This is a genomic window from Streptomyces sp. NPDC034037 (assembly GCF_055575715.1).
The window spans coordinates 339,804-390,511 of the sequence record NZ_JBVISC010000008.1 but is presented as its reverse complement, the minus strand read 5'-3'; the positions used below and the strand labels follow the sequence as shown (position 1 = coordinate 390,511).

General features: G+C 71.7%; 48 protein-coding genes and 1 rRNA gene (1 of these 49 only partly in view). 33 read left to right on the top strand and 16 right to left on the bottom strand.

Annotation, left to right across the window (positions count from 1 at the left end; genetic code table 11):
- The 10 genes from rrf to ACZ516_RS28070 form a co-directional block, all read left to right on the top strand.
- Positions 1–88 (top strand): 5S ribosomal RNA (gene rrf, locus ACZ516_RS28115); the annotation flags it as partial.
- A gap of 65 nt (positions 89–153) precedes the next feature.
- Positions 154–798 carry an HAD family hydrolase gene (locus tag ACZ516_RS28110; protein ID WP_469012156.1) on the top strand — a complete coding sequence of 215 codons (645 nt, stop codon included), beginning with the start codon at positions 154–156 and terminating at the stop codon, positions 796–798.
- A gap of 136 nt (positions 799–934) precedes the next feature.
- Positions 935–1,690, top strand: a complete 756-nt coding sequence (locus tag ACZ516_RS28105; RefSeq protein WP_469012153.1) for a VC0807 family protein — start codon at positions 935–937, stop codon at positions 1,688–1,690.
- 47 nt (positions 1,691–1,737) lie between these two features.
- On the top strand, positions 1,738–2,958 hold the full coding sequence (locus ACZ516_RS28100; RefSeq protein ID WP_469012150.1) for an MFS transporter: 1,221 nt from the start codon (positions 1,738–1,740) through the stop codon (positions 2,956–2,958).
- On the top strand, positions 2,909–4,084 hold the full coding sequence (locus tag ACZ516_RS28095) for an acetoin utilization protein AcuC (protein ID WP_469012147.1): 1,176 nt from the start codon (positions 2,909–2,911) through the stop codon (positions 4,082–4,084). The genes ACZ516_RS28100 and ACZ516_RS28095 overlap by 50 nt, the downstream gene beginning before the upstream one ends.
- 108 nt (positions 4,085–4,192) lie before the next feature.
- Positions 4,193–5,008: a phosphatase gene (locus ACZ516_RS28090; protein ID WP_358590032.1), complete on the top strand. Its 816-nt coding sequence runs from the start codon at positions 4,193–4,195 to the stop codon at positions 5,006–5,008.
- 132 nt (positions 5,009–5,140) lie between these two features.
- Positions 5,141–5,350 (top strand): helix-turn-helix domain-containing protein, encoded by a 210-nt coding sequence (locus ACZ516_RS28085; RefSeq protein WP_062770509.1) that lies wholly within the window; start codon positions 5,141–5,143, stop codon positions 5,348–5,350.
- Positions 5,351–5,508: 158 nt separating this feature from the next.
- On the top strand, positions 5,509–5,607 hold the full coding sequence (locus ACZ516_RS28080; protein ID WP_003948845.1) for a 30S ribosomal protein bS22: 99 nt from the start codon (positions 5,509–5,511) through the stop codon (positions 5,605–5,607).
- A 235-nt stretch (positions 5,608–5,842) separates the two neighbouring features.
- A complete protein-coding gene (locus tag ACZ516_RS28075) occupies positions 5,843–6,892 on the top strand; it encodes an NAD-dependent epimerase/dehydratase family protein (protein ID WP_469012145.1) in 1,050 nt (349 codons plus the stop codon).
- 14 nt (positions 6,893–6,906) lie between these two features.
- Positions 6,907–7,968 carry a lysophospholipid acyltransferase family protein gene (locus ACZ516_RS28070; RefSeq protein ID WP_361082658.1) on the top strand — a complete coding sequence of 354 codons (1,062 nt, stop codon included), beginning with the start codon at positions 6,907–6,909 and terminating at the stop codon, positions 7,966–7,968.
- A gap of 73 nt (positions 7,969–8,041) precedes the next feature.
- Here the strand turns inward: ACZ516_RS28070 and ACZ516_RS28065 are convergent, their stop codons facing one another.
- The 3 genes from ACZ516_RS28065 to ACZ516_RS28055 all read right to left on the bottom strand — a co-directional run bounded on the left by ACZ516_RS28065 (position 8,042) and on the right by ACZ516_RS28055 (position 11,642).
- A complete protein-coding gene (locus tag ACZ516_RS28065; protein ID WP_469012141.1) occupies positions 8,042–9,307 on the bottom strand; it encodes a DUF5667 domain-containing protein in 1,266 nt (421 codons plus the stop codon).
- A 257-nt stretch (positions 9,308–9,564) separates the two neighbouring features.
- Positions 9,565–10,359 (bottom strand): ECF subfamily RNA polymerase sigma factor, BldN family, encoded by a 795-nt coding sequence (locus ACZ516_RS28060; protein WP_358590018.1) that lies wholly within the window; start codon positions 10,357–10,359, stop codon positions 9,565–9,567.
- 341 nt (positions 10,360–10,700) lie between these two features.
- Positions 10,701–11,642 (bottom strand): HAD family hydrolase, encoded by a 942-nt coding sequence (locus ACZ516_RS28055; RefSeq protein ID WP_358590020.1) that lies wholly within the window; start codon positions 11,640–11,642, stop codon positions 10,701–10,703.
- 137 nt (positions 11,643–11,779) lie between these two features.
- Between ACZ516_RS28055 and ACZ516_RS28050 the strand changes: the two genes are divergently transcribed.
- The 6 genes from ACZ516_RS28050 to hemB all read left to right on the top strand — a co-directional run bounded on the left by ACZ516_RS28050 (position 11,780) and on the right by hemB (position 18,547).
- On the top strand, positions 11,780–12,058 hold the full coding sequence (locus ACZ516_RS28050) for a glutaredoxin family protein (RefSeq protein WP_361082663.1): 279 nt from the start codon (positions 11,780–11,782) through the stop codon (positions 12,056–12,058).
- A gap of 307 nt (positions 12,059–12,365) precedes the next feature.
- Positions 12,366–13,121: a redox-sensing transcriptional repressor Rex gene (locus tag ACZ516_RS28045; protein WP_358590024.1), complete on the top strand. Its 756-nt coding sequence runs from the start codon at positions 12,366–12,368 to the stop codon at positions 13,119–13,121.
- Positions 13,118–14,848, top strand: a complete 1,731-nt coding sequence (locus ACZ516_RS28040) for a glutamyl-tRNA reductase (protein WP_469012137.1) — start codon at positions 13,118–13,120, stop codon at positions 14,846–14,848. The genes ACZ516_RS28045 and ACZ516_RS28040 overlap by 4 nt, the downstream gene beginning before the upstream one ends.
- Positions 14,845–15,840: a hydroxymethylbilane synthase gene (gene hemC / locus ACZ516_RS28035; RefSeq protein WP_361082667.1), complete on the top strand. Its 996-nt coding sequence runs from the start codon at positions 14,845–14,847 to the stop codon at positions 15,838–15,840. The genes ACZ516_RS28040 and hemC overlap by 4 nt, the downstream gene beginning before the upstream one ends.
- Entirely contained in the window at positions 15,837–17,495 is a 1,659-nt protein-coding gene (locus ACZ516_RS28030; RefSeq protein WP_358580998.1) for a bifunctional uroporphyrinogen-III C-methyltransferase/uroporphyrinogen-III synthase, read from the top strand. The genes hemC and ACZ516_RS28030 overlap by 4 nt, the downstream gene beginning before the upstream one ends.
- A 62-nt stretch (positions 17,496–17,557) precedes the next feature.
- Entirely contained in the window at positions 17,558–18,547 is a 990-nt protein-coding gene (gene hemB / locus ACZ516_RS28025; protein ID WP_361082669.1) for a porphobilinogen synthase, read from the top strand.
- Here hemB and istB read toward each other — a convergent pair.
- A complete protein-coding gene (istB, locus tag ACZ516_RS28020; RefSeq protein ID WP_467465340.1) occupies positions 18,510–19,733 on the bottom strand; it encodes an IS21-like element helper ATPase IstB in 1,224 nt (407 codons plus the stop codon). The genes hemB and istB overlap by 38 nt on opposite strands.
- 186 nt (positions 19,734–19,919) lie before the next feature.
- On the bottom strand, positions 19,920–20,828 hold the full coding sequence (locus ACZ516_RS28015; protein ID WP_469012134.1) for an NAD(P)-dependent oxidoreductase: 909 nt from the start codon (positions 20,826–20,828) through the stop codon (positions 19,920–19,922).
- 317 nt (positions 20,829–21,145) lie between these two features.
- On the opposite strand from ACZ516_RS28015, the gene ACZ516_RS28010 reads away from it, so the two are divergent.
- On the top strand, positions 21,146–22,504 hold the full coding sequence (locus tag ACZ516_RS28010) for a helix-turn-helix domain-containing protein (protein WP_469012131.1): 1,359 nt from the start codon (positions 21,146–21,148) through the stop codon (positions 22,502–22,504).
- Positions 22,505–22,608: 104 nt separating this feature from the next.
- Complete coding sequence (locus ACZ516_RS28005) at positions 22,609–23,817, top strand: aminotransferase-like domain-containing protein (protein ID WP_361082677.1); 1,209 nt, start codon at positions 22,609–22,611, stop codon at positions 23,815–23,817.
- An 85-nt stretch (positions 23,818–23,902) separates the two neighbouring features.
- Here ACZ516_RS28005 and argS read toward each other — a convergent pair whose 3' ends face one another.
- A complete protein-coding gene (gene argS / locus ACZ516_RS28000) occupies positions 23,903–25,663 on the bottom strand; it encodes an arginine--tRNA ligase (RefSeq protein ID WP_469012129.1) in 1,761 nt (586 codons plus the stop codon).
- A 146-nt stretch (positions 25,664–25,809) separates the two neighbouring features.
- Here argS and lysS point away from each other — a divergent pair, with 146 nt between their 5' ends.
- Together lysS and ACZ516_RS27990 are read left to right on the top strand one after the other, a co-directional pair.
- Positions 25,810–27,588, top strand: coding sequence for a lysine--tRNA ligase (gene lysS, locus ACZ516_RS27995; protein ID WP_361082681.1), 1,779 nt, complete (start codon positions 25,810–25,812; stop codon positions 27,586–27,588).
- Between the two features lie 132 nt (positions 27,589–27,720).
- A complete protein-coding gene (locus tag ACZ516_RS27990; RefSeq protein ID WP_361082683.1) occupies positions 27,721–27,948 on the top strand; it encodes a hypothetical protein in 228 nt (75 codons plus the stop codon).
- Here ACZ516_RS27990 and ACZ516_RS27985 read toward each other — a convergent pair.
- Entirely contained in the window at positions 27,920–28,423 is a 504-nt protein-coding gene (locus ACZ516_RS27985; protein ID WP_469012126.1) for a hypothetical protein, read from the bottom strand. The genes ACZ516_RS27990 and ACZ516_RS27985 overlap by 29 nt on opposite strands.
- Positions 28,424–28,567: 144 nt before the next feature.
- Between ACZ516_RS27985 and ACZ516_RS27980 the strand changes: the two genes are divergently transcribed.
- A complete protein-coding gene (locus ACZ516_RS27980) occupies positions 28,568–30,472 on the top strand; it encodes a trypsin-like serine peptidase (protein WP_469012124.1) in 1,905 nt (634 codons plus the stop codon).
- A gap of 12 nt (positions 30,473–30,484) precedes the next feature.
- Here ACZ516_RS27980 and ACZ516_RS27975 read toward each other — a convergent pair whose 3' ends face one another.
- The 3 genes from ACZ516_RS27975 to ACZ516_RS27965 form a co-directional block, all read right to left on the bottom strand.
- On the bottom strand, positions 30,485–31,876 hold the full coding sequence (locus tag ACZ516_RS27975; RefSeq protein WP_469012123.1) for a DUF2637 domain-containing protein: 1,392 nt from the start codon (positions 31,874–31,876) through the stop codon (positions 30,485–30,487).
- A gap of 145 nt (positions 31,877–32,021) precedes the next feature.
- Positions 32,022–32,927 carry a DUF3558 domain-containing protein gene (locus ACZ516_RS27970; protein WP_469012121.1) on the bottom strand — a complete coding sequence of 302 codons (906 nt, stop codon included), beginning with the start codon at positions 32,925–32,927 and terminating at the stop codon, positions 32,022–32,024.
- A 143-nt stretch (positions 32,928–33,070) separates the two neighbouring features.
- Positions 33,071–34,033: a DUF3558 domain-containing protein gene (locus tag ACZ516_RS27965; protein ID WP_469012119.1), complete on the bottom strand. Its 963-nt coding sequence runs from the start codon at positions 34,031–34,033 to the stop codon at positions 33,071–33,073.
- Positions 34,034–34,214: 181 nt separating this feature from the next.
- Between ACZ516_RS27965 and ACZ516_RS27960 the strand changes: the two genes are divergently transcribed.
- Complete coding sequence (locus ACZ516_RS27960; RefSeq protein ID WP_358581027.1) at positions 34,215–35,408, top strand: RtcB family protein; 1,194 nt, start codon at positions 34,215–34,217, stop codon at positions 35,406–35,408.
- Positions 35,409–35,479: 71 nt separating this feature from the next.
- Here the strand turns inward: ACZ516_RS27960 and ACZ516_RS27955 are convergent, their stop codons facing one another.
- The 4 genes from ACZ516_RS27955 to ACZ516_RS27940 form a co-directional block, all read right to left on the bottom strand.
- Entirely contained in the window at positions 35,480–35,704 is a 225-nt protein-coding gene (locus ACZ516_RS27955; protein ID WP_358581029.1) for a hypothetical protein, read from the bottom strand.
- Positions 35,704–36,468, bottom strand: a complete 765-nt coding sequence (locus ACZ516_RS27950; RefSeq protein ID WP_361082696.1) for an SDR family oxidoreductase — start codon at positions 36,466–36,468, stop codon at positions 35,704–35,706. The genes ACZ516_RS27955 and ACZ516_RS27950 overlap by 1 nt, the downstream gene beginning before the upstream one ends.
- 85 nt (positions 36,469–36,553) lie before the next feature.
- The gene (locus ACZ516_RS27945; RefSeq protein ID WP_358911532.1) at positions 36,554–36,889 is read right to left on the bottom strand and encodes a YnfA family protein; all 336 of its coding nucleotides are present in this window, start codon (positions 36,887–36,889) and stop codon (positions 36,554–36,556) included.
- A 492-nt stretch (positions 36,890–37,381) separates the two neighbouring features.
- Positions 37,382–37,918 carry a GNAT family N-acetyltransferase gene (locus tag ACZ516_RS27940; RefSeq protein ID WP_361082698.1) on the bottom strand — a complete coding sequence of 179 codons (537 nt, stop codon included), beginning with the start codon at positions 37,916–37,918 and terminating at the stop codon, positions 37,382–37,384.
- Between the two features lie 128 nt (positions 37,919–38,046).
- Here ACZ516_RS27940 and ACZ516_RS27935 point away from each other — a divergent pair, with 128 nt between their 5' ends.
- Positions 38,047–39,147 carry an LLM class flavin-dependent oxidoreductase gene (locus ACZ516_RS27935; protein ID WP_469012115.1) on the top strand — a complete coding sequence of 367 codons (1,101 nt, stop codon included), beginning with the start codon at positions 38,047–38,049 and terminating at the stop codon, positions 39,145–39,147.
- On the top strand, positions 39,144–39,806 hold the full coding sequence (locus ACZ516_RS27930; protein WP_361082702.1) for a CE1759 family FMN reductase: 663 nt from the start codon (positions 39,144–39,146) through the stop codon (positions 39,804–39,806). Before ACZ516_RS27935 ends, ACZ516_RS27930 begins: the two co-directional genes overlap by 4 nt.
- 32 nt (positions 39,807–39,838) lie before the next feature.
- Here the strand turns inward: ACZ516_RS27930 and ACZ516_RS27925 are convergent, their stop codons facing one another.
- Entirely contained in the window at positions 39,839–40,276 is a 438-nt protein-coding gene (locus tag ACZ516_RS27925; protein ID WP_358581112.1) for a hypothetical protein, read from the bottom strand.
- A gap of 334 nt (positions 40,277–40,610) precedes the next feature.
- Here ACZ516_RS27925 and hemL point away from each other — a divergent pair, with 334 nt between their 5' ends.
- The 7 genes from hemL to ccsB all read left to right on the top strand — a co-directional run bounded on the left by hemL (position 40,611) and on the right by ccsB (position 48,342).
- Positions 40,611–41,936 carry a glutamate-1-semialdehyde 2,1-aminomutase gene (hemL, locus tag ACZ516_RS27920; protein WP_358581051.1) on the top strand — a complete coding sequence of 442 codons (1,326 nt, stop codon included), beginning with the start codon at positions 40,611–40,613 and terminating at the stop codon, positions 41,934–41,936.
- Positions 41,937–41,971: 35 nt separating this feature from the next.
- Positions 41,972–42,619 (top strand): histidine phosphatase family protein, encoded by a 648-nt coding sequence (locus ACZ516_RS27915; RefSeq protein WP_361082918.1) that lies wholly within the window; start codon positions 41,972–41,974, stop codon positions 42,617–42,619.
- Between the two features lie 205 nt (positions 42,620–42,824).
- On the top strand, positions 42,825–44,057 hold the full coding sequence (locus ACZ516_RS27910) for a polysaccharide deacetylase family protein (RefSeq protein ID WP_469012110.1): 1,233 nt from the start codon (positions 42,825–42,827) through the stop codon (positions 44,055–44,057).
- A gap of 66 nt (positions 44,058–44,123) precedes the next feature.
- A complete protein-coding gene (locus ACZ516_RS27905) occupies positions 44,124–44,774 on the top strand; it encodes a TlpA family protein disulfide reductase (RefSeq protein WP_469012108.1) in 651 nt (216 codons plus the stop codon).
- Complete coding sequence (locus tag ACZ516_RS27900) at positions 44,774–45,538, top strand: cytochrome c biogenesis CcdA family protein (RefSeq protein WP_358696792.1); 765 nt, start codon at positions 44,774–44,776, stop codon at positions 45,536–45,538. Before ACZ516_RS27905 ends, ACZ516_RS27900 begins: the two co-directional genes overlap by 1 nt.
- 3 nt (positions 45,539–45,541) lie before the next feature.
- Complete coding sequence (resB, locus tag ACZ516_RS27895; protein WP_361082709.1) at positions 45,542–47,254, top strand: cytochrome c biogenesis protein ResB; 1,713 nt, start codon at positions 45,542–45,544, stop codon at positions 47,252–47,254.
- Entirely contained in the window at positions 47,251–48,342 is a 1,092-nt protein-coding gene (ccsB, locus tag ACZ516_RS27890) for a c-type cytochrome biogenesis protein CcsB (RefSeq protein ID WP_361082711.1), read from the top strand. The genes resB and ccsB overlap by 4 nt, the downstream gene beginning before the upstream one ends.
- 98 nt (positions 48,343–48,440) lie before the next feature.
- Here the strand turns inward: ccsB and ACZ516_RS27885 are convergent, their stop codons facing one another.
- Positions 48,441–48,767: a PLD nuclease N-terminal domain-containing protein gene (locus ACZ516_RS27885; protein ID WP_358581065.1), complete on the bottom strand. Its 327-nt coding sequence runs from the start codon at positions 48,765–48,767 to the stop codon at positions 48,441–48,443.
- Between the two features lie 89 nt (positions 48,768–48,856).
- Here ACZ516_RS27885 and ACZ516_RS27880 point away from each other — a divergent pair, with 89 nt between their 5' ends.
- Complete coding sequence (locus tag ACZ516_RS27880; RefSeq protein WP_469012105.1) at positions 48,857–50,311, top strand: menaquinone biosynthesis decarboxylase; 1,455 nt, start codon at positions 48,857–48,859, stop codon at positions 50,309–50,311.
- Positions 50,308–50,708, top strand: the 5' portion of a protein-coding gene (gene mqnP, locus ACZ516_RS27875; protein WP_358581071.1) for a menaquinone biosynthesis prenyltransferase MqnP. It continues 505 nt past the right edge of the window; the window shows 401 of its 906 coding nt (coding positions 1–401); the start codon lies at positions 50,308–50,310; its stop codon lies beyond the right edge, outside the window. Before ACZ516_RS27880 ends, mqnP begins: the two co-directional genes overlap by 4 nt.

Genomic DNA, 50,708 nt, shown 5'->3' with positions numbered 1-50,708 from the left:
CGGTTACATTCCGAACCCGGAAGCTAAGCCTCACAGCGCCGATGGTACTGCAGGGGGGACCCTGTGGGAGAGTAGGACGCCGCCGAACTAATTTTAAACGGGAAACCCCCGCACCATTATGGTGCGGGGGTTTTCTGCGTTTACGGTCGAGGCATGCGATACGACCTGGTCATCTTCGACAACGACGGCGTCCTCGTGGACAGCGAGCCGATCTCCAACACGATCCTCGCCGGCTATCTGACCGAGCTGGGGCACCCCACCTCCTACGAGGACTCCCTGCGCGACTACATGGGGGCCGCTGTCCACCGCGTACACGATCTGGTGTTCGAGCGGAGTGGGCAGCGGCTTCCCGCGGAGTTCGACGACGAGTTCCACGCCCGGGTCTTCGCCGCGTTCGAGCGGGAGCTGAAGCCGATGGACGGGGCCGTCGACGTGCTGCGGGAGCTGGCCGCGGACGGCGTGGCTTATTGTCTGGCGTCCTCCGGGAGTCATGAGCGCATCCGAGTGGGGCACCGCAAGACCGGGCTCGACGCCTGGTTCGACGAAGAGCGGATCTTCAGCGCGCAGGACGTCGGCCGGGGGAAGCCGGCCCCCGATCTGTTCCTGCACGCGGCCGAACGGATGGGCGTGGCGCCCGCGAAGTGTGCCGTCGTGGAGGACAGCCCCCTCGGGGTGCGGGCCGCGCTGGCCGCGGGGATGGACGTCTACGGGTTCACCGCCATGACACCGGCCGAGCGGCTGGAGGGGGCCACCGAACTCTTCGTGGACCTCCGGGACTTGCCCCGGCTGCTGGCCTGAGGTCAGCAGAGCTGGACTGACATTTGTCACGCCCAGGTCCGGACGATCGTTCCTGTCGGGCGACAGGTGCCGGCGGCGAAGCTGTGGGTGTCACGGAGAAACGGGACGCACACAGCCACGACGGAGGAACCCGACCATGAGCCAGCTCGCCGCAGAGGCCCCCGCCCGCGTCCCGGCCACCCCGGTCCCGGCCACCCCGGCCCCCGCCGTCGCGGACGACGCCCGCAAGGCCCGCATCGAGTCGCTGAAGCCCCTCGTCCTCGACGCGCTGCTGCCGACCGCCGCGTACTACCTCATCAGCAAGGGATTCGGGACGAGCGCCCTGGCGGCGCTGGCCTGGAGCAGTGTGCTGCCGGCCGGGCGCACCGCGTGGGGGCTCGTCAAGGAGCGGCGGCTGAACGGGCTCGCCGCGCTGATCCTGACCGCCAACATCGTCGGGCTGCTGCTCGCCCTCGTCGCCGGCGACGCGCGGCTCATGCTGGCCAAGGACAGCGGCATCACCGCCACCGTGGGGCTCGCCGTCCTGGTGTCGGTGTGGGCGGGCAGGCCGCTGATGACGGCCGCCCTGCGGCCCTGGGTGACCAAGGGGAACGCGGCGCGGATCGCGGCCTGGGCGGAACTGGGCACCGAGCGGGGGCGGTTCGCGCGGCTGGAGCGGAGGTTCTCGGCGGTGTGGGGCGTGGCCCTCTTCGGAGAGGCCGCGCTGCGGGTCGCCGGGGCCTACACGCTGCCCGTCGACACCATGGTGTGGGTGGGCGGGGTGATCGCGGTGGTGACGATCACGCTGACCGTCCTGGTCACCGGCGCCCTGGTCGTCGGCCCCATGGAGCAGCTGGTCACCGAGCGCGTCCAGGAGCGCAACAGCGCGCGTGAGAACGCCCGAATCAGCTGAGTGATCCATCTACCGCCGGGTAGTGCGGGGCCCTACGCTCTCCAGCCATGACTGATGTGCTGCGGCGCGGCAGGGCCTCGCTGGCGTTCGCCTTCCTGGTGCAGGGAGTGGCCTTCGCCCTGCTGGTGACGCGGATCCCGGCGATCCAGGACCGGTACGGGATATCCGACGGGCTGCTGCCGGTCTTCCTCGCGGCGGTGCCGATCCTGGCCGGTGCCGGCAGCGTGGGCACCGAGCGGCTGATCAAGAGGGTGCCACCGAGCCGGGTGCTGAGGTGGTCCCAGCCGGTGGTGCTGCTGTCGCTGCTCGGTGCCGGCGCCGGGGAGGCGATGTGGCAGGCGGCGGTGGCGCTCGGGGTGTTCGGGCTCTCGGTGGGGGCGCTCGACGCGTCGATGAACATGCTGGGCGTCAGCCTGCAACAGGCCTACGGGCGCAGCATCATGCTGGGATTTCATGCCGCGTACAGCCTGGGCGGGATCGCGGGGGCCTCGCTCGCCTGGGCGGGGGCGCACTGGGATCTGGCGCTGTTCGTGTCGTATCTGCCGGTCGTCGCGGTGCTGCTGCCGGCGGCCCTGGTGGGGAGCCGGTGGTACGTCGACGCGGGGGCCCCGAGCGGTGGGGGCGGGAAGGGCGGGGCCGTCGGGTTCAAGCTGCTGCTTCCGCTCTGCCTGGTGATGACCTTCGCGTACATCGGGGACTCGACGGTCTCCAACTGGAGCGCCAAGTACGCGCAGGACGTGCTGGGGGGCTCGGAGGAGGTCTCGACGGTCCCGTACAACGCCTACATGGTCATGACGCTGCTGGGGCGGGGGCTCGGGGACCTGGGGGTGCGGCGGTTCGGGGCGGTGGCCGTGGTGCGCGGCGGGTCCGTGGTGGCCGCGCTGGGCTTCGCGGTCGTGGCGGCGGCGCCCGGGGCGTGGGCGGGGGTCGCCGGATTCACGGTGCTGGGTCTTGGGCTGTCGGTGATCGTGCCGCAGACCTTCGCGGCGGCGGGCCGACGTGCCTTCGAGACACATGGGCCCGGGGCTTCGGACGCGGCCGTCGCGCGACTGAATGTCTTCAACTATGTGGGCTTTTTGATCGGTTCGCCGCTGGTGGGCGGGCTCGGGGACGCGTGGAACTACCGGGGGGCGATGCTCGTTCCGATGGTGTTGGTGCTCGTGACCCTGGGGTACGCCCGTGCCTTCGCCTCCGAAGCGGACCGATACGGTGACGGGCATGAGCGGCCGCGCACAGCTGATGTGGGACGAGGCAGTAACGGGCTATGACTTCGGACCGGGTCACCCCATGGACCCGGTCCGGCTCGGCCTGACGCGAAGTCTGGTCGGCGCCTTCGGGCTCGACCGGGAGATGGACGTGGTCACGGCCAAGCGCGCCGGCGACTCCACCCTGCGGCTCGTGCACCGCGAGGATTACGTGGCGGCGGTCAAGGCGGCCTCGGCGGACCCGGCGTCCGCCCGCGGGGAGTACGGCCTCGGCACGGAGGACGACCCGGCCTTCGCGGGCATGCACGAGGCGTCGGCGCTGATCGCCGGGTTGTCCGTCGGGGCGGCCGAGGCGGTGTGGCGCGGCGAGGCCCTGCACGCGGTGAACTTCTCCGGCGGGCTGCACCACGCCATGCCCGGGGGCGCCTCGGGGTTCTGCGTCTACAACGACCCGGCGCTGGCCGTCGCGCGGCTCCTGGAGCTGGGCGCCGAGCGGGTCGCGTACGTGGACGTCGACGTCCATCACGGCGACGGGGTGCAGGCCGCGTTCTGGGAGGACCCGCGCGTCCTGACGATCTCGCTGCACGAGCATCCCAGCACCCTCTTCCCGCAGACCGGTTGGCCGCAGGAGACGGGCGCGGCGGGCGCGCCCGAGGGCTCCGCGGTGAACGTGGCGCTGCCGGCCGGCACCGGCGACGCGGGATGGGTGCGGGCCTTCCACGCCGTGGTGCCCGAGCTGCTCGCCCAGTTCCGGCCGCAGGTGCTCGTGACCCAGCACGGGGCGGACACCCACTTCGAGGACCCCCTGGCGCACCTGGCCGTGTCCCTGGACGCGCAGCGGGCGGTGCAGGTGGCCTGCCACGAGCTGGCGCACGAGTACGCGCAGGGGCGGTGGGTCGCCCTGGGCGGCGGGGGATACGCGGTGGTGGACGTGGTGCCGCGCTCCTGGACGCACCTCGTCGGCATCGCCGCGGGACGGCCCGTCGACCCGGCGGCGGTGATTCCGGAGAGCTGGCGGCAGGAAGTGTACGCCCGCACCCGGCAGTTGGCGCCGGCGCGGATGACGGACGGGCGGTGGCCCGTGCGGTGGCAGGAGTGGGAGGCCGGGTACGACCCCGCCGACCGCCTCGACCAGGCCGTCCTGGCGGCCCGGCGGGCCGCGTTCCCGCTGCGGGGACTGCTGGCCTAGGCCCGCCCGCCCAGGGGCTCACGCCCGCATTGTGCCGCTGTTAGCCCAACTGTGGGGGTTTTCCGGGGTTTTGGGGACCCGGGGCGGCCGATGCGACAACATCGACGCGTGTTGACCACCGGCGCCCTGCGCGCGCACCTGTTGGCGGCTCGGTTGGCCGGGCCCGTGGCCACCTCCCGGGAGGAGAGCCTGCGCAGCTATCGGCTCTTCGCGGCGAGGGACCCCCGGGTACTGCTCGGGCTCGACCCCGAGCGGAGCTGGGGCCCGGGCGACCTGCTGCGCCTGATGGCCGACAGGTGCGGGGTCTCCGCCGACCCGCGGCACACCACGGGGGCGGACGTCATCGACCCGGAGCGGACGCTGAGGGCGCTCGACGCGTTCGCCGAACGCCTCTCGGACGCGGCGCGAAGGCGGCTTCCCGTACTCTTCGGAACCGGGCACCCGCAGCGGCTGCTGGGTTTCTACGCCACGTTGGCCGAGGCCCTGTCGGCGGCGGGATGCACTGTCCTCACCCCCGCGCAGGGCGACAGTGTCGACATAACGACCCGGTTCGGCCTACGTACGTACAACCTTGACTACGTACAAGGCGTCGCGCTGGTGCGCGAACCCGGCGCGCGTCCCACCGGGAGTGCGACCGGCGCACACACCCACTCACCGCTCCCGGTTCGGGCCGCCCTGGATGCCGCCGCACAGGCCGGCGGGCCCCTCCCCGAGCTGGTCGTCGGAGACCACGGATGGGTCTGCGGAGCAGGTCAGCTGGGGTTCGAGACGATCGGTCTCGCCGATACGGACGACCCCGCCCTGTTCGTCGGACAGGCCGAGGGGCTGGTGTCCGTCGTCGTTCCGCTTGATGACGCTGTGCGGTCTGATTACTACCGACCGCTTACTCGCTATGTACTCAATCGAGCGTGTCTGTCACAGTAGGCGGCCGATCGCTGCTCCTCTTCCCCACTCGCATCATCCGCCCCTAGTCTGGGGAGTGAGCGCGCAGCGACGAAGAGTCACCGGAAGGGGAAGCCGGTGCCCGTCATGTGCGGAAGGTTCAGGTGGGGTGTCATGGCTGAGAACCAGAGGCCGCTGAACGAAGTTCAGTTCCTGACCGTGGCGGAAGTCGCCTCGGTGATGCGAGTGTCCAAGATGACCGTGTACCGCCTGGTGCACAGCGGTCATCTGCCCGCCATCCGGGTCGGAAGGTCCTTCCGGGTTCCGGAACAGGCGGTTCACGAGTACCTCCGCGAGTCGTATGTGGGGGTCGAGGCAGGCTGAGCGCGGGGGCCCGCGGGCCCCCCGCCACCCGGTCCGCGAGGATCCATTGGCCCTCGATTACGTCCCTCACGCCGGGACGGGTAGGCTAGGCCGACGTAGGTCGTGTGGGCCCAGTCTGCTGCCCCGCACCGAGTGAAGAGAAGTGAGCGAGGGTAGTCGTGGGCTCTGTTATCAAGAAGCGGCGTAAGCGGATGGCCAAGAAGAAGCACCGCAAGCTGCTGAAGCGCACTCGCGTTCAGCGTCGCAACAAGAAGTAGGCGATCGCTGTACCGCGTGTTTCGAAGCCCTCCCGCCACCGGCGGGAGGGCTTCGGCATGTCCGGGGCCCGCCGGCGCGGTGATTGAGGCGCGGGAGCTTGGTCCGTACGTACCCGTGTGTCCGTCGTCACTTCCCGCGGCGCGCGGTCGTCACAGCGAAACACCGACCCGCTAGCGTGGGCCGGGACACATGTCGGCGGTGTGCGGCGAGGGTGGGGAAAGGCAGGCGCTGATCTTGGGCAAGGTCGTGCTCGTGACCGGAGTGGCCCGGCAGCTGGGCGGACGGTTCGTCCGGCGCGTCCAGCGCGATCCCGAGGTCGACCGGGTGATCGCCGTCGACGCGCTGGAGCCCGAGCACCAGCTGGGCGGCGCCGACTTCGTCCGGGCCGACATCAGGCAGCCCGCGATCGCCAAGGTGCTCGCCGAGTACGACGTGGACACGGTCGTCCACATGGACGTCACCGCCACCGCGCTCGGCCGGGGCGGCCGGGGCGCGGTCAAGGAGACCAACGTCATCGGCACCATGCAGCTCCTCGGTGCCTGCCAGAAGTCGCCCACGGTCAAGCGGCTCGTGGTGAAGTCCAGTACGAGCGTGTACGGCTCCGCGCCCAAGGACCCGGCCGTCTTCACCGAGACGACGCCCCCCAAGGCCCTGCCCAGCGGCGGCTTCGCCAAGGACACCGTCGAGGTCGAGGGCTACGTCCGGGGCTTCGCCCGGCGGCGCCCCGACGTGGCGGTGTGCGTGCTGCGCTTCGCCAACATCCTGGGGCCCGCGGCCGACTCCCCGCTCGCCGAGTACTTCTCGCTGCCCGTCCTGCCCACGGTGTTCGGCTACGACCCGCGCCTGCAGTTCGTGCACGAGGACGACGCGGTCGAGGTGTTGCGCCTCGCCTCGCACGAACCGCGGCGCGGAACGCTCAACAGCGGCACGTTCAACATCGCGGGCGACGGCCAGCTGCTGCTCTCGCAGTGCTCCCGGCGGCTCGGCCGGCCCACCGTGCCGGTGCTCCTGCCGGCCGTCACCTGGGTCGGCGCCGCGCTGCGCACGGTCGGCATGACGGACTTCTCGCCGGAACAGATCCGGCTGCTCACCCACGGCAGGGTCGTGGCCACCCGGCAGATGCGCGAGACACTGGGCTTCAGACCCACGTACACGACCGCGGAGGCCTTCGCGGACTTCGTGCGCAGCCGGGGCCCCGGACTGCTGCCGCCGAGTGCCCTCGCGGGGGCAGTGGACCGGATCGCCGCGCTGCCCTTCGCGGGCGGCCCCCACCGCGCCAACTGAGGAGAGCGTCAACGATGGCGGACGCCAAGGTCATTCCGTTCGACGACGACCGCTCGCGCACGGGTGCGCAGCGCGCGGCGCGCCGCAGGGCCGCGCCCCGGCGCCCCGGTGAGCCCGCGACCGTGAGCGAGGTCAAGGTGCTCCCGGGCCAGCAGACGGGCCACCCGGCCGCCCGGCCGGCCGAGGAGCCCGGCGCCGGGGACCCGGGACCCGAGGAGCGGGCGCCCCGCTCCGGGGGCGACTGGGACCGCCGGATCGCCGGCGGCCTGGCCTTCCTGCGGCGGCGCCTCACCGGGGAGTACGAGGTCGACGACTTCGGCTACGACGAGGAGCTGACCGACCAGGTCCTCATGTCGCTGCTGCGGCCCCTGTACGAGAAGTACTTCCGCGTGGAGGTGAAGGGCGTCGAGAACATCCCCGCCGAGGGCGGGGCGCTGATCGTCGCCAACCACTCCGGGACGCTGCCGCTGGACGGCCTGATGATGCAGGTGGCCGTGCACGACAACCACCCTCAGGGCCGGCATCTGCGGCTGCTCGCCGCCGACCTGGTCTTCATGCTGCCGGTCGTCAACGAACTGGCCCGCAAGGCCGGTCACACCCTGGCGTGCGCGGAGGACGCCGAGCGCCTCCTGGAGCGGGGCGAGCTGGTCGGGGTGATGCCGGAGGGCTTCAAGGGCATCGGAAAGCCGTTCGGCGAGCGCTACAAGCTCCAGCGGTTCGGCCGCGGCGGTTTCGTCTCGACGGCACTGCGGACGGGCTCCCCGATCGTGCCGTGCTCGATCGTCGGGGCGGAGGAGATCTATCCGATGATCGGCAACGCCAAGACGCTGGCGCGCGTCCTCGGCCTGCCCTACTTCCCGATCACGCCGACGTTCCCCTGGCTGGGGCCGTTGGGGGCGGTGCCGCTGCCGACGAAGTGGACGATCCAGTTCGGGGAGCCGATCGCGACGGACGGCCATCCGCCGGAGGCGGCGGAGGACCCGATGCTGATGTTCAACCTCACGGACCAGGTCCGCGAGCAGATCCAGCACTCCCTGTACAAGCTGCTGGTGCAGCGGCGGTCCGTCTTCTTCTGACCGCCGGGCGCGCGCGTGCGCCTCGGGGGCGCTCCCCGTGTGGAGGGCGCCCCCGAAGGCGTACCGCGGAGGGCTACTTGGCGTCCTCCCCTTCGATGCCCAGCTCCGGGAGCAGGCCGGGCAGGAGCGGGGGCAGGGTGATGTCCGGCTTGGCCGAGGGGCGGTCCTTGCCGGGCTTGCTCCTGCCGTCCGACGGGGCCGGTGTCGTCTTGTCGGCAGGCGGATCGAGCAGGTCGCCCACGCTGCCGCCGAGGACGTCGTCCCCCGGGCTGCGCGGAGTGGCGGGTCCGGGCTTGCGCTCGCCGCCCGTGTCGCCGTTCTTCCGCTCGCTGGCGCCGCCCGAGGGGGTGGAGGAGCGCCCGTCCGTGCCCTGGGAGCCACGGGGGCTCTGCGGGGCCCGGTCGGTCGCGCCGCCGTTCTCGGGCTTGCGGGGCAGCAGGCCCCGCAACGGCTCGACCTCCTCGTCCATGGCGTCGAAGACGGAGTCCACCTGCGCGCCCACGTCCCCCAGTTGGACCGGCAGCCGGTTCTGGAGGTCGCTCCAGCTCTCGCGGTGAGAGCGGGAGAACGCGGAGAGCGCCTGGAGAGGACCGAGCGAGCCGTCGCGCTCGTATGCCTCCAGGAGCAGCCGGTGACCCTCGGACGCGTCGTGCCGCATGCCGGAGAGAGCACGCCTGATCTCTCCGAGCGACTCGTGGTCGAGGGTGCCGGAGCGGCCGCGCTCCATGAGTCTTCGCGCTTCGTTCAACCGGGTGGAGGCCTGGTCGAGGTAGAGCTCGCCGCGGTCGGTGTCGCCGTCGGCCATGCCCAGCTTGAGATCTTCCATCCCGCGCTTGAGACCGTAGAGCGAGTCGCCCGGGAGGGCGTCCGAGCTGGCGGCGGCGACCCCGCCGAAGGCGCCCGCCGCGACACCGACGGTCAGGCCGCCCGCCGCGAGGCCCTTCGACAGGCGGGAGCGGGGCCGCAGCTTGTGCAGCGGCCCCGCCCGGTGGGCGCCCTTGCGGGAGCGCTGTTCGGGCACCGCGGCACTGGCGGTGCCCTCGAGGAGCATGGCCTCCATCGCGGCCACGAGCTGGGCACGCTGGACGACCTTGACCTCGGGGTCGAGGGCGGGTTTGGGCAACGCGTCGAGCCCCTCGGCCAGGGCCAGCATGCGGCCCTGCTCGGGGGGATCGGCGCGGGCCGCGGTGGTTTCGGGGGACTTGGCGCATGCGGTCGCGGGCGCGGCTGCGGACGCGGAGTCCTCGGACTGCTCGGCCGCCGGGTCCTGGTCGGAATGCTCCTCCAGGGCCTGGGCGAAGGCGTTCGCCCGCCGGTGGGCCGATACGTTCGCGATCACTGGCGGCACCTCCTCTCGTCATGACGGTCGACTCCCCAGGGGGTCCTGAGGGTTGCTTGGCCTGAACGCTTCCACACGATCGAGTGATCGTGTCGGTTCAGGTGGCGACCACAGGGAGCCTGCATCCCGCACAACGAGCGTCGCGGCACTTGGGTTACGGACGTCAGGATGATCGGACCGCGAAGAATCGACGAAGGGCCGTGGCGGCCATCTGGCCGCCACGGAGGGTGAGTTGGGCGTGACACCGCGTGCTGAGGTCAGCGCGCGTCGTCCGGGAGCAGGCGGGCGAGGGTGCGGACGGCGCGGTACTGCAGGGTTTTGATCGCGCCCTCGTTCTTGCCCATGACGCGTGCGGTCTCGGCCACGGAGAGGCCCTGGAGGAACCGCAGGGTCACGCACTCCTGCTGCTGGGGGTTGAGGCGGCGGACGGCTTCGAGCAGGGCCGCGTTCGACAGGGACTCCAGGACGGAGTCCTCCGGGCTGCGCTCGACCTCATTGGCGTCGAGCATTTCGCCGGTGGTCACTTCGAGACGGAAACGGCTCGACTTGAAGTGGTCGGCGACCAGATTGCGGGCGATCGTGACCAGCCAGGCGCCGAAGTCGCGGCCCTGCCAGGTGAAGGTGCCGATCCGGCGCAGGGCGCGCAGAAAGGTCTCACTGGTGAGGTCCTCGGCGGTCGCCTTGCCGCCCACGCGGTAGTAGATGTAGCGGTAGACCGTGTCGCTGTACTGGTCGTAGAGGCGGCCGAAGGCGTCGGCCTCGCCGGCCTGGGCGCGCTCGACGAGGTCCATCATGCGCGCGCTGTCGCTGTCCGCGGCGGGACGGCGGGGGGTGGGGGTCGAAGTGGCGGCAGCGGCGCCGGAACGGGCCCGTCTGTTGACAGCCGCACCGCCGTCCGCCAGGGCATAGCACGGCCCGGCGGGTGCGGGGACGGCGAGGGCGGGGACGGCGGGGACGGCGTACGCGGTGGGGACGAAGCCGCGCAAGCGGTCGATGACCGTTGCGCGCAGCGTAGCCAGGCCCGAGGCGTCAACCCCGACGTGTGGGTACACGGGACTCCCAGAGGCAGAGCTTCCATCACGTGCAGTACGGAACCTTTCACTCGTCGTAGCGACGCGAGGGGTCCGTCGTGCGTTTGAGGAGAATAACGCTTTGTACAGGCAGCGCTACACCGAGTTGCTAAAATCGCCGATTGCGTCGCTTCTGTGACGGAACGGAGTCGGTTCAAGTGCCGGAGAGTGAGCGGTTGTTGATCGAAAGAGTTCACATTCCGTCACGACGCGGGGCGTGTTGTGGCCGAGTTCCACCGCCGGGACTGGCCGCGCGCGGGGCGGGGTAGGACCGGGGAATGGCTGGTGACCGGCGCTGTTGCCGGTGGGCGGGGGCCGCTCGGTCAGTGCCGGCGGCGGTGCAGGGCGATCGCCGCGGCCGTGCCGCCCGCGAGCGCGCCGACCCCGGCCGCGGCGGGGATGCCGACCTTCGCGGCCTTGCGGCCGGTGCGGTAGTCGCGCAGCCGCCAGTCCCGCTCGCGGGCGTGCTTGCGCAGCTTGGCGTCGGGGTTGATCGCGTAGGGGTGCCCGACGAGCGAGAGCATCGGGATGTCGTTGTGCGAGTCGCTGTACGCGGCGCATCGGGCCAGGTCCAGGCCCTCGGCGGCGGCCAGGGCGCGCACGGCCTCGGCCTTGGCGGGCCCGTGCAGGGGCTCGCCGACGAGCTTGCCGGTGTAGACGCCCTCGACGGACTCGGCGACGGTGCCGAGGGCACCGGTCAGGCCGAGGCGGCGGGCGATGACCGTGGCGATCTCCACCGGGGCCGCGGTGACGAGCCAGACCTTCTGGCCGGCGTCGAGGTGGGCCTGGGCGAGGGCGCGGGTGCCGGGCCAGATGCGCTCGGCCATGTACTCGTCGTAGATCTCCTCGCCGATGGTCATCAGCTCGGCGACGCGGTGGCCCTTGACGATGGACAGGGCGCTGTCGCGGGCGTCCTGCATGTGCTCGGGGTCCTCGACGCCCGCGAGCCTGAACCACGCCTGCTGCCAGGCGAAGCGGAACAGCTCCTGGCGCTCGAAGAACTTCCGCTTGTACAGGCCGCGGCCGAAGTGGAAGATCGCGGCGCCCTGCATCACGGTGTTGTCGAGGTCGAAGAAGGCGGCCGCCTCGACGTCGCCGACGACGGGGAATTCCGGCTCGCCCGGCCCCTCGGGCAGTTTCCGCCCGGCGAGCTCTGCCAGCTCCTGGGAGGACTTGCGGGCGGCCTCGGCCGAGGCCTCGCCTGCCAACACGCTCCGCGCCGTGGCGGAGCGCCTACGGGGGGTGAGCCATCCGAGAGCGGCCATGCCGTGAGCATAGCCAGTTCGCCGGGTGCTGCCGGAGCCGGTGGGATGCGGGCCCGTGAACTCTTCGGGGCCGGGCCGTGAAAGGGCGCGCGGCGGGTGCGGACGCCGGGCGCGTCGGCGGGGCGAGAATGAGGGGCATGAGCCCGATTTTTCGTCGTACGGAGAAGAAGAAGCCCGCGGAGCGCACGGTCACCCTGATCGGGAAGCCGGGCTGCCATCTGTGTGATGACGCACAGCTGGTGATCGAGAAGGTCTGCCGGGAGCTGGGCGCCTCGTGGGAGAAGAAGGACATCACGCGGGACGAGGAGCTGCACCGGGCCTACTGGGAGCAGATCCCGGTCGTCCTGGTGGACGGGGAGCAGCACACCTTCTGGCGGGTGGACGAGGCCCGGCTGCGGCGCGAGCTGGCGGGCTGACCGGCCGAAGTTACTGACCGGGTAGTCCAAACTGACTACTGAGTCGTTTACGCTTTGGGGCGGTTTTGGTCTCGGGGGCGATGATCGTGAGGGAGAGTGTGCGGTTTTGCCCCCATCCAGTGAGCAACGATGTCGCCTGCGCTTCGGTTCCATGGTGGCGCGTCGGAGGCGCGTGACCCCGGTCACGTTGGCCGGGCAAATCGGACACAATCTTTGTGCACGCGTTCACAAAGACATAGCCTGCATTCGACGGGGCGGTCTGGGGACGTGTGACCGCCTGCAGCCCCGCTCTACCCGCAGGAGCACCGTGGCAACTGGCCGAACTCACCGACCGGCGACCCGCAGCCGAGGGATTCCCGAGGCCACCGTCGCCAGGCTTCCGCTGTACCTCCGAGCCCTCACGGCGCTGTCGGAGCGCTCGGTGCCCACGGTCTCCTCCGAGGAGCTCGCGGCCGCCGCGGGAGTCAACTCCGCGAAGCTGCGCAAGGACTTCTCCTACCTCGGTTCCTACGGGACGCGGGGTGTCGGGTACGACGTCGAGTATCTCGTGTACCAGATCTCCCGCGAGCTGGGCCTGACGCAGGATTGGCCGGTTGTCATCGTCGGCATCGGCAATCTCGGCGCCGCCCTGGCCAACTACGGCGGGTTCGCCTCGCGCGGTTTCCGCGTCGCGGCCCTGATAGACGCCGATCCGGCAATGGCCGGAAAGCCCGTCGCCGGGATGCCCGTGCAGCACACCGACGACCTCGAGAAGATCATCGAGGACAACGGTGTCTCGATCGGTGTCATCGCCACCCCGGCCGGCGCCGCCCAGCAGGTCTGCGAGCGGCTCGTCGCCGCCGGCGTGACCTCCATCCTGAACTTCGCGCCGACCGTGCTCTCCGTGCCGGACGGTGTCGACGTGCGCAAGGTCGACCTCTCCATCGAGCTGCAGATCCTCGCCTTCCACGAGCAGCGCAAGGCCGGTGAGGAGGCCGCCGCGGACGGCGTCGTGCCGCCCGTCGCCGCCAAGCCGCACCGCAAGGGACCCGACGGGGACGTCCCCGCCGTGATGCCGGCATGAGTCTCCTGGTCGTAGGGCTGAGCCATCGCAGCGCCCCGGTGAGCGTCCTGGAGCGGGCCGCGCTGCCCGCCGACGCGCAGGCCAAGCTGCTGCACGACGCGGTGGCCGCCGAGCCCGCCGCCGAGGCCGCCGTGCTCGCCACGTGCAACCGCATCGAGCTGTACGCGGACGTCGACAAGTTCCACGCGGGCGTCGCCGAGCTGTCGACGCTGCTCGCGCAGCACAGCGGCGTGGGCCTGGACGAGCTGACCCCTTATCTGTACGTCCACTACGAGGACCGTGCCGTCCACCACCTCTTCTCGGTGGCCTGCGGCCTCGACTCGATGGTGGTCGGCGAGGGGCAGATCCTCGGGCAGATCAAGGACGCCCTCGCGCGGGCGCAGGAGCTGCACACCGCGGGCCGTCTCCTCAACGACCTGTTCCAGCAGGCCCTCCGGGTCGGCAAGCGGGCCCACTCCGAGACCGGCATCGACCGGGCCGGGCAGTCGCTCGTCACCTTCGGCCTCGAACAGCTCGCCGTGCGTACGTCCGTCGAGACCTGGGCCAAGGGCAAGCGGGCCCTGGTGATCGGCGCGGGCTCCATGTCCTCGCTCGCCGCGGCGACGCTCGCGCGCACCGGGGTCGAGGAGATCGTCGTCGCCAACCGCACCCCGGAGCGGGCCGAGCGGCTCGCCGCCATCCTGGCCGAGCAGGGCGGTACGGGCGTGAGCGCCCGCGCCGTGCCCTGGGACCAGGTGGCCCACGAACTGACACGTGCCGATGTGGCGGTCTCCTGCACCGGCGCCACCGGCCTCGTCCTGACGGCGGACGTCGTCGCCTCGGCCGTCGAGGGGCGCGTCCCCGCGGGCAGCCGGCCCGGTGACGTACCGGCGCAGGCGCGGCACGGATCGGCCGGGCACCTCGCGCAGCCGACCGTCGCCGACGAGGGCTGCCCGGTCGACCTGTCCGTGCCGCGCGGTTTCTCCGTCGCCGGTGAGGCCGCCGTCGCCGGGATGGACGCCGCGTCCCTGGAGCAGCACGCCGCCTGGGTGGACAACGCCCCGGCCGAGCGGCGCGAGGACAGGAGCGACCCGCGCGCCGAGGCCGAGGCGATCGCCGCGCTGGTCGCGGCGGCGAGCGTTCTCGGGCGGCTGCCCGAGCGGCGCAGGCCCGTGTCGTCGGCGGGCGCGGCCCGCCCGGCGGTGCTCGCCCTGCTCGACCTCGCCATGCCCCGGGACATCGACGCCGCCGTGCACCGGATCCCCGGCGTGCGCCTCGTCGACATCGAGTCGCTTGCGGAGGCCTCCGCCGACGCGCCGATGGCCGCCGACGTCGAGCAGGTGCGCGGCATCGTCTCCGACGAGGTCGCCGCCTTCGGCGCCGCGCAGCGCGCCGCGCACATCACGCCGACCGTGGTCGCCCTGCGCACCATGGCCGCCGATGTGGTGGCGAGCGAGATCGCGCGGCTCGACGGACGGCTGCCGGGCCTCGCGGACAAGCAACGCGCGGAGATCACGCAGACCGTGCGCCGCGTCGTGGACAAGCTGCTGCACGCGCCGACGGTGCGGGTCAAGCAGCTGGCCGGCGAGCCCGGCGGCGCCGGGTACGCGGACGCGCTGCGCACCCTCTTCGACCTCGACCCGCAGACGGTCGCGGCGGTCAGCAGGGCCGACCACCTGAGCGCCGACCAGGTGTCCGCCGACCACTTGAACAACGAGAACGACGACCCGAATAGAGGCCGGGCATGACCGAGAGGGCTCTGAGGCTCGGGACCAGGCGCAGCAAGCTGGCCATGGCCCAGTCGGGCCAAGTGGCCGAGAAGGTGCGGCAGGTGACCGGCCGTCCCGTCGAGCTCGTGGAGATCACGACGTACGGCGACATCTCGCGCGAGCACCTGGCGCAGATCGGCGGCACCGGCGTGTTCGTCACCGCCCTGCGCGAGGCGCTGGTGCGCGGCGAGGTCGACTTCGCCGTGCACTCGCTCAAGGACCTGCCGACCGCGCAGCCCGAGGGGCTCGTGCTGGCCGCGGTGCCGGAGCGCGAGGACTGCCGGGACGTGCTGATCGCGCGCGACGGGCTGACCTTCGCCGAGCTGCCCGAGGGGGCCCGCGTGGGCACCGGTTCGCCGCGCCGCATGGCGCAGCTGAACGCCTACGCGCGCAGCCACGGGATGAGCGTCCGGACCGTGCCGATCCGCGGGAACATCGACACCCGCATCGGATACGTGCACAAGGGGGAGCTCGACGCCGTCGTGCTCGCCGCCGCCGGACTGAGCCGCATCGGCCGGACCGGCGAGGTGACCGACTTCCTGTCGGTCGACACCGTTCTGCCCGCCCCCGGCCAGGGGGCACTGGCGATCGAGTGTGCCGCGGACAACGCGTCACTCGCCGCCGCGCTCGCCGAGCTCGACGACCCGCACACCCGGGTCGCCGTCACGGCCGAGCGGTCCCTGCTCGCCGCCCTGGAAGCCGGTTGCAGCGCACCTGTGGGTGCGCTGGCCGACTTTCCCCCACTCTCGGCTTCGCCCGAGCGGGGGGACCCCCATGCCGACGAACAGATTGTCAAGGAAATGCGCCTGCGCGGTGTCGTCGGTACGACCGACGGCTCGACGCTGGTGCAGCTGTCCACCACCGGTCCCGTGCCCGAGACGGAGGCCCGAGCCATGGCGCTGGGCCGTGAACTCGCGGTCGAGATGCTCGCCAAGGGCGCGGCCGGTCTGATGGGGGAGCGAGCACTTTGAGCCCCACCTCGAACCTTCCCGGCATTCCCGCCCACGGGCACGTCACCTTCCTCGGTGCCGGACCCGGAGATCCGGGACTGCTGACCCTGCGCGCCGTCGAGGCGCTGGCCCGAGCGGATGTGCTGATCGCCGAGCCGGATGTGCTCGACGTCGTCCGTGTGCATGCCAAGGGAGGTGTGGACACACCCCTGCCACCGGCGACTGACGACACGTCAGCGACCGCGGACACGGCGACGATCCGAGTCGCCGCCAATCTTGTCATGGAGGCCGCGAGGGGCGGCAAGCGGGTCGTGCGCGCGGTCAGCGGCGACCCCGGCCTCGACGCGTACGCGGCCGAGGAGATGCTCGCCTGCGCCGCCGAGGGCATCTCCTTCGAGGTCGTGCCGGGCATCGCGGCCGCGGTCGGTGTGCCCGCGTACGCCGGTGTGCCGCTGCGGGACGCGCAGGGCACGGACGTGCGCTTCGTCGACGCCCGTACGGCCTCCGAGCGCTGCTGGAGCGAGGTCGGCGCGTCCGACGCGACCGCGGTGGTCTCCACGTCGCTCGACTCCGTCGCGGCCACCGCGGGCGAGCTGGTGGCCGCGGGCCGCAAGCCGGACACTCCGATGACGGTGACCATCGGCGGCACGACGACGCGCCAGCGCACCTGGAACGCGACGCTCGGCACCATCGCGCAGGTCCTCAAGCAGGCCAAGGTGCTGCCCTCGCCCGACGGGGGCCGGTCCGTCATAGCCGTCGTCGGCGAGCGCTCGGCCGCCGCCCAGCGCGAGCAGCTGTCGTGGTTCGAGTCGAAGCCGCTGTTCGGCTGGCGCGTGCTGGTGCCGCGTACGAAGGAGCAGGCGGCCTCGCTCTCCGAGCAGCTGCGCTCCTACGGCGCGGTGCCGCACGAGGTGCCGACCATCGCGGTGGAGCCGCCGCGCACGCCCCAGCAGATGGAGCGCGCGGTCAAGGGCCTGGTCACGGGGCGCTACGAGTGGATCGCCTTCACGTCCGTCAACGCCGTCAAGGCGGTGCGGGAGAAGTTCGAGGAGTACGGGCTCGACGCGCGCGCCTTCGCCGGGATCAAGGTGGCGGCCGTCGGCGAGCAGACCGCCGCCGCGCTGATCGCCTTCGGCGTCAAGCCCGACCTGGTGCCGAGCGGTGAGCAGTCGGCCGCGGGCCTCCTGGAGGACTGGCCGCCCTACGACCCGGTCTTCGACCCGATCGACCGCGTCTTCCTGCCGCGGGCCGACATCGCCACGGAGACGCTGGTCGCCGGGCTGATCGACCTGGGCTGGGAGGTGGACGACGTCACGGCCTACCGGACCGTGCGGGCCTCGCCGCCGCCGGCCGAGACGCGGGAGGCCATCAAGGGCGGCGGCTTCGACGCCGTGCTCTTCACGTCCTCCTCCACGGTGCGCAACCTCGTTGGCATCGCCGGCAAGCCGCACAACGTGACCGTCATCGCCTGTATCGGCCCCGCCACCGCGAAGACCGCGGAGGAGCACGGGCTGCGGGTGGACGTGATGGCTCCCGAGCCGTCGGTCCACAAGCTCGCGCAGGCGCTGGCCGACTTCGGTTCGCAGCGGCGGGCGGCGGCGCTGGACGCCGGGGACCCGGTGACGCGGCCGAGTGAGCGACGGCCCGGTTCGCGCCGGCGACGCACCGCGCCGTAGGTTCGTGGGCGGGCCATCGTGCCCGCCCACCCACAGCAGCAGCACGAATCCAGGTGACGTCAGTGACGAAGTACGGATCTTTCCCCGGAACGCGGCCGCGGCGGCTGCGGACGACGCCGGCCATGCGGCGCATGGTCGCCGAGACGCGGCTGCACCCGGCCGATCTGATCCTGCCCGCGTTCGTGCGCGAGGGGATCGGCGAACCGGTGGCGATCGGCTCGATGCCCGGCGTCTACCAGCACACCCGCGACACCCTGAAGAAGGCCGCCGTCGAGGCGCTGGAGGCCGGCGTCTCCGGGATCATGCTCTTCGGGGTCCCGGAGGAGTCCAAGAAGGACGCCGCCGGGACGGTGGGCACCGACCCCGACGGCATCCTCCAGCTCGCGCTGCGGGACGTGCGCGCCGAGGTCGGTGACGAGCTGATCGTCATGTCGGACCTGTGCCTGGACGAGTTCACCGACCACGGGCACTGCGGGGTCCTGGACGCCGAGGGCCGGGTCGACAACGACGCGACCCTGGAGCGGTACGCAGAGATGGCGCAGGTCCAGGCCGACGCGGGCGCCCATGTGGTGGGCCCGAGCGGCATGATGGACGGTCAGGTCGGCGTCATCCGCGACGCGTTGGACCAGGCCGGGCACGAGGACGTGTCGATCCTCGCGTACACCGTGAAGTACTCCTCGGCGTTCTTCGGGCCCTTCCGCGAGGCGGTCGGCTCGTCCCTGAAGGGCGACCGCAAGACGTACCAGCAGGACACGGCCAACATCCGGGAGTCGCTGCGGGAGTTGGCGCTGGACCTGGAGGAGGGCGCCGACATGGTGATGGTCAAGCCGGCCGGTCCCTACCTCGACATCCTGGCGAAGGTCGCCGAGTCGGCGGACGTGCCGGTGGCGGCGTACCAGATCAGCGGCGAGTACGCGATGATCGAGGCCGCCGCCGAGCGGGGCTGGATCGACCGCGACAAGGCGATCATGGAGTCTTTGACGGGGATCAAGCGCGCGGGCGCGGACATGATCCTCACGTACTGGGCCACCGAGGTGGCGCGGCGGCTGTAGCGCAGCCCCCGCCGCCGGCGGCCGGGGCGTCGTCCAGGTGGCGGGTGCGGTAGCTGTCGGCCTCCAGGGTGATGACGTCCGCGTGGTGGGCCAGGCGGTCCACCGTCGCGGAGGCCGTCGCGCCGTCGCCGAACGCCTCGTCCCAGCGGCTCAGCGGCCGGTTGCCGGTGACGATCAGCGAGCCCCGTTCGTAGCGGTGCGAGACGAGCTGGAAGAGGAGGCGGGCGGCCTCCGGGTCGAGGGGCACATAGCCCACCTCGTCCACGACGAGCACCGGGTACGCGTCGAGCCGGGTCAGCTCCTCGCGCAGCCGCCCCGCGGCCCTGGCGTCCGCGAGCCGGGCGCCCCACTCGGCGGCGGTCGCGAACAGCACCCGGTGGCCGGCCTGGCAGGCCCGTACGCCGAGGGCCACCGCCAGGTGCGTCTTGCCGGTGCCGGGGCCGCCGAGCAGCACGACGTTCGCCTTGCGGGTGACGAAGTCGACCTTCCCCAGCCGGGTGATCACCTGCGGGTCGGGCGCCCGCAGCCGGCCCTCGTCGAACATCTCCAGGAGCTTGCGCGAGGGGAACCCGGCGGCCGCGACGCGCTGTTCGGCGCCGGTCCCCGGCTCCGCCGCGTCCCTTGCCCCGTGCTCCCGCTGTGCGGGGATGTCGACCGCCCGGGGCTCCGCCTTCGCGGTGCGCGCCTTGGCCTCGTGCGCCGCCATGGGCCCGGACATGTAGGCGAGGATGGCGGCGGAGGCGATGAACGCCATGTGGATGACCGTCCCCCACATCAGGTCGTGCCGGGGCGTGTGGTGCACGTCGACGAACATCTGGAGCAGATGGACCGACGAGATGCCGACGATGGCGGTGGCCAGCTTGACCTTCAGCACGTTGGAGTTGACGTGCGAGAGCCATTCGGGCTGGTCCCGGTGGCCCTGGAGGCCGATCCGCGACACGAACGTCTCGTAGCCCCCGACGATCACCATGATCAGCAGGTTGGCGATCATCACCACGTCGACGAGCTTGAGCACCGCGAGCATGACGTGCGTCTCGTCCGCGTGGCCGCTGATGACGTGGTGGATGAGGTGCCACAGCTCGTTGAAGAACTTGTAGACGTACACGCCCTGCGCGGCCACCAGGCCGAAGTACAGAGGTGCTTGGAGCCAACGGGTCGCGAAGAGCGCGCACCCCAGGGTGGTCATGTTCGACGGGGGCGGGACGGAGCGGGACACGAGACCTCCAACGGCCGTGAGGCCCGTCATTCTTGTGGACCGCCGCCGATCAGCTGAATTCCGGCCACCCGTTGGGGTGAATAGACATCCAGTCGGACAGGTCTTTCTTTCGCCTTTCTTTGCCTTCCGTCGTCTTCCGTCCGCGTGCCGTACTTCTCAGTCCTTCGCCGCCGGGCTCTGGTCCTTTCCGATCAGAGTGACGAGGCGGGAGAGGCCGTCGGCCGCGTGCCCCTCGTCGATCGCGCGGTCGAGGAGGGACTGGAGCGGCTCGAACAGGTCGCCGCGCAGGCCCTGTTGTGCGAAGGCCGTCAGGAAGTTGGGGAGCGCCGCCTGGTTGACCGCGAGCGACGACACGTCCGTGCGGTGCCGCCCGGAGTCCAGTGCCTCGGCCATGCCGGGCACCAGGCCGTCCGTCATCGCGGCGATCCAGTCCCTGAGCAGTGGCGCGAACTCGCGGGCCGGCACGCCCGCGCTGCCGATCAGGGCGTAGGCCTGCACGACGCCCATCACCATGCCGTACATGCCGGTGAGCAGCGACAGGTCGTACAGGGCGGCGCCGCCGGGGTCCTTGCCGACCCATCGGGTCCCGGCGAGCGCCGCCAGCGTGGGGCGGTGCGTCTCGTACGCCTCTTCGTCGGCGCCGCTGTAGAGGATGTACGCGCCGGGGGTGGCGATCATCTGGGGGACGGCCATGATGCCGCCGTCGAGGTAGGTGATGCCGCGCTCGGCGGACCAGTCGGCCAACTCCCGTGCCTGGGCCGGGGTTCCGTTGGTGAGGTTGACGACGGTCCGCCCGGCCAGGGCCTCCGCCGTGTCCTCCAGCAGGCCGCGTACGGCGGAGTTGGTGGTGAGGCAGACGAGGACGAGAGGGGCGGCGCGGACGGCCTCGGCCGCCGTGTGGGCCGGGAGGGCGCCCTGGGCGGCCAGGGGTTCCGTCTTGGCGGTGGTGCGGTTCCAGACGGTCGTGCGGTGGCCCGCCTCGAGCAGGGCGGAGGCGAGCGCGCCGCCCATCAGGCCGAGGCCGAGGACGGTCACGGGCGCGGGACGTGCGGTGCTGCGGGACACGGGGGCTCCTTCAGAGGTGGTCCGGGGATGTCTCCGATCCTGGTGGGGCCCTGCGGAGAGGACAAGTACCGACTAATTGGTGCGGTACTCACCAAAAGGTCAGTGAGCCGGTGGCGGCGCCGGTGCGGGCGCCGAAAGGCAACGGGCCCGTGCGGCACGGGACATGGCTGATCCTCGGCGTTGTCCGGGCGGGGGAGCGGGCGGCGCGGCGGCTGTCGCGGGCGGCGTGCTTGGATGGCCACAGCTTGTGCGGTGGTGCGTCCCGGTCGCCAGAGGCGCAACCCCGGCACGCGGTACCGGAATGGGGGAGGACGGGGATGGATTCGCTCGCGGAGCTGCTGCGGGAGCTCAAGGAGCGGTCGGGGTTCAGCTACGGGGTGCTGGCCAAGCGGCTCCACATGAGTACGTCGACCCTGCACCGGTACTGCAACGGCGACGCGGTGCCGGTGGACTACGCCCCGGTGGAGCGGTTCGCCCGGCTCTGCAAGGCCTCGCCCGAGGAACTGGTGGAGGTGCACCGGCGGTGGATCCTGGCGGATGCCGCGCGCGGTCAGAAGGCGGGGCCGCGAGGGGGTGCGGCGGCCGTGCCCCCTTCCGTGTCCGCGCCGCAGGATGAGCCCGACGCTGCCCCCGCCCCCGAGTCGGAACCCGCCGCCCCCGAGCCGGCGTCCGAGGCCCGCCCCGCCGCTGAACCCGGGACGCCCGAAGCCGAGTCCGCTGCCGCGCCCGGCGTTTCGGACCAGCCCGTCGGAGGGGGGAGGCGGCGCATGGCCGCCATGGCCGCCGCCGCCGTCGCCGCCGTCGTGGGGATCGGCTCCGCCGCCCTCGCCCTGAGCGCCGACGACGACGGCGGCCACCGGCGCGCCGAGGGAGCCACCGCCCCCGCGAGCACCTTGCCCCGGGCGGGGGACGCCAAGGGCGAGGAGCGCGAGGACCGGGGCGAGGTGGACAAGGACAAGCCCTCCGCGCCGCCCTCGCGCAAGGAAGGCCGGGACGGCCCGAAGCCGGACGCCTCGCGGGAGGGCGGGGCCGGCCGCGACCACACCTCGTCCGCCGGTGGCACGCAGAACACCGACCTCGACGAACCCCTGACGGCACGCACCAAGCCGTACGTCTACGAGGACGCCTGCACCCAGCACTTCCTGGTCGACCGCAAGCCCGGCGAGGTGCCGCAGCCGCCCCCCGAACAGGACGCGCCCGCCTGGGTCGCCGACCTCGGCGCCGTCTCCTCGGGCGAGCAGTTCATCGAGGTCACCGTCCAGGGCGCCGGCGAGGAGACCGTCGTACTCCAGGACATGGACGTACGCGTGCAGAGCACCAGCGCGCCGCTGGCCTGGAACGACTACGCGATGGAGACCGGCTGCGGCGGCAACGTCTCCACCAAGTCCTTCGGCGTCGACCTCGACGACGCGGCGCCGCGCACCGAGCCCCGGGCGGGCCAGCGCGACTTCCCGTACAAGGTCAGCGAGAACGACCCCGAGGTCTTCTACATCAAGGCCGCCACCAAGGCGCACGACGTGCGGTGGTACCTGGAGCTGCGGTGGTCGAGCGGCAAGCGGCACGGCACGCTCCGCGTCGACGACCAGGGCAGGCCGTTCCGCACCAGCGGCCGGGAGGGGCGCACCACGTACGGCTGGCCGCTCGGCAGCACGAAGTGGGGCCGTCAGCCCGGTTGAGCCCTTGCGGAGAGGTGCCGTCCGTATCCCGGAACGGCGGGTGTAGGCAGCACGGACGTGCTTAGGGTGCGGGCAGAGTCGTCCGATCCGAAGGAGTCACCGCCGTGACCGTCGCCGAGCACGCCCCCGCCGCCGCCCCCATGCCGCCGCTCGCCGCGCGCGCCGCCGCGGTCGGGGGCTCGCCGGTACGCGACATCCTCGCCGTCACCGCGCGGCCCGAGGTCATCAACTTCGCGGGCGGCCTGCCCGCCCCCGGCCTCTTCGACGCCGAGGGCATAGCGGCCGCCTTCCGCGCGGTCCTCGCGGAGGTGCCCGAGCGCGCGCTGCAGTACTCCACGACCGAGGGCGAGCCCGCGCTGCGGGCCGCCGTCGCCGCGCGCACCGCGGCGCGCGGCCTCGCGACCGACGCCGACGACGTGCTGGTCACCACCGGCTCCCAGCAGGCGCTCTCGCTGCTCGCGACCGCGCTGATCGAGCCGGGCGACACGATCCTGGTCGAGAACCCCTGCTATCTGGCGGCGCTCCAGGCCTTCGCCTTCGCGGGCGCGCGCGTGGTGCCGGTGCCCGGCGACGAGCTGGGCATGGACCCCGCCGCCCTGGACGAACTCGTCGCCCTGCACCGGCCGAAGCTGCTCTACACCGTGCCCACCTTCCAGAACCCGACCGGACGCACCCTGCCCGCCGCGCGGCGCGCCGCGGTGGCCGAGGTCGCCGAGCGGCGCGGGCTGTGGATCGTGGAGGACGACCCGTACGGGGAGCTGCGGTTCGAGGGCGAGCGGGTGCCGTGGATCGCCACGTACCCGGGGGCCGAGGGCCGCACCGTCCTGCTCGGCAGCTTCTCCAAGGTCATGGCCCCCGGCCTGCGGCTCGGGTGGCTCCGGGCCCCGCGGGCGCTGCTGCGGGCCTGCGCGGTGGTCAAGCAGGCGGCGGACCTGCACACGCCGACCGTCAACCAGCTCGCCGCGGCACGGTACTTGGCGGACTCGGACCTGGACGCGCACGTGGCCAAGGTCGCGGGGGTCTACCGGGAGCGGCGGGACGCGATGCTTTCGGGCCTCGCGGACGCGCTGCCCGAGGGGTCCGGCTGGCTCCGGCCCGAGGGCGGCATGTTCGTCTGGGCGAAGCTGCCCGAGGGGTACGACACGGGGGCGCTGCTGCGGGATGTCGTCGCGCACGACGTGGCGTACGTGCCGGGGGCGCCGTTCTTCGCGGGGGCGCCGGACGTCTCCACGGTGCGGCTGTGCTTTGTGACGCAAGGCGTCGAGGAGATCGCCGAGGGGTTGCGTCGGCTGCGGCGTGCGTTCGGGGGGTGAGATCTGCGGGTCCGGTGGGGCTGGTCGCGCAGTTCCCCGCGCCCCTCATGGGGGCGCCCCTCGCGGGGCGCCCCACTCGGCGCCTTCAGAGGCGCTCGGGGGTCCTGATGCCCAGCAGGGCCATGCCCTGGTGCAGGGTGCGGGCCGTGATGTCGCACAGGAACAGGCGGTTCTCCACCTGCGCCGGGCTGTCCGCCTTGAGGACCGGGCACTTGTCGTAGAACGAGGTGTACAGCGACGCCAGCTGGTAGAGGTAGGCGGCCAGCTTGTGCGGGGCGTACTCGGCGGCGGCCTCCGCGAGCGTGTCGCCGAACGCGTCCAGGTGCAGGCCCAGCGCCCGCTCCGCCGGGTCCAGCGCCAGCTCGGGGTGGGCCGCCGGGCCCGTCCCCGCGCCCGCCTTGCGCAGGATCGACTGGATCCGGGCGTACGCGTACTGGAGGTAGACGGACGTGTCGCCGTGCAGGGACACCATCTGGTCGAGGTCGAACTTGTAGTCGCGGTTCGCCGACGTCGACAGGTCCGCGTACTTCACCGCGCCGATGCCGACCTGGAACGCCCGCTCCTGGATCTCCTCCTCGGTGAGGTCGCGCGCCTTCTCGCGCACGACCTCCGCCGCGCGCTGCACCGCCTCGTCCAGCAGGTCCTGCAGCCGTACGGTCTCGCCCTCACGCGTCTTGAACGGCTTGCCGTCCGCGCCGAGCACCGTGCCGTAGCCCATGTTGTGGGCCGTGACCTGGTCGTTCAGCCAGCCCATGCGGCGGGCCGCCTCGAAGACCATCTTGAAGTGCAGCGACTGCCGCACGTCCACCACGTACAGCAGGGTGGTGGCGTGCAGGCCGAGGACGCGGTCGCGGATCGCCGAGAGGTCGGAGGCCGCGTACCCGAAGCCGCCGTCCGCCTTCTGCACGATCAGCGGGACCGGCTTGTCGTCCTTGCCCTTGATGTCGTCGAAGAACACGACGAGCGCGCCCTCGGAGCGCACCGCGACGCCCGCCTCCTCCAGGAGCCGCGCCGTCTCGGCCATCATGTCGTTGTACGCCGACTCGCCGACGATCTCCTCGTCGCGGACCTCCATGTCCAGCTTCTCGAAGACCGAGTAGAAGTAGACCTTCGACTCGTCCACGAAGCGCTGCCACATCTCCAGCGTCTCCTTGTCGCCCGACTGGAGGGCGACGACCCGCTTGCGGGCCCGGTCCTTGAAGTCCTCGTCCGCGTCGAAGACGGCGCGCGAGGCCTTGTAGACCCGGTTGAGGTTGCTCATCGCCTGCTCGCCGTCGACGTCGGCGGCCGGGGCGAGCCGGTCGGGGTTCTCCACCAGGTACTGGATGAGCATGCCGAACTGGGTGCCCCAGTCGCCGATGTGGTGGCGGCCGATCGTCTTCTCGCCCGTGAAGTCCAGCATGTGGCGCAGCGCGTCGCCGATGACGGCGGACCGCAGGTGGCCGACGTGCATCTCCTTGGCCACGTTCGGCTGGGCGTAGTCGATCACGGTGGTGCCCGCGTGCGGGTTCAGCGGCACGCCGAGCCGCTCGCCGTCGGCGGCACGGGCCGCGAGGGTGTCCATGATCGCCTTGTCGGTGACCGTCACGTTCAGGAAGCCGGGGCCCGAGACCTCGATGTCGGCGAGCAGCTCGCCGCTGTCGATCCCGGCGACGACCCGCGTGGCCAGCTCCCGGGGATTGCCCTTGAGCTTCTTGGCGAGCGCCAGGATGCCGTTGGCCTGGAAGTCCGCCCTGTCGCTGCGTCGCAGCAGCGGATCCGCGGCGCCCGCTTCCGGCAGGGCTGCCGTCAGGGCGTCCGCGAGGCGCTGGTGGACGGAGGCGGTGAGGGACGTGACCGAGGCCATGAATGGGTGCCGTTCTGCTCGGGTGTCTGGGTGTGCTCAAGCTGTGAGAGCCGAGTATCCCACGCGGTGAAAAGCGGTTTTCGCCCTCCGGGAACGACCTGGGAGAATGGCTGCGTCAAGCGGTACTCACGTAGAAGAAGAAAGGCGTGCCGATCGTGGCTCAGAGCACTGATTCCACCGACTGGGTCTCCCGCTACGCGGACGAGGTCATCGCCGAGTCGGAGCGTCGTGCCCCGGGCGCGAAAGACGATGGCGCCGCCGCGCCGGTGGTCGTCGTCGCCTCCGGTCTCTCCCCCTCCGGCCCGATCCACCTCGGCAACCTCCGCGAGGTCATGACCCCGCACCTGGTCGCCGACGAGATCCGCCGGCGTGGGTACCAGGTCCGCCACCTGATCTCCTGGGACGACTACGACCGTTACCGCAAGGTGCCGGCCGGCGTCCCCGGCGTCGACGAGTCCTGGGCCGAGCACATCGGCAAGCCCCTGACGTCGGTGCCCGCCCCCGCCGGGTCCGCGTACCCGAACTGGGCCGAGCACTTCAAGGCCGCCATGGCCGAGGCGCTCACCGAGCTGGGCGTCGAGTACGACGGGATCAGCCAGACCGAGCAGTACACCTCGGGCGCCTACCGCGAGCAGATCCTGCACGCCATGCGGCACCGCGGCGACATCGACGCGATCCTCGACCAGTACCGCACCAAGAAGGACCCCGCCAAGGCCGGCAAGGGCAAGCAGCAGAAGCCCGTGGACGAGGCCGAGCTGGAGGCCGCCGAGGGCTCCGGCGCGGCGAGCGAGGACGACGGCAGCGGCGGCACCGGCGGCTACTACCCGTACAAGCCCTACTGCGGGAAGTGTGAGAAGGACCTGACGACCGTCGTCTCCTACGACGACGAGTCCACCGAGCTGGTCTACACCTGCACGGCGTGCGGCTTCGGCGAGAGCGTCCTGCTCAGCGAGTTCAACCGCGGCAAGCTGGTCTGGAAGGTCGACTGGCCCATGCGCTGGGCGTACGAGGGCGTCGTCTTCGAGCCGAGCGGTGTGGACCACTCCTCGCCCGGGTCGTCGTTCGTCGTCGGCGGGCAGATCGTGCGGCAGATCTTCGACGGCGTGCAGCCGATCGGCCCGATGTACGCCTTCGTGGGCATCAGCGGCATGGCGAAGATGTCCTCCTCCAAGGGCGGCGTGCCGACCCCGGCCGACGCGCTGAAGATCATGGAGGCGCCGCTGCTGCGCTGGCTCTACGCCCGCCGCAGGCCCAACCAGTCCTTCAAGATCGCCTTCGACCAGGAGATCCAGCGGCTCTACGACGAGTGGGACAAGCTGGAGGCCAAGGTCGCCGACGGCTCCGCGCTGCCCGCCGACGCCGCCGCGCACTCCCGCGCGGTGCGCACCGCCGCGGGCGAGCTGCCGCGCACCCCGCGGCCGCTGCCGTACCGCACGCTGGCCTCCGTCGCCGACATCACCGCCGGCGCCGAGGACCAGACGCTGCGCATCCTGAGCGACCTCGACCCCTCGACGCCGCTGACCTCCCTGGAGGAGGTCCGGCCGCGCCTGGACCGCGCCGAGAACTGGATCACCACGCAGGTCCCGGCCGACGCCCGCACCGTCGTGCGCTCCGAGCCCGACACCGAGCTGCTGGCGTCCCTGGACGACGAGGGCCGCGAGTCGCTGCGGCTGCTCCTGGAGGGCCTGGACTCGCACTGGTCCCTGGACGGCCTCACGCACCTCGTGTACGGCGTGCCGAAGGTGCGGGCCGGGTTCTCGGCGGACGCGACGGCCAAGGAGCTGCCGCCGGAGATCAAGGTGGCGCAGCGGACGTTCTTCGCGCTGCTGTACCGGCTCCTCGTGACCCGGGAGACCGGGCCGCGGCTGCCCACGCTGCTGCTCGCCGTGGGCGCGGACCGGGTGCGCAAGCTGCTCGGCGCGTAGCGCTCGGCGCCGGCGGGGCGGGCGGGGACTCCAGGTCCCGCCCGCCCCGCCGTGTGTCTGCATCTTTCGGGTGACCGCCGTTTCCACCCCAGGCAGGACGTCCCCGGGTGATCCGCCCGAGATCGTGGACGCATGAAGGAAATCATCGCCATCGTCGGATGGGTCGTGGGAATCCAGGGCGGCCTCGGCGCCGCGGGCCGCCTCTTCGGGGACGGCCCCTGGGGGCTGCTGCACAAGTGGTGGGACATCCCCACTCCCCTGTACGTGGTGCTCTTCGCCGTCGGCGCCGCTCTCGCCGTCTACGGGGAGCTGGGCAAGGTCCGGGCGCGTGCTAGGAGCGGCGCCGCCGGCGCAAGGTGACGAAGGCGAGCGTGGCCAGGGCCGCCAGGGCGGCCGCGCTGATGGTGACGGTCACCGGCGACCAGTCGCCGCCCTCGGCCTCGGCGGCGCACTCGGGGCGTGGGTCCGACCCGGCGTCCGCCACGACCTTCACCCTGCCGTTCGTCCTCGCCTCGTCCGGGGGGACCGGCCGGTCGAAGCGCAGGGTGTACGCGCCCGGTTCCGCGTCGCAGCGGACGGTGGCCCGGCCCCGCCAGGAGACCTTGCCCGAAGGGGCGAGCCGTACCGGCCCGGCGAAGGCGTCGGAGTGGACGGTCACGCGATGCGCGTCGTCCATCTGGTCCATCAGCTCCGGGTTCAGGACGGACAGCGTGACGCTCTGCCCGGGGGCCACCGAGCCGGGTGCGACGTGGAGTTCGCCCGTTCCGCCCGACTGGGCCGCGGCGCCAGGAATTGCCGTCAGTGAAAGGGCGAGGGCGAACACTCCAGCGATCACGGCGGGTTTACGTGGCATAAGGTGCAGTCCTCGGGTTCGGCCGCCGGAGTTTGTTTTCCGGTTCGCTGGGTCCGTTCTTTGCGATCTTAACCAGGGGGAGTCCGGCCACCCGCCGACCATGGGTGCGCCGGCAGAAAGGCAGTTGTGGGCATTTCCCGTTGGGCCCGGGCCCTCGCCATGGGGATAGGCGGCGGATTGCTCGCCACCTCGGTGACGGCCACCGCTTTCGCCGCGGCGCCCGCCGCGCCGGAATCGACGTACGAGGACACGCCCGCGCCGAGCCCGACAAAGGGCGACGAGAACGAAGACGCGCCGGGCCGGAAGAAGGCCGTTCCGGAAAAGAGCGGCGCGCAATGGGGGGCGCCGGCCGCGGAGCGGTTCTGGACCGCCGAGCGCATGGAATCCGCGACACCGCCCGAGGGGGCGACGGGGCGGACGGTCCCGAAGGCCGAGGGGGCGGCGGGGCGGCAGACGGCCGAGGGGCCGGCCGGGCGGGAGGCCTCCGTGCGGCGCGGGGCCGTCGCGCGCGGGGCGCTGCGCGCCGAGACGTACCCCGAGGGCGCCAAGACCATCGGCGTCCTCTACTTCGTGGACAGGGACATGGCCACGCACAACTGCACGGCCAGCGTGGTGCACAGCCCCAAGGGCAACCTCGTCCTCACCGCCGCGCACTGCGGCAACGGCAACAAGTACGCCTTCGTGCCCCAGTACCGCACCGGCAAGTCCCCGGCCCGGCAGCCGAACGGCATATGGGCCGTCGACCGGGTCTTCCGGGACCCGCGGCACACCGACCGGGGCCCCGGCTCGGACCTCGACTTCGCGTTCGCGACCGTCAAGGCCGACCGGCGCGGCCGTCAGGTCGAGGAGGTCACCGGCGCCAACACGCTGACCAGGACGCCCGGTTACCAGGTGCCGGTCACCGTCATCGGCTACCCCTCGGCGCGGAACGCCCCCAAGGACCAGGCGATCAAGTGCCGGGTGAAGACGGCCCGGCTGCCCGGCTACAAGCAACTGCGCATGGCGTGCCGCGGGTTCTACGGCGGCACCTCCGGCAGCCCCTGGCTGATGAACTACGACGAGCGGACCGGGACCGGCCAGGTCGTAGGCAACCTCGGCGGGGTCGGCGGCGGCGGGGCCACCGACGCCGTCTCCTACGCGCCGTACTACGACGACGAGGTCTTCAGGCTCTACGACGACGCCGTGGGGGACGTCGCCGTGGTCGAGCGGCCCCCGCTGCCGCCCACCCTCGGCACCGGCGAGACCTGGCAGTACGCCAAGCGGCTGGCCACCGGCGAGTACACCGGGGGCGGCGGGGCCGACCTGCTCGTGGTGTGGGCCGACGGCGAGGTCACCCTCCACCCCGGCGACGGGAAGGGCGGGTTCACCGCCGAGCGGCGCCTGGTGAAGCCCAACGCCACCTGGAAGCACGCCACCGACGTCACGGGCGGCGACTTCGCGGGGACGGACCTCTCCGACCTGCTGGTGCGCTGGTCCGACGGCGAGGTCACGCTGTACCAGGACGTGTCCGCCGCGGGGCTCGGCAAGGAGACCAGGCTGGCCGCCGCCGGGTCCGCGTGGAAGAAGGCCGCCCAGCTCACCGCGGGCCGCTTCGGCGCCGGCGAGAAGAGCGACGACGTCGTCGTGCGCTGGGCCGACGGCGAGGTCAGCCTCTACAGCGACGTGGACGTGCGCGGCTTCAGGAAGAAGACGCGGCTCCAGAAGCCCGACGCCACCTGGCAGCGCACCGCCCTGCTGACCGGCGGCGACTTCACCGGCACCGGCCTGTGGGACCTCCTCGTCCGCTGGAGCGACGGCGAACGCACCGTCCACAAGGACGTCAGCACGGCCGGCACCGGCACCAGGACCCGCATGGGAGCGCCCGGCGCCCTGTGGAAGAACGCCAAGGTGATGACGGCGGGCGCCTACACCGGGGGCGGCCGTCCCGACGACCTGATCGTGCGCTGGAGCGACGGCGAGGTCAGCCTCTACGCCGATACGACGACGAAGCTCGGCCGCGAGGTCGGCCTGGTCCCGCCGAAGGTGCCCTGACCCGCCCCGGGGTCACGCGATGTACTCCGCCTCCGCGTCCAGGTCCTGCTGGTAGCGGCCGCGGAAGTCGTGCAGGTACGGGCGGAGGGTGCTCTCCGTGAGCGGTCCGCCCGCCTGGCCCGTCACCCCGTACAGGTCCATCAGGTACAGGCCGAACTGGCGGGCGTTGGGGTACTCGCCGTGCTCGCTGACGTACTTGCGGAACGCCGCGAAGTACGCCTCCTCGCGGGTCACGTCCTCGGGCAGGCCGGGGATGTCGGGGGCGGCCTCGGACTCGGGCTGCTGGGGCTGCGGTTGGGGCTGGACCTGGGCCTGGGCCTGCGGCTGCGGCTGGGATTGCGGTCCGGGCGCGCGCCCCGGCTCTCGCTCCGACCCAGGCCCCGACCCCGGCTCCCGCCCCTGCTCCGGCTCCGCGACGCGCTGGTCGGCGTGCTGCCCGTCGTCGTAGGGCGCCTGCTCCTCGTACCACTGGTCGTACGGCTCCTCGGGGGCGTACGACGCGGGGTGCCGGGCGAACCACGGGCTCTCGTGCGGCAGGATTTCCGGCTCGGGCTCGGGCTCGGGTCCGGGTCCGGGTCCGGTCTCCGGGTGGGGGCGCGGGGCGTGCTGCGGCTGCGGCTGTTCGTCCCGGGGCCCGGAGTCGTGGTGGGGGTCCCGGGCCCGGGGGAGTTCCGGCTGCTGCGGGGACGTCGCGGGGACCGGGGGCAGCAGGGCGGGCTCGATGCCGGCGGCGGCCAGCCCGGCGGGGGCGGTCTCGGCGAGGGGGACGCCGTAGCGGGCCAGGCGCAGCGGCATCAGGGACTCCACCGGCGCCTTGCGGCGCCAGGCACGGCCGAAGCGGGAGCGCAGCCGGGCCTGGTAGACGAGACGTTCCTGCTCCAACTTGATCACCTGGTCGTAGGAGCGCAGCTCCCACAGCTTCATCCGGCGCCAGAGCAGGAACGTCGGCAGCGGCGAGAGCAGCCACCGCGTGATCCGCACGCCCTCCATGTGCTTGTCGGCGGTGATGTCGGCGATGCGGCCGACCGCGTGCCGGGCCGCCTCGACCGCGACCACGAAGAGCACCGGGATCACCGCGTGCATGCCGGTGCCGAGCGGGTCGGGCCAGGCCGCCGCGCCGTTGAAGGCGATCGTCGCCGCCGTGAGCAGCCACGCGGTCTGGCGCAGCAGCGGGAAGGGGATGCGGATCCACGTCAGCAGGAGATCCAGGGCGAGCAGCACGCAGATGCCCGCGTCGATGCCGATCGGGAAGACCGCCGAGAAGTCGCCGAAGCCCTTCTTCTCGGCGAGTTCGCGCACCGCCGCGTACGACCCCGCGAAGCCGATCCCGGCGATGACGACCGCACCGGCGACGACCACCCCGATGAGTATCCGGTGCGTGCGTGTCAGCTGCATCGCGGCCACCCGCGAACCCCTCCCTGTTCGGCCTGTGTCGGCTTGTTGCGATCGATAGCCTGGCACACGTGTACGGAGGGTCGGTCGGCCGGTACGCCGGGAGCCCGGCCGTTTCGGGCCAGGCTCCTTCAACTGCTGTGTCTGACGGGCGTGTTCAGGACTTCGACTTGGCCTTGGTGGTGCCGGACTTGCCGTCGTCGGACTTCGCGGAGTCCTTCTTGGCGTCGTCCTGCTTGGCGTCGTCCTTCTTCGGGTCGTCCTTCTTCGGGTCGTCGTCCTTCTTCGGCTTCTCGTCGGAGTCGGCGGGCGCCTTGCCGCCGCCCTCATTGGCGGAGACGACCGCCGCCGCGGCCTCCTTCGCCGCCTTCTGCGCGGCCTTCGACAGGTCACCGGCGTCGGGGGACTTGTCGCCCGCGAGACCCGCGCCGTTGTAGTCGACCGTGACGACCGCGTTCTCCACGCGCGTCACGAACGTCTGCTGCTTGAAGGTGTCCTTGTCCTTCTTCAGGTCGTAGCGCACCAGCGTCGCCTGGTCGCCGACGCCCTGCACCGGCTCCGCCTTGACGCCCTTCGCGTCCTTGGTCGCCTGCGCGTCGGCGACCTGCTTGGCGAAGTTGTCCTGCGCGCGCTTGGCGCCGCTGCCCAGGGAGGGGTCCGACTCGAAGCGCATCAGCGACACGCGCAGCCAGCGGAACTGCGAGCCGTCCACGCCGTTGTTGTCGAGGCTGTCCCAGGAGCAGCTGCCGCGCAGCGCCGTGTCCGTGGACGTGCCCGCCTTGCCCTTGTCCTTGGCCTGCGGGACCAGCTCCTGCAAGGTCTTCTTCGACAGGACGTCGCAGGGCTCGGGGAGCTTGGCGTACGCGGCCTTCTCCACGGACGGGGGCTTGTCCGCGCTCTTGTGGGAGGCCGAGGCCTTGGCGCCCGTGTCCTTCTTGGCCCCCTCGGAGCCGGAGTCGGAATCGGAGGAGCAGCCGGAGGCGACGAGGATCACCGGTACGGCGGCCGCGCTGACGAGGATGCGGCTCAGACGCTGGCGCTGTCGCTGTGCAGGTCGGTGCATGGTTCCTTCACTCAGTTCGTCTCGTGACGTCCGGTTCGTCTCGTGACGTCGTCGGGTCCGAGGGGCCACGGTACGCGTACGGGGCGACGGGCGGCTCGCTTCCGGGGGGCCCGGCCGCCGTGCTCGCCCGCCGGGTCCGCCCGCTACTCGTCGAACGCGTCGGCGAGCCCGTCGGCCAGTTCCCGCGTCTTGTCCTGCATTTCCTTGCTGTCGGGGACGTCGGTGCGCCGGCCGGGCTGCTCGTCGTACTCGATGGTCACGATGACGTTCGACGTGCGGAACACCACAGTCACGGTGCGGTGACGGGTGGCCGAAGCGGCGGTGGTGAGGGCGTCGTCCAGGAAGGCCTCGTCGCCGAGGTCGTCCAGGGTGCGCGGTTCCAGGCCGGCGGGCGGGGTGGTGGGCCGGGTGGCGGCGTCGTCCGCGCCCTCGTCCTTCTCGCCGTCGCCGTCCGGCTTGCCCTTGTCGTCCCCCGTGCCCTTGCCGTCGTCGTCCGGGCTCTTGCTCTTGTCGCTCTTCCCGCCCTGGGCCTTGTCGCCCCCCGCCTTGTCGCCCGCCGCCGTCTTCTCGGCGTCGCCGGATCCCTTCGAGGGGGAGGAGTCGGGACTCTCGCCGTCCCCGCCGTCGCCCTCGTCCTGAGTCCCGGAGCTGGGGGGCGCCGACAGGCCCGCCTCGCGCAGCTTGGTCGCGTAGACCTCCGCGGCGCGGTCGTCGTCGCTGACCGCGCCGTCGAAGGAGACGACCCGCTCGAAGTCGACGAGGAGGTGGTGCGAGGCGCCGGCGGACTCGACCTTCCAGCGGCAGCCCACCCGCCGGTCGGTGTCGTACGTGACCATGGGCGTGCCCTCGTACGCCTTCTCGCGCTGCTCGGTGTCGGTCAGCTCCTTGATGCCGGGCAGCATCGCGTCGAGGGTGCCGGGGTCGACCTCGCCGCAGGGCTCCGGGAGCGTGCGGTACCTGCCGGGCTCGGCGGGAGCGGCGGAGCTGCCGGTGTCGCCGGGCTTGGAGTCGTCGGAGGCGCCGTCGCCACCGGAGCCGGAGGTGCAGCCGACGAGCAGCGCCGCGAGGAGCGCGGCGACGCCGGGTGCGTGGACCTTCCGCTGCACCGTGATGGCTCCTCTCATAGGGGATATTCGGTTGCCGCTGACGGGCGACCGGTGGACACAATGTCTATCGCACGCGCTGCCGTGGATGCCGGTCCGTCCCCCTTTTCGTCGACCTCGGCTCCGGTATTTGCGCTTCACGCACTTCAGGGCTTGTAGTGGATTACGGGGGAAAGAGGGCGAAATGTCTTACGTAGAGGTGTCCGGGGCGAAGGTGCCGATCCGGATGTGGGCCGACCCGGCGTCGGTCGAGGAGTCCGCGATGCGGCAGCTCCAGAACGTGGCGACGCTGCCGTGGATCAAGGGCCTGGCCGTCATGCCGGACGTCCACTTCGGCAAGGGCGCGACGGTCGGCTCGGTGATCGCGATGCGGGGCGCGGTGTGCCCGGCGGCGGTCGGCGTCGACATCGGCTGCGGGATGTCAGCGGTCAGGACGTCGCTGACGGTCAACGACCTGCCGGGCGATCTGTCGCGGCTGCGGTCGAGGATCGAGCAGGCGATCCCGGTGGGCCGCGCGATGCACGACGACCCCGTGGACCCTGGGCGCTTCCACGGCATGGCGACCGCCGGCTGGGACGACTTCTGGGGGCGGTTCGCCGGGGTCGCGCGGGCGGTGCGGTTCCGCGAGGAGCGCGCCACCAAGCAGATGGGGACGCTCGGCTCGGGCAATCACTTCGCGGAAGTGAACATCGACGAGGACGGTGCGGTCTGGCTCATGCTGCACTCCGGTTCGCGCAACATCGGCAAGGAGCTGGCCGACCACCACATCGGGGTGGCCCAGGGGCTCCCGCACAACCAGGGGATCATCGACCGTGACCTGGCGGTCTTCGTCGCGGACACCCCGCAGATGGCCGCCTACCGGAACGACCTCTACTGGGCGCAGGAGTACGCGAAGTACAACCGCGCGATCATGATGGCGCTCTTCAAGGACGTGATCCGCAAGGAGTTCAAGAAGGCGAAGCCGGTGTTCGGTCAGGAGATCTCCTGCCACCACAACTACGTCAGCGAGGAGCGGTACGACGGCATGGATCTGCTCGTCACCCGCAAGGGCGCGATCCGCGCGGGCAGCGGCGACTTCGGGATCATCCCCGGCTCCATGGGCACGGGCTCGTACATCGTGAAGGGCCTCGGCAACGAGGCGTCCTTCAACTCCGCCTCGCACGGCGCCGGCCGCCGCATGAGCCGGAACGCGGCCAAGCGGCGCTTCTCCACGCGGGACCTGGAGGAGCAGACGCGGGGCGTCGAGTGCCGCAAGGACGCGGGCGTCGTGGACGAGATCCCGGCCGCGTACAAGCCGATCGAGCAGGTCATCGACCAGCAGCGGGACCTCGTCGAGGTGGTGGCGAAGCTGAAGCAGGTCGTCTGCGTGAAGGGCTGACGGCCCCGGGCGCGGGTGGGCCGGCGCCCGTGCGCCCGGGTGCCTGGACCGTCAGGGGCGGCCGGCGACCTTCAGGGGCGTTCGGCGCGTTCGGCCGCGTGGCGTTCGCGGGCCGCGGCCAGTGCCGTGTCGAAGTCGCGCTGGGTGTCGTCGCACCAGTGCAGCAGGTCCGCGAGGACGCGCTGGAGCGTCTCGCGGGGACTGTCGCGCCAGCCCTCCTCGGAGAGGGCGTACGCCTGCAGGGCCTCGGTGGCCCGGCGTGCGGCGGCGGTGTGGGCGTCGGACGCGTCCGGCATCACAGCTCCCGGTGGATCTTGGTGTTGGAGGCCTGGGCGCGGGGGCGGACCACCAGGAGGTCGATGTTGACGTGCGGCGGGCGGGTGACCGCCCAGGTGATCGTGTCGGCCACGTCCTCGGCGGTGAGCGGCTCGGCGACGCCCGCGTAGACCTTCTCGGCCCGCTCGGCGTCGCCGCCGAAGCGGGTCAGCGCGAACTCGTCCGTCTTGACCATGCCGGGCGCGACCTCGATGACGCGGACCGGGGTGCCGACGATCTCCAGGCGGAGGGTCTCGGCGAGGACGTGCTCGGCGTGTTTGGCGGCCACGTAGCCGCCGCCGCCCTCGTAGGTGCCGTGGCCCGCCGTGGAGGACAGGACGACGACCGTGCCGTCGCCGCTGGCGGTGAGCGCGGGCAGCAGGGCCTGCGTGACGTTCAGCGTGCCGATGACGTTCGTCTCGTACATCCGGCGCCAGTCGGCCGGGTCGCCCGCGGCGACGGTGTCCGCGCCGAGCGCGCCGCCCGCGTTGTTCACCAGGACCGCGACCTTCTTGAAGGCGGTCGCGAACGTGTCCACCGCCGCGCGGTCGGTGATGTCGAGCGCGTACGCCATCGCGTCGTGCCCGGCGTCGGTCAGCTCGGCGGCGAGCGCCTCGATGCGGTCCTTGCGGCGCGCGGTCAGGACGACGCGGTAGCCGGCGGCGGCCAGGCCGCGGGCGGTGGCGGCGCCGATGCCGCTGCTGGCGCCGGTGACGATCGCGATGCGCTTGGCTGCGGCGGTCATGGTGCGCTCCTTGGGCTGGGAGAGGTCAAAGGGGGCCGGTGGCCATGGGGTTGGCCCGTGCCGTGAGCCAGGATAGGTCGGCGCCTCAGCGGCCACGCGGCGCGTACATGATCACGGCCATGCCGGCGAGGCAGATGAGCGCGCCGGTGACGTCCCACCGGTCGGGCCGGTAGCCGTCCGCCGCCATGCCCCAGGCGATCGACCCCGCGACGAAGACCCCGCCGTACGCGGCGAGGACGCGGCCGAACTCGGCGTCGGGCTGGAGCGTGGCCACGAAGCCGTAGACGCCGAGCGCGAGGACGCCGGCGCCGATCCACGCCCAGCCGCGGTGCTCGCGCACGCCCTGCCAGACGAGCCAGGCCCCGCCGATCTCGAAGAGGGCGGCGAGCACGAAGAGGACGACGGACCGGACGTTCCACATGCCGCCAGCGTGCCACGCCCTCGACCCGCCCCCCGCGCCCCTCATGCCCCGGGCCGGCCACCGTGTCCCGCGCGCCCGGGGCGGCCACCGCGTCTCCGGCGCCAAGGCGTGCCGCCGGTCACCTGGGGCGGTTGCCGCACCCCTCCGCGTGAGGGCGCGCTGCTAGTCGCCTGGGGCGGCCCACACGCCCCGGATCTCCAGGCGTGCCGCACCGGGGGCGGCTACCGCGCCCCCGCGTCAAGGCATGCGGCCACCGCACCCCCGGACATCCAGGCGCACCACCCATTACCCGGGGCGGGCGCCGCTACCCCCGCACCAGGGAGTGCGGCCAGTGGCCTGGGGCGGCCCCCGCGCCCCGGTGCCAAGGCGTGCCGCCGGCCACCCGGGCCGGCCACCGCACCCCGGATGACCGGGAGCACCACCAGCCAGCCCCCAAAGACACCAAGGCGTGCCGCCAGCCCAGCCCCCAAAGACACCAAGGCGTGCCGCCCCTCAGCCCCCGGCGCGGGGTGCCGCGTCCCCGGTGTTCAAGGCGTACCGCCAGTCGTTGCAGGGGTGCCATCGGCCCTTCGGGTATTCGATCAGCGCCTCGCCCCGCAGGGTGAAGCCCGCCTTGCGGCAGACCCCGTTGGACGCGCCGTTGTCCGTCGCGGGGAACGCGTGCAGGAAGGCGTGGCGGTCCGCCGCTCTCGCCTCGCGGATGATCAGGCGGGCCGCGTCCGCCGCGACGCCCCTGCCCTGGAACTCCGGCAGGACGCCCCAGCCGGTCTCCCAGACCGTCTCGCCCTGCCAGGTCGTCTCCCAGTACCCGATCGAGCCGGCCGTCTCGCCGTCCAGCGTGATGCGGAACATCCGCCCCTTGTCGTCGAGGCGGAGATAGCGAAGGTGCCGCTCCGCCAGCTTCTCCGGGGTCTCGGGGCCGCCCAGGTGCGCCGTCATCTCGGGGGTGTTGAACCGGGCGAGCAGCGCGGGGCCGCCCTCCTCCGACCAGGGTGCGAGGCGCAGGTCCGACCGCTGTGATCTCTCCATGGCCTCACGGTAGGGGTGGGGTCTGACAGCGGCCCCGGCGTCGGCACCGAGGGGGGAATAGGCGGGGCCGTGCCCTCGTTCTGTGGGTATAGTTGAAGCATCAACAACCTGCGAAGGGTGAGCCAGCCATGCAGTTCGGAATCTTCAGCGTCGGTGACGTCACGGTCGACCCGACCACCGGGTGCGCGCCCAGCGAGGCCGAGCGGATCAAGGCCATGGTGGCGATCGCTCTCAAGGCCGAGGAGGTCGGCCTCGACGTCTTCGCGACCGGCGAGCACCACAACCCGCCGTTCGTCCCCTCGTCCCCGACGACCATGCTCGGCTACATCGCCGCCCGCACCGAGCGGCTCGTCCTGTCCACCTCCACGACCCTCATCACCACCAACGACCCGGTGAAGATCGCCGAGGACTTCGCGATGCTCCAGCACCTCGCGGACGGCCGCGTCGACCTGATGATGGGGCGCGGCAACACTGGCCCCGTCTATCCGTGGTTCGGCAAGGACATCCGCGACGGCATCGACCTCGCCGTCGAGAACTACGCGCTGCTGCGCCGCCTGTGGGACGAGGACGTCGTCACCTGGAAGGGCAAGTTCCGTACGCCGCTGCAGTCGTTCACCTCGACACCCCGCCCGCTGGACGGCGTCGCGCCCTTCGTGTGGCACGGCTCGATCCGCTCCCCGGAGATCGCCGAGCAGGCCGCGTACTACGGCGACGGCTTCTTCCACAACAACATCTTCTGGCCCGCCTCGCACACCAGGCAGATGGTCGAGCTCTACCGGCGCCGCTACGCCCACTACGGGCACGGCACCGAGGAGCAGGCGATCGTCGGCCTCGGCGGCCAGGCGTTCATGCGCAAGAACTCCCAGGACGCGGTACGGGAGTTCCGGCCCTACTTCGACAACGCCCCGGTGTACGGACACGGGCCCTCGCTGGAGGAGTTCACCGAGCAGACCCCGCTGACGGTTGGCTCGCCGCAGCAGGTGATCGAGCGGACCCTGTCCTTCCGCGAGACGGTCGGCGACTACCAGCGCCAGCTCTTCCTGATGGACCACGCGGGGCTGCCGCTGAAGACGGTTCTGGAGCAGCTCGACATCCTCGGCGAGGAGGTCGTGCCGGTCCTGCGCGAGGAGTTCGCCAAGAACCGCCCCGCCTCGGTCCCGGAGGCGCCCACCCACGCCGCCCGCGTGACCGCCGCCCACCACAGCCCCCAGGAAGAGGTGACCGCATGAAGCTCGTCGTCGTGTCCGCGGGGCTGAGCCAACCCTCGTCCACCCGGCTGCTCGCCGACCGGCTGACCGCCGCCACCGTGCGGCGGGCCGCCGCCGACGTCGAGGTGATCGAACTGCGGGACCTGGCCACGGAGATCGCCCAGCACCTGGTCACCGGCTTCCCGCCGGCCCGACTGGCCGCGGCGCTCGACGCGGTGGCCGGCGCGGACGGGCTGATCGCGGTGACCCCGGTGTTCTCGGCCTCGTACAGCGGTCTGTTCAAGTCGTTCTTCGACCTCATCGACAAGGACGCCCTGACCGGGAAGCCGGTGCTGGCCGGCGCGACCGGCGGCACCGCGCGGCACTCCCTGGTCACCGAACACGCCCTGCGTCCGCTCTTCACCTACCTGCGGGCCCTGGTCGTGCCGACCGCCGTCTACGCGGCGTCACAGGACTGGGGCGAGGACGGCCTCGCGGCCCGGATCACCCGCGCCGGCGAGGAACTGGCCCGCTTCATGGCCCCCGTTGAGGGAGCCGAGCGGCCTCGCACCCCCGACACCGACACGACCGCGGCGATCGCCCCTCGCTCACTCACCGGCGCGATCACCTCCGTGGACCCGACCGCCGGCTTCGAGGTCGTCCCCTTCGAACAGCGCCTGGCCGCCCTGCGCACGGGGTGAGGCGAGGGCGGTCACCGCCCCCCGGGCGTCCCTCAGGGCCACACCAGGCAGTAGGCCTGATGCCCCGCGTCATGGAGGCGGTGGCTGAAGTCCTGCCATTCGTGGAGGAGGCGGTAGACGTTGAAGGCGTCGCGGGGGCCGCCGCGGTCGGGGACCGTGGACCATATGAACGCGGCGGCGCCCACCGATTCCTCGCCGACGCCGCGCAGCGGGTCCACGACCGTCATGGGGAGCTTCACCACGGCGTAGTCGGGGTGCAGGACGACCAGTTCGAGCGGGGGGACCTTGTGCAGGGGTATGCCCTCGATGCCCGTGAGGACCATCGCCGCCATCGTCTCCGGCTTGATCTTCGTGAACATGCCGCCCATGCCCAGTTCGTCGCCGCCCAGTTCCTCGGGCCGCATCGAGATCGGCACGCGGGCGGCGGTCGCGCCGTCCGGGGCGCCGAAGTACTTGTACGTCACCCCCACCCCGCCACTCCTGCTGCTCACCCGGTCCGGCCGGGACTCGATGGACTCGCCCCGCACCTGCTCGGGCGCCTGCGCGGGCTGCGCCCCCGCCTCGCGTCGGTGCCTGCCCCGCCGGGCACGCCGCGGACCCAGGCCGTCGGTCCCCTCGCCCAGTCCGCCACCGCGATGCATATCTCCACCCGACTGCTTTCCAGGGCGGCACGGCCCTGTCTTTTCTAGGCCTCGCGGCCCCCGCCACGCAACCCGATCATCGTGTCAGTGACCTCCCCCACGTGCACCCGCTAAAACGTGGAGTGAAACACCTGTCCGCAGGATGTCCGCACCCTCTGACACCATGGCTCGTGTGAGCTTCCCGTATAGCGCCCCAGTTTCGCAGACTCTTTTCGACCGTGCGGCGGCCGTGACGCCCGGCGGTGTGAACTCTCCCGTGCGCGCGTTCCGCGCTGTGGGCGGTACGCCCCGTTTCATGGTGTCCGGTACCGGTCCGTACCTGACCGACGCCGACGGCCGCGAGTACGTCGACCTCGTGTGCTCGTGGGGTCCGATGATCCTCGGCCACGCCCACCCCGAGGTGACCGCCGCCGTCCAGGAGGCCGTCGCGCGCGGCACCTCCTTCGGCACGCCCGGCGAGGGCGAGGTCGCCCTCGCCGAGGAGATCGTGGCCCGCGTCGAGCCCGTCGAGCAGGTGCGGCTGGTCTCCAGCGGCACCGAGGCGACCATGTCCGCCATCCGCCTGGCCCGCGGCTTCACCGGCCGCGCCAAGGTCGTCAAGTTCGCCGGGTGCTACCACGGGCACGTCGACGCCCTGCTGGCCGCCGCCGGTTCGGGCGTGGCGACCCTCGGCCTGCCCGATACCCCGGGCGTCACCGGCGCGCAGGCCGGCGACACCATCGTCGTCCCGTACAACGACCTGGACGCCGTGCGCGCCGCGTTCGCCGCGCACGAGGGCCAGATCGCCTGCGTCATCACCGAGGCCTCGCCGGGCAACATGGGCGTCGTACCGCCGGGCGAGGGCTTCAACCAGGGCCTCGCCGACCTGTGCCGGGCGAACGGCGCGCTGTACATCTCCGACGAGGTGATGACCGGCTTCCGCACGTCCAGGGCGGGCTGGTACGGCGTCGACGGCGTCCGCCCCGACCTGTTGACCTTCGGCAAGGTCATGGGCGGCGGCTTCCCCGCCGCGGCCTTCGGCGGGCGCGCCGACGTCATGGCGCACCTCGCCCCCGCCGGGCCCGTCTACCAGGCGGGCACCCTCTCCGGGAACCCCGTCGCGACCGCCGCGGGCCTCGCGCAGCTGCGGCTCCTGGACGACGCGGCGTACGAGACGGTGAACTCCGTCTCCGCGCGGCTGCGCTCCCTGGTGAGCGAGGCGCTGGGCAAGGAGGGCGTCGCGCACACCGTGCAGAACGCCTCCAACATGTTCTCCGTCTTCTTCACCGACCGGCCGGTGCGCGATTACGAGGACGCCAAGAAGCAGGAGTCCTTCCGCTTCACCGCGTTCTTCCACTCGATGCTGTCGCAGGGCGTCTATCTGCCGCCCTCCGCCTTCGAGTCCTGGTTCGTGTCCGCCGCCCACGACGAGCGGGCGATCGAGCGGATCGCCGCCGCCCTGCCGGGTGCCGCGCGCGCCGCCGCGGAAGCGACGGAGGCCACCGCGTGAGCGCCGCCGCCGACGAACTGACCGTCGTCCATGTGATGCGCCACGGCGAGGTGCACAACCCCGACGGGATCCTGTACGGGCGGCTGCCCGACTACCACCTCTCGGAGCTGGGCCGCCAGATGGCCGACCGGGTCGCCGAGCACCTCGCCCGGCGCGACGTGACCCACGTCGTCGCCTCGCCGCTCGACCGCGCCCAGGAGACGGCCGCGCCGATCGCCAAGGTGCACGGCCTTGAACTGGCCACCGACGCCCGGCTCATCGAGGCGGAGAACGTCTTCGAGGGCAAGACCTTCGGCGTCGGCGACGGCGCCCTGAAGAACCCCGAGAACTGGCGGCACCTGGTCAACCCCTTCAAGCCGTCCTGGGGCGAGCCGTACGTCGAGCAGGTCGTACGGATGATGGGCGCGCTGGACGCGGCGAAGGACGCGGCCCGCGGTCACGAGGCGGTCTGCGTCAGCCACCAGCTGCCCATCTGGATCGTGCGCAGCTTCGTGGAGAAGCGGCGGCTGTGGCACGACCCGCGCAAGCGGCAGTGCACGCTCGCCTCGCTGACGACGTTCACCTACCGCGGCGACAAAATCGTTTCCGTGGGCTACTCCGAACCGGCCCGGGACCTCGTCCCCGCCCATCTCCTCGCGGGCGCCAAGCCGGTGAAGGGCAAGAGCAAGGCGTTCGGGGCCTAGCCGCCATTTCGGGAACACCACGCCCGTCGTCCATTGACGTCGCGTAATCGCACCGCAACTGTACGTCCCTTTTGGGGAAAGTGCGGCAAATAACCGCGATACGCAGGAACCGCACTCTTCTTCGCGCCCTCTAACAGGTCGTTCCTCTTGCCCGCCGGACAGGGCAGGACGGACGGAACGCAAAGGGCGCGACGAAGGGGATGGAATGCGCGACATCAGCCGCAGGGGAATGCTCGGACTCGGGGCCGGCACCGCGGCCGCTCTCGGGCTCGCGGCATGCGGCTCCGGAGGCGACGGGGATTCCGCGGGGCCGGCGGACCACGCCGGGAACGGGAAGGGCGGCCAGGCCAGGCGCCCGGCCAAGCTGATCGGCGACGGCTCGACCGCGTACACCGGCAAGCAGCCCAGGCAGCCCGCCAAGCCGGTCCCGCTGGAGCCCGGCGAGACGCCCCCGCAGTTCGTGGTCTTCTCCTGGGACGGCGCCGGCGAGGTCGGCAACGGCCTCTTCCCGCGCTTCTTGAAGCTCGCCGAGGAACACGACGCGCACATGACGTTCTTCCTCTCCGGGCTTTACCTGCTGCCGGAATCCAAGAAGCGCCTGTACCGCCCGCCGAACAACGCCGTCGGCGCCTCGGACATCGGTTATCTCACCGACGGTCACATCAAGGCCACGCTGAAGTACGTGCGGCAGGCCTGGCTCGAAGGCCACGAAATAGGCACGCACTTCAACGGGCACTTCTGCACGGGCAACGGAACGGTCGCCAAGTGGACCCCCGCGCAATGGCAGGACGAGATCGACCAGGCCAAGTCCTTTGTGCAGAAGTGGCGCACGAACACCGGCTGGAGCGAGCTGCCGCCGCTGCCCTTCGACTACGACAAGGAACTCGTCGGCGGCCGCACGCCCTGCCTGCTCGGACAGGACAACCTGCTGCCGACCGCGAGGAAGCTCGGCTGGCGCTACGACGCGTCCTCGCCCGGCGGCCGCCAGCGCTGGCCCCAGAAGAAGATGGGCGTCTGGGACCTGCCCCTCCAGGCGGTGCCCTTCCCCGGCCACTCCTTCGAGGTCCTGTCGATGGACTACAACATCCTCGCCAACCAGTCGCAGAACTCCACGAAGGCACCGGCCCACAACTACCCGGGCTGGCGCAAGCAGGCCACCGACGCCTACATATCCGGGTTCAAGCGCGCCTACGAGAGCAACCGCGCCCCGTTCTTCATCGGCAACCACTTCGAGGAGTGGAACGGCGGCATCTACATGGACGCCGTCGAGGAGGCCCTGAAGCACATCGCGGGGAAGAAGGACGTACGCCTCGTCTCCTTCCGGCAGTTCGTCGACTGGCTCGACGTACAGGACCCGAAGGTCCTCGCCGAGCTCCAGGGCCTCGACGTCGGACAGCGGCCGGCGGGGGGCTGGAAGGGGCTCGCGAAGGCCGCCTGAAATGGGACTTTCCGCAACCGCGGGGGGTGCGGAAGATCCCCGGAACAGACATGCGAAACTTTTCACATGAGTGCCGCCAGCCGCGCCCCCCAGAGCACGCACCACCGTCGTAGCCGTCGCCTCGGCGGCCGCCGCGGCCGGGCCGCCCTGCTGGCCACCGGGGCCGCGGTCGCCGCGCTGACCCTGTCGGCCTGCGACTTCGGCGGCACCTCGGGCGGCTCCGGCAACACCAACTTCGTCGCCGGGTCCGACGGCATCGCCACCGCCGCCAAGGCGGACCGCAAGCCGCTGCCCGACCTCGACGGCAAGACCCTCGACGGCAAGCCCCTGAACCTCACCGAGGCGTACAAGGGCAAGGTCCTCGTCATCAACGTCTGGGGCTCGTGGTGCGCCCCCTGCCGGGCCGAGGCGCCGAACTTCGTCAAGGTCGCCAAGGAGAAGAAGGCCGAGGGCGTCGAGTTCGTCGGCATCAACACCCGCGACCCCGAGCGCGGCCCGGCGACCGCCTTCGAGGAGGCGCACGACGTGCCCTACCCGAGCGTGTACGACCCGACGGGCAAGCTGATGCTGCGCTTCCCCCAGGGCACGATGAACCCCAACTTCATCCCCTCGACGCTCGTCGTCGACCGGGACGGCAAGATCGCCGCGCGCTCGCAGCAGCCCCTCAACGAGGCCAAGCTGCGCAAGATGATCGACCCCGTGCTCGCGGAGAAGTGATGTCGACCCTCGCCGCCATCAGCGGACCGAACCAGACGGTCATGAGCGGGGCGCTGCTCCTGGCGATCCCGCTCGCCGTGCTCGGCGGGCTCGTCTCCTTCTTCTCGCCGTGCGTCCTGCCGCTCGTGCCGGGCTATCTGTCGTACGTCACCGGGGTCAGCGGCCAGGACCTCGGCGAGGCACGGCGGGGCCGGATGGCCGCCGGCGCCGCGCTGTTCGTGGCCGGTTTCACCGTGGTCTTCGTCAGCGTCACCGTCTTCTTCGGGGCGCTGGGACACACCCTGAAGGAGCACCAGAGCACCATCAACACGGTGCTCGGCGTGGTGATGATCGCGCTCGGGCTCTTCTTCATGGGGCTCATGCCCTGGCTCACCCAGCGCGAGTTCCGCTTCCACCGGCGCCCGGCCGTCGGACTCGCCGGCGCCCCCGTCGTCGGCGCCCTCTTCGCCGTCGGCTGGACCCCGTGCGTCGGCCCGACCCTCGCCTCGGTCCTCGCGCTCTCCGCCGACACCGGCAACGCGCAGCGCGGCGCGCTCCTGGGCGTCGCGTACAGCCTCGGCCTCGGCATCCCGTTCATCCTCGCCGCCGTCGCCTTCCGCAAGGCGCTCGGCGCCTTCGGCTGGGTGAAGCGGCACTACGTCTGGGTGATGCGCGTCGGCGGCATCATGATGATCGCGACCGGCCTGCTGCTCGTCACCGGAGTGTGGGACAGCATGGTGCAGCAGATGCAGGTCTGGACGAGCAGTTACACCGTGGGGATCTGATCCATGAGCAAGACCGAAGCCCCCGAGCGGCGGGACGACCTGGGCGCCGCGGGCGAGCACCTGTCGACCGCCCCCCAGGAGGAGTCGCCGAACCTGCCCGCTCTCGGGGTGATCGGCTGGCTGCGCTGGTTCTGGCGCCAGCTGACCTCGATGCGGGTCGCGCTGATCCTGCTCCTGCTGCTCTCGCTGGGCGCCATCCCGGGCTCGCTGATCCCGCAGCGCAACGTCGACGAGCTCAAGGTCCAGGACTTCATGGACCGGCACACCACGCTCGGGCCCCTGTACGACAAGCTCCAGCTCTTCGACGTCTACAGCTCGGTGTGGTTCTCCGCGATCTACATCCTGCTGTTCGTCTCCCTCATCGGCTGCATCGTGCCCCGCACCTGGCAGTTCGTCGGCCAGCTGCGCGGCCGCCCGCCGGGCGCCCCCAAGAAGCTGACGCGGCTGCCCGCGTACACGACGTGGCGCACCGAGGCCGGGCCCGAGCAGGTGCGCGAGGCCGCGCTCACGCTCCTCAAGGGGCGCCGCTTCCGGGCGGACCTCACCGGGGACGCGGTCGCCGCCGAGAAGGGCTACCTGCGCGAGGCCGGGAACCTCGTCTTCCACATCGCGCTGATCGTGATGCTGATCGCCTTCGCCGCCGGCCAGCTCCTGAAGTCCGAGGGCGGCAAGCTGGTGATGGAGGGTGACGGCTTCTCCAACACGCTCTCCCAGTACGACGACTTCAAGTCCGGCAGCCTCTTCGACACCGACGACCTGGCGCCGTTCCACTTCGTGCTGGACGACTTCAAGGGCACGTACGAGAAGACCGGCCCCAATCGCGGCACGCCCCGCACCTACCGGGCGGACGTGACCTACAGCGAGGGCGCCGACGGCCCCGAGAAGAAGAAGTCGATCGAGGTCAATGAGCCGCTGGAGGTCGACGGCTCCAAGGTCTACCTCATCGGCCACGGCTACGCCCCCCAGGTCACCGTCCGCGACCCCAGGGGCAAGGTCGTCTACCGGGCCTCCGTGCCGCTGCTGCCCATCGACCAGAACGGCACCGCGACCGGCGCCATCAAGGTCCTGGACGGCTACCGGGACAAGAGCGGCGCCAAGGAGCAGCTCGGCTTCAACGCCTTCTTCGTGCCGACCTTCGCGGGCGAGGGCAAGGGCCAGATGTTCTCGCAGTTCCCCGCGCCCGACTTCCCGGTGCTCGCGCTGTCCGCGTACCACGGGAGCCTCGGCGTCGACTCCGGTGTCCCGCAGAACGTGTACCAGCTCGACACCCGCAAGATGACGAAGTTCGAGGACGCCAAGGGCGAGCTGTTCAAGGAGCGGCTGCTGCCCGGCGAGACCATGAAGCTGCCGAACGGCGCCGGGTCCATCACCTTCGAGAAGGACCTCAAGGAGTGGGCGACCTTCCAGATCTCGCAGGAGCCCGGCTCCGTGTGGGCGCTGGCCGGCGCGCTCGCCGCGATCGCCGGCCTCGCCGGGTCGCTGTTCATCCAGCGCCGCCGCGTGTGGGTGCGGGCGGTGCGGGGAGCCGACGGCGTCACGGTCGTGGAGATGGCGGGCCTTGGCCGCAGCGAGTCCGCGAAGCTCCCCGAGGAACTGTCCGACCTCGCCGCCCACCTGCACGAGAAGGCGCCGAGCGCGCCCGACCCCGACCCGGACGCCCCCGCAGCCTCCGACCCCGACCCCGATGTAGTACCTGCCGAAGGGGCTGAGAAGTGAATCTCGCCACCACCCTGGCCGCCGAACCCAACGAGAACCTCGCGCACATCAGCAACGTGCTGATCTACTCCGCGATGGCCGTCTACCTCCTGGCCTTCTTCGCGCACATGGCGGAGTGGCTCTTCGGCAGCCGCAGCAAGGTCGCCCGCACCGCCGCCGCGCTCACCCCGGGCAGGACCGCGGCCGCGGCGCCCGCGGTGACCGTCCGGGCCAAGGGCGCCACCGCCACCCTGGAGCGGCCGAAGGTCGTCACGCGCTCCGTCACCGGCGCCCGGGACGTGCCGGACGGGCCCGGCGCGGCGGCCGGGGACGAGAAGGGCGACCTGTACGGCCGGATCGCGGTCTCCCTCACCGTGCTCGCGTTCCTGCTGGAGTTCGGCGGGGTGCTCACCCGCGCCCTGTCGGTGCGGCGGGCCCCGTGGGGCAACATGTACGAGTTCAGCATCACCTTCTCCACCGTCGCCGTCGGCGTGTACCTGGTGCTGATGGCGCTGAAGAAGAACATCGCCTGGCTCGGCCTGCCGCTGGTCACCACGATCCTGCTCGACCTCGGCCTCGCCGTCACCGTCCTGTACACCTCCAGCGACCAGCTGGTCCCGGCCCTGCACTCGTACTGGCTGTGGATCCACGTCTCCACGGCGATCTTCTGCGGCGCGGTCTTCTACGTCGGCTTCGTCGCGACGATGCTCTACCTCTTCCGGGACAGCTACGAGGCCAAGCTGCAGAGCGGGGGCCGGCCCGGCAGGTTCGCGACCTCCGTGCTGGAGCGGCTGCCCGCCGCGGCCTCGCTGGACAAGTTCTCCTACCGCCTGAACGCGGCGATCTTCCCGCTGTGGACGTTCACGATCATCGCGGGCGCGATCTGGGCGGGCGACGCCTGGGGCCGCTACTGGGGCTGGGACCCCAAGGAGGTCTGGTCCTTCATCACCTGGGTCGCCTACGCCGGCTACCTGCACGCCCGCGCCACGGCGGGCTGGAAGGGCCGCAAGGCCGCCTACCTGGCCCTGATCGCCTTCGGCTGCTGGCTGTTCAACTACTACGGCGTGAACATCTTCGTCACCGGCAAGCACTCGTACGCGGGGGTGTGACCCGCGCCACGCCTGGCCGTAGGCCGGCTCGGTGGTGGCCCGGGTGAAGCCGCGGACGGTGGTCACCTCCTCGAAGGTGACCACCAGGCGCGGCTCCGTCAGTCGTCGCTGCCCTTGTCCCGCTTCTTCTCGTCGGGGTCCTCGTCGCGGGCCTCGTCCTTGAGGGACTTCAGGAACTCCGGGTTGTCGTCCGGCGCGACCCAGCGCGTGCGGCCGCGAGCGGCGCCGGCGCCCGGCGCGTGCCGCACCTTGCCCGTCACGAGCCATGCGACGGGCCCCAGCAGCACCTCGCCGAAGAGCAGCACGATGATGACCCACACCACCTTGGGCAGATGCCTGACCTCCTTCTCCGGAGTGTTCAGGACATCGATGAAGGCGTAGATCCACACCGCCAGGACCAGCAGGAACGGCAGATACCTGAGCATGGTGGAGCGATCCCCCAAGTGGCGACGGCGAGGGGCGTGCGGCCCCCCGGTGACGGGGCCAGGGTAGCCGGTGCCGGATACTGGAACGCATGGCTTACGACGATCTTCGCTCCCTGCTCCGTGCACTGGAGCGCGAGGGCGATCTCAAGCGCATCAAGGCCGAGGTCGACCCGTATCTGGAGGTCGGTGAGATCGTCGACCGGGTGCAGAAGGCCGGCGGCCCCGCGCTCCTCTTCGAAAACGTCAAGGGCTCCGCGATGCCTTTGGCGATGAACGTGTACGGGACGGACCGCCGCCTGCTGAAGGCGCTCGGCCTGAAGTCGTACGGCGAGATCAGCGAGAAGATCGGCGGCCTGCTCAAGCCGGAGCTGCCGCACGGCTTCGTCGGGGTGCGCGAGGCGTTCGGCAAGCTCGGCGCGATGACGCACGTACCGCCGAAGAAGGTCAAGGAGGCGCCCGTCCAGGAGGTCGTCCTCACCGGCGAAGACGTCGACCTGGAGCGGCTGCCCGCGCTCTTCACCTGGCCCGAGGACGGCGGCTCCTTCTTCAACCTCGGCCTGACCCACACCAAGGACCCCGACACCGGCGTGCGCAACCTCGGCCTGTACCGCCTCCAGCGCCACGACAAGCGCACCATCGGCATGCACTGGCAGATCCACAAGGACAGCCGCAACCACTACCAGGTGGCCGCCCGCAGGGGCGAGCGGCTGCCGGTCGCGATCGCCTTCGGCTGCCCGCCCGCCGTCACCTACGCCTCCACGGCGCCGCTGCCCGGTGACATGGACGAGTACATGCTGGCCGGGTTCATCCAGGGCAAGCGCGTGGAGATGGTCGACTGCAAGACGGTCCCGCTCCAGGTGCCCGCGCACGCCGAGGTCGTCATCGAGGGCTGGCTGGAGCCCGGCGAGATGCTGCCCGAGGGGCCCTTCGGCGACCACACCGGCTTCTACACGCCGCAGGAACCGTTCCCCGCACTGAAGATCGACTGCGTGACGATGCGGAAGCGGCCGCTGCTCCAGTCGATCGTCGTCGGCCGCCCGCCGACGGAGGACGGGCCGCTCGGCCGCGCCACCGAGCGCTTCTTCCTGCCGCTGCTCAAGGTGATCGTCCCCGACATCGTGGACTACCACCTGCCGGAGTCGGGCGGCTTCCACAACTGCGCGATCGTCTCGATCGACAAGAAGTACCCCAAGCACGCGCAGAAGGTCATGCACGCCATCTGGGGCGCCCACATGATGTCCCTGACGAAGCTGATCGTCGTCGTGGACAAGGACTGCGATGTGCACGATCTGCACGAGGTCTCGTGGCGGGCGCTCGGCAACACGGACTACGCCCGGGACCTGACCGTCGTCGAAGGCCCGGTCGACCACCTCGACCACGCCTCCTACCAGCAGTTCTGGGGCGGCAAGGCGGGCATCGACGCGACGCGCAAACTGCCCGAGGAGGGGTACACGCGGGACGGGGGCTGGCCGGAGATGGTCGTGTCCGACCCGCAGACCGCCTCGAAGGTGGACCGTCGCTGGAAGGAGTACGGACTCTCGTGACCTCAGCATCCGCCGCGCTCCCGCAGCAGCCGGGCCGGACCAAGGCCTTCCTGCGGCTCGTCATGATCGAGCACTCGGTGTTCGCGCTGCCCTTCGCCTACATCGCCGCGCTGACCGCGATGTTCCGGCTGGACGGGAACATCCACTGGGTGCGGCTGCTCCTGGTGACCGTCTGCATGGTGGGCCTGCGCACGTTCGCCATGGCCGCGAACCGGATCATCGACCGGGAGATCGACGCCCGCAATCCGCGGACCGCCCACCGCGAGCTGGTCACCGGCGCGGTGTCCGTGAAGTCGGCGTGGACGGGCGCGCTGATCGCGCTCGCCGTGTTCCTCGGCGCGGCCGCCCTGCTCAACCCGCTGTGTCTGGCGCTGGCGCCGGTCGCGGTGATCCCGAT

Excerpts from the sequence above, each read along its gene's own strand:
- ACZ516_RS27905 (WP_469012108.1), top strand. The coding sequence starts at position 44,124 with ATGAGTGCCGCCAGCCGCGCCCCCCAGAGCACGCACCACCGTCGTAGC.
- ACZ516_RS27955 (WP_358581029.1), bottom strand. The coding sequence starts at position 35,704 with ATGCCGGACGCGTCCGACGCCCACACCGCCGCCGCACGCCGGGCCACC.
- ACZ516_RS28085 (WP_062770509.1), top strand. The coding sequence starts at position 5,141 with ATGGCTGAGAACCAGAGGCCGCTGAACGAAGTTCAGTTCCTGACCGTG.
- resB (WP_361082709.1), top strand. The coding sequence starts at position 45,542 with ATGAGCAAGACCGAAGCCCCCGAGCGGCGGGACGACCTGGGCGCCGCG.
- ACZ516_RS28070 (WP_361082658.1), top strand. The coding sequence starts at position 6,907 with ATGGCGGACGCCAAGGTCATTCCGTTCGACGACGACCGCTCGCGCACG.
- hemC (WP_361082667.1), top strand. The coding sequence starts at position 14,845 with ATGACCGAGAGGGCTCTGAGGCTCGGGACCAGGCGCAGCAAGCTGGCC.
- ACZ516_RS27885 (WP_358581065.1), bottom strand. The coding sequence starts at position 48,767 with ATGCTCAGGTATCTGCCGTTCCTGCTGGTCCTGGCGGTGTGGATCTAC.
- ACZ516_RS28050 (WP_361082663.1), top strand. The coding sequence starts at position 11,780 with ATGAGCCCGATTTTTCGTCGTACGGAGAAGAAGAAGCCCGCGGAGCGC.
- ACZ516_RS28105 (WP_469012153.1), top strand. The coding sequence starts at position 935 with ATGAGCCAGCTCGCCGCAGAGGCCCCCGCCCGCGTCCCGGCCACCCCG.
- istB (WP_467465340.1), bottom strand. The coding sequence starts at position 19,733 with ATGACCACCCTGGGGTGCGCGCTCTTCGCGACCCGTTGGCTCCAAGCA.
- ACZ516_RS27915 (WP_361082918.1), top strand. The coding sequence starts at position 41,972 with ATGCGCCACGGCGAGGTGCACAACCCCGACGGGATCCTGTACGGGCGG.
- ACZ516_RS27990 (WP_361082683.1), top strand. The coding sequence starts at position 27,721 with ATGAAGGAAATCATCGCCATCGTCGGATGGGTCGTGGGAATCCAGGGC.
- ACZ516_RS28040 (WP_469012137.1), top strand. The coding sequence starts at position 13,118 with ATGAGTCTCCTGGTCGTAGGGCTGAGCCATCGCAGCGCCCCGGTGAGC.
- ACZ516_RS27950 (WP_361082696.1), bottom strand. The coding sequence starts at position 36,468 with ATGACCGCCGCAGCCAAGCGCATCGCGATCGTCACCGGCGCCAGCAGC.
- ACZ516_RS28100 (WP_469012150.1), top strand. The coding sequence starts at position 1,738 with ATGACTGATGTGCTGCGGCGCGGCAGGGCCTCGCTGGCGTTCGCCTTC.
- ACZ516_RS28010 (WP_469012131.1), top strand. The coding sequence starts at position 21,146 with ATGGATTCGCTCGCGGAGCTGCTGCGGGAGCTCAAGGAGCGGTCGGGG.
- ACZ516_RS28110 (WP_469012156.1), top strand. The coding sequence starts at position 154 with ATGCGATACGACCTGGTCATCTTCGACAACGACGGCGTCCTCGTGGAC.
- ACZ516_RS27930 (WP_361082702.1), top strand. The coding sequence starts at position 39,144 with ATGAAGCTCGTCGTCGTGTCCGCGGGGCTGAGCCAACCCTCGTCCACC.
- ACZ516_RS27880 (WP_469012105.1), top strand. The coding sequence starts at position 48,857 with ATGGCTTACGACGATCTTCGCTCCCTGCTCCGTGCACTGGAGCGCGAG.
- ACZ516_RS27960 (WP_358581027.1), top strand. The coding sequence starts at position 34,215 with ATGTCTTACGTAGAGGTGTCCGGGGCGAAGGTGCCGATCCGGATGTGG.
- ACZ516_RS27900 (WP_358696792.1), top strand. The coding sequence starts at position 44,774 with ATGTCGACCCTCGCCGCCATCAGCGGACCGAACCAGACGGTCATGAGC.
- ACZ516_RS27935 (WP_469012115.1), top strand. The coding sequence starts at position 38,047 with ATGCAGTTCGGAATCTTCAGCGTCGGTGACGTCACGGTCGACCCGACC.
- ACZ516_RS27910 (WP_469012110.1), top strand. The coding sequence starts at position 42,825 with ATGCGCGACATCAGCCGCAGGGGAATGCTCGGACTCGGGGCCGGCACC.
- hemL (WP_358581051.1), top strand. The coding sequence starts at position 40,611 with ATGGCTCGTGTGAGCTTCCCGTATAGCGCCCCAGTTTCGCAGACTCTT.
- ACZ516_RS27945 (WP_358911532.1), bottom strand. The coding sequence starts at position 36,889 with ATGTGGAACGTCCGGTCCGTCGTCCTCTTCGTGCTCGCCGCCCTCTTC.
- ACZ516_RS27940 (WP_361082698.1), bottom strand. The coding sequence starts at position 37,918 with ATGGAGAGATCACAGCGGTCGGACCTGCGCCTCGCACCCTGGTCGGAG.
- argS (WP_469012129.1), bottom strand. The coding sequence starts at position 25,663 with ATGGCCTCGGTCACGTCCCTCACCGCCTCCGTCCACCAGCGCCTCGCG.
- ACZ516_RS28055 (WP_358590020.1), bottom strand. The coding sequence starts at position 11,642 with ATGGCCGCTCTCGGATGGCTCACCCCCCGTAGGCGCTCCGCCACGGCG.
- ACZ516_RS28095 (WP_469012147.1), top strand. The coding sequence starts at position 2,909 with ATGAGCGGCCGCGCACAGCTGATGTGGGACGAGGCAGTAACGGGCTAT.
- ACZ516_RS27970 (WP_469012121.1), bottom strand. The coding sequence starts at position 32,927 with ATGCACCGACCTGCACAGCGACAGCGCCAGCGTCTGAGCCGCATCCTC.